46 protein-coding genes, 1 tRNA gene and 1 pseudogene are annotated in these 48,522 nt (G+C 63.8%); 24 read left to right on the top strand and 24 right to left on the bottom strand.

All coding sequences use genetic code 11. The features are described from left to right. From FFS49_RS35740 to FFS49_RS35690, 11 genes and pseudogenes are all read right to left on the bottom strand, one after another. Positions 1-212 (bottom strand): annotated as a pseudogene (locus FFS49_RS35740) (acetyl-CoA C-acetyltransferase); the annotation flags it as partial. 277 nt (positions 213-489) lie between these two features. Continuing rightward, entirely contained in the window at positions 490-1,074 is a 585-nt protein-coding gene (gene phaP / locus FFS49_RS35735; protein ID WP_039345969.1) for a TIGR01841 family phasin, read from the bottom strand. A 501-nt stretch (positions 1,075-1,575) separates the two neighbouring features. Beyond that, positions 1,576-2,340: a ParA family protein gene (locus FFS49_RS35730; RefSeq protein ID WP_039345972.1), complete on the bottom strand. Its 765-nt coding sequence runs from the start codon at positions 2,338-2,340 to the stop codon at positions 1,576-1,578. Positions 2,341-2,441: 101 nt separating this feature from the next. Next, a complete protein-coding gene (locus FFS49_RS35725) occupies positions 2,442-3,065 on the bottom strand; it encodes a DNA-3-methyladenine glycosylase (protein WP_071335098.1) in 624 nt (207 codons plus the stop codon). After that, positions 3,052-3,600: a G/U mismatch-specific DNA glycosylase gene (gene mug / locus FFS49_RS35720; RefSeq protein WP_105815142.1), complete on the bottom strand. Its 549-nt coding sequence runs from the start codon at positions 3,598-3,600 to the stop codon at positions 3,052-3,054. Before mug ends, FFS49_RS35725 begins: the two co-directional genes overlap by 14 nt. 87 nt (positions 3,601-3,687) lie before the next feature. Beyond that, on the bottom strand, positions 3,688-4,890 hold the full coding sequence (locus FFS49_RS35715; protein WP_105815141.1) for an MFS transporter: 1,203 nt from the start codon (positions 4,888-4,890) through the stop codon (positions 3,688-3,690). Positions 4,891-4,913: 23 nt separating this feature from the next. Beyond that, the gene (locus FFS49_RS35710; protein ID WP_105815140.1) at positions 4,914-6,107 is read right to left on the bottom strand and encodes a M20 aminoacylase family protein; all 1,194 of its coding nucleotides are present in this window, start codon (positions 6,105-6,107) and stop codon (positions 4,914-4,916) included. Between the two features lie 90 nt (positions 6,108-6,197). After that, positions 6,198-7,571, bottom strand: a complete 1,374-nt coding sequence (locus FFS49_RS35705; RefSeq protein ID WP_105815139.1) for an L-serine ammonia-lyase — start codon at positions 7,569-7,571, stop codon at positions 6,198-6,200. Positions 7,572-7,646: 75 nt separating this feature from the next. After that, positions 7,647-8,990 (bottom strand): DUF3100 domain-containing protein, encoded by a 1,344-nt coding sequence (locus tag FFS49_RS35700; RefSeq protein WP_105815138.1) that lies wholly within the window; start codon positions 8,988-8,990, stop codon positions 7,647-7,649. Between the two features lie 53 nt (positions 8,991-9,043). Then, the gene (locus FFS49_RS35695) at positions 9,044-10,555 is read right to left on the bottom strand and encodes an aldehyde dehydrogenase family protein (RefSeq protein WP_105815137.1); all 1,512 of its coding nucleotides are present in this window, start codon (positions 10,553-10,555) and stop codon (positions 9,044-9,046) included. Positions 10,556-10,575: 20 nt separating this feature from the next. Continuing rightward, on the bottom strand, positions 10,576-11,445 hold the full coding sequence (locus FFS49_RS35690; protein WP_105815136.1) for an NAD(P)-dependent oxidoreductase: 870 nt from the start codon (positions 11,443-11,445) through the stop codon (positions 10,576-10,578). Positions 11,446-11,593: 148 nt separating this feature from the next. Here FFS49_RS35690 and FFS49_RS35685 point away from each other — a divergent pair, with 148 nt between their 5' ends. The 3 genes from FFS49_RS35685 to FFS49_RS35675 all read left to right on the top strand — a co-directional run bounded on the left by FFS49_RS35685 (position 11,594) and on the right by FFS49_RS35675 (position 14,318). Beyond that, positions 11,594-12,505 carry a LysR family transcriptional regulator gene (locus tag FFS49_RS35685; RefSeq protein WP_089456941.1) on the top strand — a complete coding sequence of 304 codons (912 nt, stop codon included), beginning with the start codon at positions 11,594-11,596 and terminating at the stop codon, positions 12,503-12,505. Positions 12,506-12,639: 134 nt separating this feature from the next. Continuing rightward, on the top strand, positions 12,640-13,419 hold the full coding sequence (gene epsC / locus FFS49_RS35680) for a serine O-acetyltransferase EpsC (RefSeq protein WP_198107890.1): 780 nt from the start codon (positions 12,640-12,642) through the stop codon (positions 13,417-13,419). 11 nt (positions 13,420-13,430) lie between these two features. Further along, on the top strand, positions 13,431-14,318 hold the full coding sequence (locus FFS49_RS35675) for a VOC family protein (protein WP_105815135.1): 888 nt from the start codon (positions 13,431-13,433) through the stop codon (positions 14,316-14,318). A 175-nt stretch (positions 14,319-14,493) separates the two neighbouring features. On the opposite strand, the gene FFS49_RS35670 is transcribed toward FFS49_RS35675, so the two are convergent. From FFS49_RS35670 to FFS49_RS35660, 3 genes are all read right to left on the bottom strand, one after another. Further along, complete coding sequence (locus tag FFS49_RS35670; RefSeq protein WP_137910457.1) at positions 14,494-14,688, bottom strand: hypothetical protein; 195 nt, start codon at positions 14,686-14,688, stop codon at positions 14,494-14,496. Between the two features lie 113 nt (positions 14,689-14,801). Then, on the bottom strand, positions 14,802-15,950 hold the full coding sequence (locus FFS49_RS35665) for a branched-chain amino acid ABC transporter substrate-binding protein (RefSeq protein WP_105815134.1): 1,149 nt from the start codon (positions 15,948-15,950) through the stop codon (positions 14,802-14,804). 472 nt (positions 15,951-16,422) lie between these two features. Continuing rightward, entirely contained in the window at positions 16,423-16,740 is a 318-nt protein-coding gene (locus FFS49_RS35660; RefSeq protein ID WP_137910458.1) for a hypothetical protein, read from the bottom strand. Positions 16,741-16,954: 214 nt separating this feature from the next. Here FFS49_RS35660 and FFS49_RS35655 point away from each other — a divergent pair, with 214 nt between their 5' ends. Beyond that, positions 16,955-18,349 carry an amino acid permease gene (locus tag FFS49_RS35655; RefSeq protein WP_105815133.1) on the top strand — a complete coding sequence of 465 codons (1,395 nt, stop codon included), beginning with the start codon at positions 16,955-16,957 and terminating at the stop codon, positions 18,347-18,349. A 460-nt stretch (positions 18,350-18,809) separates the two neighbouring features. On the opposite strand, the gene FFS49_RS35650 is transcribed toward FFS49_RS35655, so the two are convergent. From FFS49_RS35650 to FFS49_RS35640, 3 genes are all read right to left on the bottom strand, one after another. After that, positions 18,810-19,211 (bottom strand): hypothetical protein, encoded by a 402-nt coding sequence (locus FFS49_RS35650; protein WP_137910459.1) that lies wholly within the window; start codon positions 19,209-19,211, stop codon positions 18,810-18,812. Between the two features lie 18 nt (positions 19,212-19,229). Continuing rightward, complete coding sequence (locus FFS49_RS35645) at positions 19,230-19,787, bottom strand: single-stranded DNA-binding protein (RefSeq protein ID WP_021162583.1); 558 nt, start codon at positions 19,785-19,787, stop codon at positions 19,230-19,232. A gap of 101 nt (positions 19,788-19,888) precedes the next feature. Next, positions 19,889-21,076, bottom strand: coding sequence for an MFS transporter (locus FFS49_RS35640; protein ID WP_039345983.1), 1,188 nt, complete (start codon positions 21,074-21,076; stop codon positions 19,889-19,891). 274 nt (positions 21,077-21,350) lie between these two features. Between FFS49_RS35640 and uvrA the strand changes: the two genes are divergently transcribed. Then, entirely contained in the window at positions 21,351-24,236 is a 2,886-nt protein-coding gene (uvrA, locus tag FFS49_RS35630) for an excinuclease ABC subunit UvrA (protein WP_105815132.1), read from the top strand. Between the two features lie 248 nt (positions 24,237-24,484). Further along, complete coding sequence (locus FFS49_RS35625) at positions 24,485-25,570, top strand: AI-2E family transporter (protein ID WP_039345986.1); 1,086 nt, start codon at positions 24,485-24,487, stop codon at positions 25,568-25,570. Positions 25,571-25,720: 150 nt separating this feature from the next. On the opposite strand, the gene purU is transcribed toward FFS49_RS35625, so the two are convergent. The 5 genes from purU to FFS49_RS35600 all read right to left on the bottom strand — a co-directional run bounded on the left by purU (position 25,721) and on the right by FFS49_RS35600 (position 30,864). Then, positions 25,721-26,605 carry a formyltetrahydrofolate deformylase gene (purU, locus tag FFS49_RS35620; RefSeq protein ID WP_039345989.1) on the bottom strand — a complete coding sequence of 295 codons (885 nt, stop codon included), beginning with the start codon at positions 26,603-26,605 and terminating at the stop codon, positions 25,721-25,723. Positions 26,606-26,678: 73 nt separating this feature from the next. After that, entirely contained in the window at positions 26,679-27,545 is an 867-nt protein-coding gene (locus FFS49_RS35615) for a DUF4743 domain-containing protein (RefSeq protein ID WP_105815131.1), read from the bottom strand. 5 nt (positions 27,546-27,550) lie between these two features. After that, on the bottom strand, positions 27,551-28,165 hold the full coding sequence (locus tag FFS49_RS35610; protein WP_089461660.1) for a LysE family translocator: 615 nt from the start codon (positions 28,163-28,165) through the stop codon (positions 27,551-27,553). Between the two features lie 43 nt (positions 28,166-28,208). Further along, positions 28,209-28,775: an adenine phosphoribosyltransferase gene (locus tag FFS49_RS35605; RefSeq protein WP_011353218.1), complete on the bottom strand. Its 567-nt coding sequence runs from the start codon at positions 28,773-28,775 to the stop codon at positions 28,209-28,211. Positions 28,776-28,857: 82 nt separating this feature from the next. Continuing rightward, positions 28,858-30,864 carry a monovalent cation:proton antiporter family protein gene (locus tag FFS49_RS35600; RefSeq protein ID WP_105815130.1) on the bottom strand — a complete coding sequence of 669 codons (2,007 nt, stop codon included), beginning with the start codon at positions 30,862-30,864 and terminating at the stop codon, positions 28,858-28,860. Positions 30,865-30,989: 125 nt separating this feature from the next. On the opposite strand from FFS49_RS35600, the gene kdsD reads away from it, so the two are divergent. From kdsD to FFS49_RS35545, 11 genes are all read left to right on the top strand, one after another. Next, positions 30,990-31,973 (top strand): arabinose 5-phosphate isomerase KdsD, encoded by a 984-nt coding sequence (kdsD, locus tag FFS49_RS35595; RefSeq protein ID WP_039345999.1) that lies wholly within the window; start codon positions 30,990-30,992, stop codon positions 31,971-31,973. Further along, positions 31,973-32,509, top strand: coding sequence for an HAD family hydrolase (locus FFS49_RS35590; protein WP_039346001.1), 537 nt, complete (start codon positions 31,973-31,975; stop codon positions 32,507-32,509). The genes kdsD and FFS49_RS35590 overlap by 1 nt, the downstream gene beginning before the upstream one ends. A 3-nt stretch (positions 32,510-32,512) precedes the next feature. After that, the gene (lptC, locus tag FFS49_RS35585) at positions 32,513-33,127 is read left to right on the top strand and encodes an LPS export ABC transporter periplasmic protein LptC (protein ID WP_105815129.1); all 615 of its coding nucleotides are present in this window, start codon (positions 32,513-32,515) and stop codon (positions 33,125-33,127) included. Positions 33,128-33,147: 20 nt separating this feature from the next. Continuing rightward, a complete protein-coding gene (gene lptA, locus FFS49_RS35580; RefSeq protein ID WP_039346006.1) occupies positions 33,148-33,813 on the top strand; it encodes a lipopolysaccharide transport periplasmic protein LptA in 666 nt (221 codons plus the stop codon). After that, on the top strand, positions 33,810-34,586 hold the full coding sequence (gene lptB / locus FFS49_RS35575; RefSeq protein ID WP_039346017.1) for an LPS export ABC transporter ATP-binding protein: 777 nt from the start codon (positions 33,810-33,812) through the stop codon (positions 34,584-34,586). The genes lptA and lptB overlap by 4 nt, the downstream gene beginning before the upstream one ends. Positions 34,587-34,745: 159 nt before the next feature. Next, positions 34,746-36,251 (top strand): RNA polymerase factor sigma-54, encoded by a 1,506-nt coding sequence (locus FFS49_RS35570; protein WP_105815128.1) that lies wholly within the window; start codon positions 34,746-34,748, stop codon positions 36,249-36,251. Positions 36,252-36,409: 158 nt separating this feature from the next. Continuing rightward, positions 36,410-36,769, top strand: coding sequence for a ribosome-associated translation inhibitor RaiA (gene raiA / locus FFS49_RS35565; protein ID WP_006477786.1), 360 nt, complete (start codon positions 36,410-36,412; stop codon positions 36,767-36,769). A gap of 168 nt (positions 36,770-36,937) precedes the next feature. Continuing rightward, positions 36,938-37,477 carry a PTS sugar transporter subunit IIA gene (locus FFS49_RS35560; RefSeq protein WP_011353226.1) on the top strand — a complete coding sequence of 180 codons (540 nt, stop codon included), beginning with the start codon at positions 36,938-36,940 and terminating at the stop codon, positions 37,475-37,477. 129 nt (positions 37,478-37,606) lie between these two features. Beyond that, complete coding sequence (gene hprK / locus FFS49_RS35555) at positions 37,607-38,575, top strand: HPr(Ser) kinase/phosphatase (protein WP_011353227.1); 969 nt, start codon at positions 37,607-37,609, stop codon at positions 38,573-38,575. A gap of 75 nt (positions 38,576-38,650) precedes the next feature. Continuing rightward, on the top strand, positions 38,651-39,559 hold the full coding sequence (gene rapZ / locus FFS49_RS35550; protein WP_039346027.1) for an RNase adapter RapZ: 909 nt from the start codon (positions 38,651-38,653) through the stop codon (positions 39,557-39,559). 27 nt (positions 39,560-39,586) lie between these two features. Next, the gene (locus FFS49_RS35545; protein WP_039346030.1) at positions 39,587-40,222 is read left to right on the top strand and encodes an LON peptidase substrate-binding domain-containing protein; all 636 of its coding nucleotides are present in this window, start codon (positions 39,587-39,589) and stop codon (positions 40,220-40,222) included. Between the two features lie 215 nt (positions 40,223-40,437). Here the strand turns inward: FFS49_RS35545 and mutY are convergent, their stop codons facing one another. Both mutY and mutM read right to left on the bottom strand, forming a co-directional pair. Continuing rightward, a complete protein-coding gene (gene mutY / locus FFS49_RS35540) occupies positions 40,438-41,541 on the bottom strand; it encodes an A/G-specific adenine glycosylase (protein ID WP_039346033.1) in 1,104 nt (367 codons plus the stop codon). A gap of 24 nt (positions 41,542-41,565) precedes the next feature. Beyond that, on the bottom strand, positions 41,566-42,393 hold the full coding sequence (mutM, locus tag FFS49_RS35535; RefSeq protein ID WP_137951046.1) for a bifunctional DNA-formamidopyrimidine glycosylase/DNA-(apurinic or apyrimidinic site) lyase: 828 nt from the start codon (positions 42,391-42,393) through the stop codon (positions 41,566-41,568). Positions 42,394-42,479: 86 nt separating this feature from the next. On the opposite strand from mutM, the gene FFS49_RS35530 reads away from it, so the two are divergent. From FFS49_RS35530 to pth, 7 genes are all read left to right on the top strand, one after another. Continuing rightward, complete coding sequence (locus FFS49_RS35530; RefSeq protein WP_039346039.1) at positions 42,480-44,303, top strand: tetratricopeptide repeat protein; 1,824 nt, start codon at positions 42,480-42,482, stop codon at positions 44,301-44,303. Beyond that, entirely contained in the window at positions 44,303-44,923 is a 621-nt protein-coding gene (gene lolB / locus FFS49_RS35525; RefSeq protein WP_105815127.1) for a lipoprotein insertase outer membrane protein LolB, read from the top strand. Before FFS49_RS35530 ends, lolB begins: the two co-directional genes overlap by 1 nt. Before the next feature lie 25 nt (positions 44,924-44,948). Then, positions 44,949-45,830, top strand: a complete 882-nt coding sequence (gene ispE, locus FFS49_RS35520; protein ID WP_105815126.1) for a 4-(cytidine 5'-diphospho)-2-C-methyl-D-erythritol kinase — start codon at positions 44,949-44,951, stop codon at positions 45,828-45,830. 55 nt (positions 45,831-45,885) lie between these two features. After that, positions 45,886-45,962 (top strand) — tRNA-Gln (locus FFS49_RS35515). Positions 45,963-46,006: 44 nt separating this feature from the next. Continuing rightward, a complete protein-coding gene (locus tag FFS49_RS35510) occupies positions 46,007-46,969 on the top strand; it encodes a ribose-phosphate pyrophosphokinase (RefSeq protein WP_027789096.1) in 963 nt (320 codons plus the stop codon). A gap of 161 nt (positions 46,970-47,130) precedes the next feature. Continuing rightward, on the top strand, positions 47,131-47,736 hold the full coding sequence (locus tag FFS49_RS35505; protein ID WP_039346059.1) for a 50S ribosomal protein L25/general stress protein Ctc: 606 nt from the start codon (positions 47,131-47,133) through the stop codon (positions 47,734-47,736). A gap of 121 nt (positions 47,737-47,857) precedes the next feature. Beyond that, positions 47,858-48,457, top strand: coding sequence for an aminoacyl-tRNA hydrolase (gene pth, locus FFS49_RS35500; RefSeq protein WP_006477776.1), 600 nt, complete (start codon positions 47,858-47,860; stop codon positions 48,455-48,457). The last annotated feature ends 65 nt before the right edge of the window (positions 48,458-48,522 follow it).

Raw genomic sequence — 48,522 nt, 5'->3', positions numbered from 1 at the left:
GCCGGGTTCTGCCCGGAACCGGCCGTCAGCACCTGGCCCATGATCACTTCGCTGACCTGCTCGGGCTTCACGCCCGCACGCTCCAGCACCGCGCGGATCACCGTCGCGCCCAGCTCGGGCGCCGCAATCTTCGCAAGCGAACCGCCGAATTTGCCGACCGCGGTCCGCGCGGCCGATACGATCACTACGTCCGTCATGTCCAGTTCCTGCATCGAAATCAGTTGGTCGTTCTGACGCCGGCGCGTGCCGGCCTCGGCTGGCGATCGCGCACCCGGGCCATTCGGCTCGATAGCGGTCGCACGCCGCCATACGGCGCGCGCCGTCCGTTCGAACGGGCGGCACACCGGTATGGCTCGCCGGTTCACCGACGTCTTGCGGCAAACCGGAGGTTCGCCGGACGGCCACGCGGCACACGCGGCGTCCGGCGCCATCCGGCGCCGATCAATCGTGTCGCGACCAAGCGCGACACGTGCTTGCGTGGCTACGCGATCACGCAGCCGATTCGCGTGCGGCCGCGGTGTCCTTGCGTGCGGCGGCAGCCGTTTGCTTCGCGCCACGCGTGGCCGTTTCGCTGACCGCATCGAAACCGCTCTGCGCGGCTTCGATCGCCTGGCCCGTCGCAGCACGAACCGAGTCGGCCGCGGCAGTCGCCGCCGACAGCGCCGAGTTCAGCGCGGCCACCACCGGCGCCGAGCCGGCCGGCGCATGCTTCGACAGCTCGCCGAGCACTTCCTTCAGGCGCTTGTCGTTCTGTTCGTATTGCGCTTGCGCGACCTTCGCCCATTCGGACTGCGTCGACACGGCGATGTCGAACAGATGGCGGCCGTACGACACGGCCTTGCCGGCCGCTTCCTGCGGTGCGGCGACCTGCTGCGCGAAACCCGCGGCCGGGTTGCTGCTGTTGAATGCGTTCTTCAGCTTGTCCTCGTATTCCTCGAGCGCCGTCCGGGCCGCTTGCAGGTTGAGTTCGACGACAGCCTCGAAACCTTGGATCGCCGGACGGGCGATCGCAAACCACGCGGCGATACCGGATTGATATTCGGCGTTGAGTTTTTCGGGGGCAAATACGGACATCGGGCACGCTCCTGTTAGCAATGCGAGAGACGACGTAAAGAAAATTGGAAGCCGGATCGACAGCGGGCTTCCTTATTGGCAACCCGTCACTTATTTGAGTGCGGGAAGTTGAAGGAACCCATTCTAGATCGATTAATTGTCAATTAAATGGCATTAATACTAGGTGTAAACCCTTATTTTGATTCGAAGTGACCGCTGGAACCCGTGATGCGCCGACATCGCAGACGAGGCCGCGCGTCACTCTGTCCCGCAATGCATTTTACCTTTTTACAGGATAGCGGATCATGACGTCGCGCAACATTTACCAATTCATTATTCCGTTTATTAGAAAACCGGGGCACATTGAAAATGGAGCGGTCGCTTATGTAATCGTTTTTTCTGGATTTATTATGAAATCGTTTTCGGGATTATTAATCTCAAAATCAATGATCGGATGAATTGCTGGTCGTGATGAAAAACGGCCGCGTGAAGCGGCCGTGTCTCCATCAGGCTGGCGCGAGATCAGCCGGCCAGTTCGCGATGCAGCGCGAGAAACTCCTGCGCAAGCTTGTGCCCGGGTTCCAGATGGATCACCGGCTTGGACTGCTGATGCGACTCGCGGATCTTCACCGACGCCGACAACCTCGACGCGAGCACCGGCAGCCCTTCCTCGACGAGTTCGTCGACCAGCCGCTGCGGCAGGCTCGCTCGCGGCTGGAACTGGTTGATCACGATCCCTTCCACCTCGAGCGCCGCGTTGTGGTCCTGCTGGATTTCCTTCACGTTCTCGAGCAGCGTGTACAACGCACGGCGCGAAAAATCATCGCAGTCGAACGGGATCAGGCAGCGCTCGACCGCGATCAGCGCCGAGCGCGTATAGAAATTCAGCGCGGGCGGCGTGTCGATGTACACGGCGTCGTAGGTATCGAGCTCGTTCAGCGCGTCGCGCAGCTTGTAGATCTTGTAGCGCGACTCGAGCTTGCCGTGCAGCGTGTCGAGCTCCGGATGCGCGGGCATCACGTCGAGCCCTTCGAACGGGGTCGGATGAATGAACGAGGCGACGTCGACCGGACGGAAGTTGAAGGTCAGCGCGGTTTCGAAGAAATCGGCGACACCGGGCTGCGCGTCGGCTGCGGCGTCGCCGAGCAGATAGCGCGTGGAGTTCGCCTGCGCATCGAGATCGATGACGAGCGTACGCAGCCCTTCGCTCGCGCTGATCGCCGCCAGGTTGCAGACGATCGTCGATTTGCCCACGCCGCCCTTCTGGTTGAATACGACCCGCCGCATGGTGTCTCCTCGATCCAAACGTCGAAAAGGCAAGCTTAGCCGGTCAATAATGGCGGCCGCGTGACGCAGGTCGAATTGTGCGCATCCCGGCAGGGGGTGTATCAGCGGCGCGTCACTGGCCCTGATACGTAGAGGTTGCCCGGCACGCTCCAGCGCCACGGCAGATGCGTGCCGACACGAATGCCGATGCGCGGCCCGCCTGCCGGATCGGCGGGCGGCGCGACGCCATCGTCGACGATCGCGAACCCTTCGTGCGCACCGCTCAGGTCGACACCATCCTGCGCGCCGGTGATCCCCATTGCCTGGGTCAGCCGCGCCGGCCCCCGGCACAGGTCGCGATCGCGCGTCTGCGGCGGCCGTGCCGCACGCATCTGCTCGAGCCCTTGCAGCGGCTCGAGCGCGCGAATCAGCACGCCCGTTCCCGCGCCATCCGGGCCGCACACGCAGTTGCAGCACCAGTGCATGCCATAGGTGAAATAGACATACAGGTGCCCGGGCGGCCCGAACATCGTCGCATTGCGCGGCGTCTTGCCGCGATAGGTGTGCGCGGCCGGGTCGATCGCACCGGCATAGGCCTCCACTTCGACGATCCGCCCGGCGCGGCCGTCCGTGGCGGCAAGGATCTTGTTCAGCAGTTGCGGCGCGACGTCGGTGGCGAGCCGGTTGAAGAATGCGCGGGGCAGCACGGTGCCCGGCCACCGAGGCGCCGTTTCACTGCGCCGCATCCTGCCGCTCCGGTTGAAGACCGGAAACGGCCTTCGCCTGCAGACGAAGCTGACGGTATGCGTCGACCAGATCGTCGAGACTGAACGCGAGGTTCCGCCCGCTCGGATTGGGCAGCACCCAGACGCTTGCCCCCTGCATGCGGGCCGGTTGCAGCCCCCACTCGATTTCTCGCTGACGGGAAAGCGCCGAGTACGCCGCCTTGCCGAGAAAGGCGACGAAGCGCGGCGCGTAGCACGCCAGCTTTTGGTCGAACTCCTCGGCCGCGGCAGTGAATTCCGCGCGCGAAAGCTGATCGGCGCTCGCGGTCGGCCGCTTCACCACCGCGGTCAGGCCGCAGCCATATTGAAGAATCGCGCGATCGTCCTGCGGCGAAATTTCCGCCGCCGTGAAGCCCGCGAGATGGATCACGCGCCAGAAACGGTTGCTTCTCCCTGCGAAGTGATGCCCGGTCGCGGCCGCGGTCAGGCCCGGGTTGATCCCGCAAAACAGCACGTCGAGATGCGGAGCGATGAGGTCGGGAAGTTCGTCAGCCACGGTTTGCCTCGCGCGCAAGGAACATCGACGTAAATAGTGAGCTTACGACAACTTCAATTTCTGTTTTCCATCGATAATCGGTCGAAGCTATTGCGCGTCCACAGACCTTCGACGTGACGCCGCATGGTTCGCAACAAGAAGCGCCACACCAAGCAACAGCGCCATGACGCCAATCAACATCCACGAAGCAGCATAGCCCCCGTTGGCCTGCTCCACTGCGCCAAACAGCGCCGGCAGAGCGACAACTCCCGCAAAACTAAAAAACAGGCAACCAGATGTTGCAATGCTGACCTCTGCCTGAGGAACTACCTGTGGAATCTCCGCAAGCAGGACGCCATTCCAGCCAATCGCGGCAGCCCCCAGAACCACGCACGTGCCGAATGCCGATAAGGTGCGCGACATCATTTCCGGAGCCGCCATCGAAAAGGTGGCGACGCCGGTAAGTATCGCCAGAAACGCGAGGAGCTTGCTGGAGCCGATGCCACGATCCACTGCTGCGCCCCAGATCAGGCGAAACAGGACCCCGGCAACATTTGTGACGGTCAGCAGGAACCCTGCATGAATCAGCGACATGCCGCAGGACGCGTGCAGGTAGGAAACGATGAACGTGCTTGCACACATCTGCGCGCCGCCCAGCACGAACGCCGTGATTCCCAGTCGTCGCAGATCCGCACTTGCGAAGACCGCGGTCAACGCCGCAAGTACCTGGAAACGTCGGTGGTCAGATAAGCCAATCTGGCCGTCCAACAATCGACGCGCGGGATCCATTGCAAGCGCTATGCACACGTAACATGCGGCTACGAGCCACACTGCCGCCCGCCAACCCATGAACAGCATTGCAACCGGCATGACTGCGCCTGCCAACGCTGCTCCCGCAGGAACGCCCGTTTGTTTGAGCGAGAAAACGAATCGTCTGTTTTTGGGTGATGTCGTTGCCGCGAGGAGGTACGAACTCGCGGGCGTGACTGGCCCATACCCAATGCCGACTCCGATCGCTCCCAGGATCAACCACACAGGCGTGCCTCCGCCAACCATGGCAAGCCCGGTTGCGCACGCCAGCAGCGAAATCTGGCAGAGGCGAATCGGGCCAAGCTGCGGAACCAGACCGCCTGCCGCAACCGATGCAACTGCTGCCGCCGCGTAAGTGATTGAAACAAACGTCCCTACACCGGGCGCACCGGAGCCGAACTGGTGAATCATGACCGGTGCGGTGCTCGGTATCGCCAGTGCGGCAAATGCCGTACAAACCTGAACGATCGTTGTCACCACAACCGCTGTATATCTGGACATGTGCAATTGATTCTGTTCACACGTCAGATACACCGCAGGAACCGCTCGACCAGTCGCACGAAGTAACTCGACCCGACCGGAAGGAGATCGTCATTGAAGTCGTAGCTGGCGTTGTGCAGCAGGCAAGGGCCGCCGCCATGCCCGATCACGCGATGGTCCCCCGCCCCATTTCCGATGAACGCATAACAACCCGGCTTCGCACGCAACATGAACGAGAAATCTTCTGCGGCCATCGTCGGGGGAATTGACGCGTTCACCGCATCGTCGCCAACGAGTTCACGCATCACCTCGACGGCCATCGCTGTCTGCGCCGGATCGTTCACCGTCGGCGGATAGTTTCGATCGAACTCGATCTCGCTATGGCAATCGAAACCAACAGCAGTTGCGGCCACGATTGCGCGCATACGTTTCTCGATGAGATCGAGCGTCTCGTCAGTAAACGTGCGAACCGTTCCTCCCAACCATGCCTCGGTCGGCACAACGTTCTGAGCTTCACCTGCATGGATCTGCGTGACCGACAGTGCTGCCGCTTCGATCGGGTTTTTGTTTCGGGTCAGGATGCTCTGCAACGAGGTCAGGATCTGCGCAGCCGCGAACACCGGATCCGTGCCCAGGTGCGGCATGGCTCCATGACACCCAGCCCCAGTGAGCTTGATCTTGAAAAGACTGGTCGACGCCATGATCGGTCCGGGTCTTACACCGAAATGACCAGTCGGAATCCCGGGCCAGTTGTGTACGCCGAAAACGGCTTCGACCGGAAACCGATCGAACAGGCCGTCTTCGATCATCGCATTGGCGCCGCCGCCCTCCTCCTCCGCCGGCTGGAAGATAAAATGCACCGTTCCATCGAAGTCGCCCGATCGAGACAGGTGACGTGCTGCTCCGAGCAGCATCGCGGTATGTCCGTCGTGGCCGCAGGCGTGCATGGCCCCGGGTACCGTCGAGCGATGCGGGAACTCGTTCGCTTCCTGCATCGGGAGGGCGTCCATGTCGGCTCGCAATCCGATCGAGCGATCGCTGGTGCCGCGCTTCAACGTACCAACGACCCCGGTCCGACCGACACCGCGCACTACACTCAGCCCCCATTGTTCGAGCTTGGATGCAACGAGCTCAGCGGTTCTATGTACGTCATAGCCCACCTCCGGATGCGCATGGATGTCGCGCCGGATCGCTTTCAGTGCGTCCGACTCCGCATTGATTTCTGCAATGACGTTCATGATCGTAGTTCTTTGAATTCAGAAATGGCTTGTAGGGAATACGTCCCGGGCCTCGCGCGACGATTGGGAATCCGGTCTGATTTCGGATAGTCAGCATTCGATGATGTTGACTGCCAGACCGCCCCGAGATGTTTCCTTGTACTTTGTCTTCATGTCGGCGCCGGTCTGTCGCATGGTCTTGATGACCGAGTCCAACGACACGTAGTGTGTCCCGTCGCCATCCATGGCCATCCGGGCAGCATTGACAGCCTTGACGGCGCCCATTGCATTTCGCTCGATGCAGGGTATCTGCACCATGCCACCGAATGGATCGCAAGTCAGGCCGAGGTTGTGTTCCATCCCGATCTCTGCCGCGTGCTCGACCTGCTTTGGCGTTCCCCCGAGCAGCGCGCACAAGCCGCCGGCAGCCATCGAACACGCCACCCCGACCTCGCCCTGGCAACCGACCTCCGCACCGGAGATGGATGCGTTGAGCTTGTACAACATGCCGATAGCGGCGGCGGTCAACAGAAAGTCGAATACGCCCTGCAGGTTCGCCCCTGGAACGAATTGCATGTAGTAGTGCAATACCGCTGGAATGATTCCCGCCGCACCATTCGTCGGTGCCGTCACGACGCGACCGCCGCCGGCGTTCTCCTCGTTCACCGCCAGCGCATACAGATTGAGCCAGTCCATTGCCGCCAGTGACACGTCACCGTCGCTCCCCGCGCGCTCCGTAAGCTTGCGATGCAAGGACGCCGCGCGGCGCTTTACGCCGAGCGGACCGGGCAGACTTCCCTCCGTGCGGCACCCTCGTTCGACACAGGCCTGCATGACGGACCAGATGCGCCGCAGCTCGCGATGAATCTCGGCTTCCGAGCGCGACACGCGTTCGTTCGCATACGTCAGTTCCGCGATGGATTTTCCATGCTTCTCGCAGAGCTCGAGCAATTGCTTCGAGTTTGAAAACGGATACGGGACCTCACCCGGTACCGCGAACACACCGTCGCTCTCCGATTCGGCCGTCACGACAAACCCGCCACCGACCGACAGGTAAACGCCCTGACGCACCACAGCGCCGTCATCATCGAACGCAAAAAGCTTCATGCCGTTCGGGTGCTCCGGCAGCGCTTGTCGATAGAACACGATGTCCCGCTTGGACGAGAACGGAATACGCTTGACCCCAGCCAACCGCAGTTCCCCGGATGCGTATATCTCTCCAAGCATGGAGTCGATTTCGTCTGCATCGATCGTGTCGGGCGCCTGCCCCATCAAGCCGAGCATCACGCCCTTATCGGTGCCGTGCCCCTTACCGGTCGCGCCCAATGATCCATACAACTCTGCCCGGATTCGGCTCACTGCCTCGAGCCGGCCGTCGCTCTCGATCGCATGCACGAACATCAATGCGGCGCGCATCGGACCAACCGTATGCGAACTCGACGGCCCGATACCGATCTTGAAGAGATCAAAGACGCTGACTGACATGTAGTCTTGCTCGCGGGTAGTTTCCCGCCGGCCGCATCGAGCGAGCCGACAGGTGTCGTCGAAAGAATGGCCGCTTCAAATATGAAAGATCTGCGCCACCAGCGTCGCGCCCAGGAATGTCCCGGCATTTGCAACGAACGAGACCAGCACGATCCGCCACCCAAGGCGGCGGAACGCGGGAACGTCCTTGGCGATCGACAGTCCGGCAAAGGTCAGCATCGGAGTGGTCACGCCGAGGAAGTCGTTCTTCGCGCTCAACTCGGCGAAATGCGCTCCGAGCGGACACCATGGAGAGGTGAGGAACATCGCGATGAACGATACCCAGCAAACCGCCGGAATCTTGCGTCGAGTGAGGGTACACAGGGCATCACCGGCAACCACCGCGACCACCATGAGCGCCATTCCAGGCAAACCCTCGAGCGGAGTGGTGCCATGCGCAATCCAGTCGCACACCAGCGACAACACCGCGGTAGCACCCCATGCCAATGCCTTTCCGCCGTACTGCAGCGTCGGCGCTTCTGTTTCCACGTCGCCGAGCCTGGGGCGCGTGTTGTCCGACGCGTCAGACGTGCTGGAAGCACGGGTCGTCCTCCCGATCACCGGTTCGAAGAGACGATATCCCCAGACAGCCATCGGCAACGAAATGAACAACGTGAAGTAGGTCCCCACCGTCGTCGTGATGAGGTTGCTCGCGGCCGCGAACGTAAGGACCGACTCCGCGACTTCAGGCGACTGCTGAGCAGCGATCGCGCCCGACGCCGCAGCCATCATGCTGCCCGACCCGACACCGGATCCCATCGCAAGTGCGAGCGGATCGAAGATGTTCAGGCTCGCGACGAAGCCCGCAAAGATCGCAATGAATACCGCACCGAAAATCGTGCCAGTCAGATACTCGGCGAGCACCCCGCGTCCCTCGGCCGAATCCATCCCGTATTTCTCACCAATGATCGCGAGACTCGGTTCGCGCCCAACCGAGAATGTTGCACCGATGGCTTCGCGCTTGATGCCCAGCATGAGCGCCAGCGGCAGGCCGAGCAGGATCGTTCCCACAAAATGACCAAATTCCTGAAACACCAGCGCCCAACCTGCGGCAGCGAGCTTCGGAAGCGCACTTCCGATCATCAGGCCGAGTTTCGCAATGAAAAGCAGAAGAGCCGGTTGCAGGATCGCGGCTGCGTAAAACTGCGTTGGGACATCAAGACTCAAGCCGTTTTTCGACCGTTGGCTCAGCAGGCCAAGTGCGGCGCCCAACAATAGCGCCCAGATCATCGGTAGCAGAACCACCTTTCCGGGACCGATCTTGAACGCAAACGAACCGATCAATTCGGCGATGACCACAATCACCGCGGCGTAGACAAACAGTTTGATGGCTGTTTGTCCCGTGTCCCCATGTTCGCGCGTACTGACCACCGTTTCCATATCCCCTTCCTCCGTCTCGACTCCCGCCTTCTTTGGCGGGAGCCCACTTCGCCTTACAGATAGCCGAACGCAGTCGCCGGTTCTTTCGCCGTTTCGACCCACACGCTCTTCGTCTGCGTGTACTCGTAAAGAGCCTCGACGCCGCTGGATCGGCCATAGCCGCTGAGACCATACCCGCCGAACGGAGACGCAACGTTGATCGTCTTGTATCCGTTCACCCAGAACGTGCCGGCATTCACCTGTGCGGCCACCCGGTGCGCACGGCCGACATCGGTCGTCCACACGGCCCCGGCGAGACCGAATTCAGTATCGTTGGCAATCGCGATGGCTTCGTCTTCCGTGTCGAACGGAATGGCAGCGACGACCGGACCGAAGATCTCGGTGCGTGCGACGTCCATTTCGTTGGTGACGTTTGCCAAGACGGTAGGGGTCACGAAGTAGCCGCCGTCCGACACTTCAGTCGATCCCGATGCGAGCGTGGCTCCGGCTTCGACGCCACGCGCGATCATCGACATGACGTGGTCGTACTGCTTGCGATTGTTGATCGGGCCGACTTCGGTGCTGTCGTCGAGCGGGTCGCCGACTTTGATCTTCTTCGCGCCGGTCGCAACCATCGAGACGAACTCGTCATAGACGGAGCGCTGGACGAGCAATCGCGAGCCGGCAACGCAGCTTTGGCCAGCGCCCGCGAAGATCGCCGCCTGTGCCGTCAGCGCCGCGCGCTTCAGGTCCGCGTCACCGAAAATGATGTTCGCCGACTTTCCGCCCAGTTCGAGCACGCACGGCAGCACACGCTTCGCGGCCGACTCCGCAATCCGTGCACCGGTTGCCGGCGAGCCGACGAACACCACTTTCTTGACGACCTTATGTGCGATGGCAGCCTGACCAACGGTATGCCCATAACCCGAAAGCACGTTGATCACCCCCTTCGGCAGGCCCGCACGCTCGGCGATGAGGCCGACAACCAGGGAAGTGAACGGTGTCAGCTCGGACGGCTTGAGCAGTACAGCGTTGCCCATCGCGATGGCCGGGGCGACCTGCCATCCGCAGGTGAACACCGGGGCATTCCACGGCGTGATCTGCAGGACCGTGCCCGCCGGCTCCCGACGGGTGTAGTTCAGATGCGAGGTCGGAACGGGAATGACGTCACCGTAGAACTTGTCTGTCCAGCCGCCGTAGTATTCGAACATCTCCGCGACCTTCGCCACTTCGCCGCGACAATCGCGAATGGGCTTGCCGGAACCGAGCGACTCGAGGCGTGCGATTTGCTCGACCTCCTTGCGCAGCTCGCGCGCGATCTCGAACATCACCCGTCCGCGCGCTGCGTGTGTTAGCGACCACCACTGCTTCTGTGCAATCTCCGCCGCCTGAGCCGCCAGTTCGACGACAGCGGCGCCACCATCCTTGTATACGAGGCTCGGCTTTCCGGTCGCTGCGTCGTACAACTGGATCGATTCGCCGGCGCCGTCGATCAGTTGACCACCGACGTACGATCCGATGGTCTGAGCATTCGGGAAAAAGTACGCGAATGCGGCCAGAAGGTTCTGTGCTGCTTGGTTTTCCATGTCCATGCTCCTGAATTCAGTCAGTTCTTTTCGGTAAATTCCACGATCCGGTTGAAGTCCTCCTGGTCGCCGATCGATTCAACGCTCGCCGCCCAAAGGCGGCCAGCTTCGATCGCGATCGGTGCCGTGACGCTGAGCTTGCGCAGCATGTCCATCGCAAGGCGCACGTCCTTGCGCATCAGCTTCATCGTGAATCCGGAATCGAATTTGCCGTTGAAGATCCAGGTCGGATAGTTCGTCAGCGTTGCGCTATTGCGCCCCGATCCGCCGTTCAATGCTTCGACAAGCTTCTCCGGGTTCACGCCCGCGGCCTCGGCGGCACGTACCGCCTCGCTCGTCGCGAGCAGATGCACGCCAGTCAGCATGTTGTTGATGATCTTCGTCACGTGCCCCGCCCCGACGGGACCGACGTGGACGCGCTTCGCGCTCATGACGGCAAGGACCGGCTCGACAGCAGCAACGTCGGCATCCGAACCACCGAGCACCATCGTCATCGTCGCGGTCGCGGCGCCCTTGGGGCCGCCGCTGACGGGGCCATCGACCAGTCCGACCTTCACTTCGGCGAGCGCGGCTGCGACCTTCCGCGTGCTGGCCGGCTCGGCGGTCGTGGTGTCAACCACGATCAGGCCCGGTCGCGCATTCGCGGCAACACCGCCTTCTCCGAGGACCACCTTTTCGACGATGTCGGAAGTCGGCAGCGACAGAATGAGCACGTCTGCATTTCGCGTGATTTCCGCAATCGACGCACATGCGACCACGCCTTCGGCCTGCAAGGCCTCGGCAATGCCCGGCGTGGCATCGAACCCCAAGACGTCGTACCCGCCACGCTTCAGCGACAGAGCCATACCGCGACCCATATTGCCCAGACCAATCACACCAACCGTTTTCATATTTCGTGCTCCGTATTTGATTTCGCAGCCCGCCTTTGTGGAAGTTCCACATCGTTGTGACTGTTCGGGATTCCATAGTGGACTTCTGGAGACCTATAATCAATCAACGCCAATTTCAGAAGTGTTCCAAAAATTCGAACGGTGACCCATGGTCGAAAATCTGACGGAAAGCAGGATCGTGTACTTTTTCGAGGCTGTCCGGTGCGGGACGATCCGCGCCGCGGCCGACTGGCTGAACGTCGCACCGTCTGCAGTCAGCAGACAAATCGGCTTGCTCGAAGGGGAGCTCGGCGCCGTCCTGATCGAGCGTCACGCCCGAGGGGTCAAGCCAACTGAAGCCGGCCAGCTCGTGATCGAATACTTCCGCGAGCAGGTGGCCCACAAGGACGATCTGCTTTCGAGGTTGCAGGAGTTGAGGGGGCTGCGAACCGGCCACGTCAATGTCGTGCTCGGCGAAGGGTTCGTGTCGGACATGCTCGCGGGCCCCATGCAGACGTTCTGCAAGCAATACCCTGGAATCCGCGTCAACCTGGATCTCGCGGGTACCAACGACGTCATGCGTAAAGTCACCGAGGACGAAGGCGAAATCGGGCTCGTCTACAACCCGCCTCTCGATCCCAAGATCGTGTCGAGGGCGTCGAAATTGCAACCGATGATGGCAATCGTTGGCCCGGATTTTCCACGCCGTGGGCGGGACGAAGCCATGACCGTCGAAGAACTGGCGTCCTATCCGCTCGCCGCAACTCACGCGTCATACGGCACCCGTCAGATGCTCGAGGCGGTGGAATTTGCCGAAAAGATCCGATTCGATCCGGTCGTGACAACGAACTCCATCACGATACTCAAACAGTTCGTAAAGTCCGGGTTAGGGATTGTTTGCCTTCCCGCATTCGCGGTGTCGACCGAGATTGATGCCGGCGAGCTGTTTGCTATCGCTATCGACCATCCGATTCTCGCCAAGGCGGAGGCGCACCTCGTTACCCGTGTCGGGCGGAAGCTATCGGTCGCTTCGAACAAGATGCTTCAGCTCATGCACTCGCAAATGCGTGCATTTCGGTGAAACAACAGTACGTTGGGCAGCTGTTCATCGGACGACTTCGCGAACTGCCATCTATTTTTTAGAACAAAAAGGTATATCCGCGGCATTTGCGGTCGGTTTTGGCGAGCCCACACTTGCGGTAAAGGAGAACGACTTTGGACACGCACATTCACGATACCGTCTGGCAAACAATCGAGCTTGAGGCCGAACGGGAAGCGACCGCCCGCCCAGCCATGCGCCCGTACTATCAAAAAGCCGTACTCGGGCACCCGTCGCTGGGACAGGCATTGGCCGCGCTGCTTGCAGCCAATCTCATGACGATGGATGGTTCACTACCCGACTTTTCGGCTGAGTTCGAACGGACGATCGCGTCAGCTGCAATCGATGAAAGCGCAGCCGCAGACATTCACAAAATTGCCAGCGCGAATCCCGCGTGTCCGAATGCACTTTCCGCGTTCCTCACCTTCCGGGGCATCCTCGCGATACAACTTCATCGCGTAGCCCACGCATACTGGGTTGATGGTGAGCGGACGTTCGCCGTGCTTCTCCAGAACTGGTGCGCCAGGATCTATAACGTCGACATTCACCCTGCGGCACGGATCGGCAAGGGACTATTTGTAGATCACGCGATGGGAATCGTAATCGGCGAGACGGCCGTAGTCGAAGATGACGTCAGCATCTGGCATGGCGTCACGCTCGGGAGCACATTTGCCGAGGCGGGTGATCGTCATCCCAAGGTCAGGCGCGGCGCCACGCTTGCGGCCCACGCGCTCATCCTTGGCAACATCGAGATCGGCGAGAACGCGGTTGTCGCCGCAGGTAGCGTCGTGCGCCAGTCGATTCCGGCCAACATGGTCGCCGCCGGCGTTCCCGCCAAGGTTATCAAGCCGGTCTCGGCGTCCTACGCCGCGATCACCGCCCCTTCCGCCCAATAGAGGTCACCCGGATGATTCCTCCGAACCAGCACCGTCTCGGTATCGATCACCCTGTCGTTTCGGTGAGAGACCACCCGAAAGCCGTGGAACAGTACAAGCGTCTCGGTTTTGCTCCAAGCCCGATCTCGTACCACCCGTGGGGTTCGGTTCTCACGCTGATGATGTTCGAGAACAATTTCATCGAGGTCATCGGGATCGACGATCCATCGAAATTCGGCACCGGCGAGGTCAACGGATTCTGCTATGGCCGCACACTGGGCGAATTTCTGAAGCGCTCCGAAGGACTCGGACTACTTGCGCTGCACAGCAAGGACATCGATGCCGATTTCGCTGCAGTCAAGGCAACTGGCTTGCCGGTTCAACAACGGGTCGAGTTTCGACGAAAAATCACGACGCCGGACGGAAAACCGGATGAGGTCGTCGTATCTCTCGGCATGGTGATGGACACGGAGCTTGGCGACGCATCCAATTTCCTCTGCCAACAACATCGTCCGGAATTCATTTGGAGAAAGGATTGGCAAAACCATCCGAACGGCGCTATCGCTGTTGATGAAGTCGTTTACATCACGCCGGATCTCGATCTCCTGGAAGAGAGATGGTCCAGACTCTTTGGTGCGGATCAAACGTCGCGAATCAACGGTCACGTCGAGGCCGATACCGGATGTGGGCGTGTGGTTGCTCTCACACCAACGCAGGCCGAAGAGCGCTTCGCGTCAATCGGCCTCCCGACCCGCTACACCGACAAGCCGCACGGTATCGCACTGCAACTCCGTGTCCGGGACCTCGGACAGACCGAGAAGATACTTGCCGAGAATGCGGTCAAGTATGGAAGAACATCGAAGGGTATCGCCGTGACGCCCGACTCTGCCGGCAATACGATCATCGAGTTCGTCCAGTAATAATTTTCGACTAGCTCAGCGAATTTGAAGTTCGCTGGACGCTCTTGTCACAACGGTTGTCCACACCGAGAGACTTAAGTGCATCCCGGCAATTTTCGGGATGCACCTCTTTTGCTCTTCATCCGGACTGGCACCAAAACTGGACAGGGCGCCGGCGTTAGCCAGCGCCGGTACGCTACTCGCCCAGGTAAGCGGCCCGCACCTTCTGATCGTCGAGCAGCAGCTTCGGCTTCGACAGGATCGCGCGCGATCTGCTGAATAAAGATATCCATCCGTCACTCCTGCGGCCAGTGTCGTCCCGGCCGCGAGTACCCAGGATCGCGAGCCCGGCGAAGAGGGCGAGACCCATTGCAGATTCAATCAGGAACATGCTCAAAAAAACGCGCCCTTGCCCTTGTCGATAACAAAGGCGAGGACGCAGAGCGCTGTTTGCTTTGAAAAAATGGAAACACTGCGCGCGCAACGCGCGTCGCGGCCAGGTACTCAATGTTGAACGCCCAAGCTTTCGCGTTTGCCGTCCTTGAACGTATAGAGCGTCAGTGTTGCGTTTTGCAGATCGCCCTTCGAATCGAAGCGCGTTTCACCGATGACACCCTTGTAGTCCGTCTTCTTCAGATACGGAAGGTACTTCGCCGGATCGGACGAGCCGGCGTGCTTCATTGCATCAACCAGAATCATGATGGCGTCGTATGCATACGGCGCGTAGATCACCACATCCTGACCATATTTCTGCTTGAAGCGCTTCTTGAAGCTCTCCATCCCCGGCTCGTATTCCGACGTGATTCCGCCCGCCTCCGCGCAAATGACCTGTCGACCATTGAGCGCCGTTCCCGCGAGGTTAGGCAACTCTCCGGTGCAGATACCGTCGCCGCCCATGAACTTCGACGCCATCCCGAGCTGTTGCATCTGCTTGATCATCGGGCCGCCTTGCGCATCCATTCCGCCGTAGAAGACGACGTCAGGACTTTCGCCTTTCACCGCAGTCAGGACACCGCGAAAGTCCGTTGCCTTGTCGGTCGTGTACTGCCGAGAAACCAGCTTCGCACCGGAGGCCGTGGCGGATTTCAGAAATTCATCAGCAATACCTTGTCCGTATGCGGTTCGATCGTCAATGACCGCGACGGATTTTGCGCCCCATTTCTGGACGGCATACTTGCCCAGAACCGAACCGAGTTGCCCATCGTTGGCAACCAGGCGGAAGGCTGTGTCGAAGCCCTGCTGGGTGTACTTCGGGTTGGTGGAGGACTGGGAGATCTCAGGAATACGGGCGTCGTAATAGATCTTCGATGCCGGAATCGTAGCGCCGGAGTTGAAATGCCCGACAACCCCCTTAACCTTGGCGTCAACGAGACGCTGCGCGACTTGGGTGGCCTGACGCGGATCGCCTCCATCATCTTCGACCTGAAGCTCGACTTTCACCTTCTTGCCGCCGATCACCGGCGGATTGGCATTCAGGTCGTCGACGGCCATTCGGGCGCCACGTTCGACGTCTTTGCCGAGGTTGGCATTCTGGCCAGTCAACGGTCCGGCGAACCCGAGTTTCACCACCGCGTCCTCCTGCGCGCTCGTGGCGCCGGACGCGCACACAAGCATGGCACCGCTGACAAATGCAACTGATTTCGAAAGTTTCATTGCCTTTCTCCAACCGCAACGTGTAGTGCGAAGGTCATGATAATAAGGAATCCATATAAAATTGATTCCGGACTGAACGCGTCCAACCAGAATTGATCTACTCCCCTGACGGATACGATCCCGGTAGATCTCGATCGCATGTCCCGGCGCGCAAATTCAGTGTCTGCGCGCCAAATTTGCTCGCCAATAGCATCGACTCGTCGAGATTGTTCTGTTTTTGAGAACACTCGTCGAGTGTTCAGACTCGGGACGGAGGCGCCCTATCCGGCGGAGCCTGCCAAAAACCTATGATCATTCGACGGCTTCGTAGCCAGGCGAGCGCTCGGGTAAACCTGATCGAACATCTGCAGATGGCAGTCCTGTTGTGCAAGCGCCTGAGTCGATCATTTCGGATGCGTATCGCGTTTAACGACGTGGAACGAAAAAGGGTGGCTTACGCCACCCCGTAGGAATCGCGCCGCCCAATTTGTATCTACTGCGAACGCCGCAATTGCTCGAGGATCGCGGGGTTCTCAAGTGTGGACGTGTCCTGCGTGATCGCCTCGCCCTTCGCGAGCGAGCGCAGCAGGCGGCGCAAGATCTTGCCGGAGCGGGTCTTCGGCAGGTTGTCGCCGTGCGACATGCTTGCGTTCGAAGGTCGAAAAAACTGAAGCGGTTCATCAAAATGCGGAGCGCCCGCCATGTACTCCTCCAATTGATTATCGACAATCGTATTGTCGGGATGACGGCGACGCGTGAACAGTATCGCCGGTTCTCCCGAGAGATCTAATTTTCCGAACACGCTCTCCAAGTGCCGTCCAAATAAGCGTTCTATTTTTCAGAACGAAAAAGGTCCATTACTCGCGTTCCCGGTGCCTTTTTGGCTGGTAAGACTCATCACCCACGTAGACAGATCGAACGAAGCCTCGAACTTCATACCGATGTATCGCAATAGACATTGGCTGTGCAGCCGGCATCGACACTCTTACTGAGTCCAATCCCAACCCCAATCCAGGAGACACCCAATGCAGAACTCAGGTGATGATCTGCACCGCGGCCTAGAGGAGCGACACGTAAGCCTCATGGCACTCGGTGCCGCCATCGGCGTCGGGCTATTTCTCGGATCGGCGACCGCAATCAAGCTCGCTGGTCCTGCAATCTTGATTTCCTACGTTGTCTGCGGTCTCGCGATCTTCGTTATCATGCGTGCCCTCGGAGAGATGGCTGTACACAATCCCGTTTCCGGCTCATTCAGTCGATACGCTCGCGACTACATCGGCCCGCTAGCGGGATACCTGACTGGATGGACGTACTGGTTCATGTGGATCGTCACTTGCATGGCCGAGATTTCTGCTGTCGGCGTGTACATGCATGTCTGGTATCCCGACATACCGAACTGGATATGGGCTTTGGCCGCACTCGTACTCATGGGCAGCATCAACTTCATCGCAGTGAAGATGTACGGCGAACTCGAATTCTGGTTTGCGCTGGTGAAGGTCGCGACGATCATTCTGATGATCGTTTCTGGCTTCGGCGCGATCTTCTTTGGAATCGGAAATGGCGGCGTCGCCACGGGCATTCACAATCTCTGGACGAACGGCGGCTTTTCCCCCCATGGTCTCTCGGGATTGATGTTGGCGTTACCGATGGTCGCGTTCTCGTACGGCGGGATCGAAATGCTTGGCCTGACAGCAGGCGAGGCGAAAAATCCGAAGAAGTCGCTATCACGCGCAGTCAACTCGGTGTTCTGGCGGATTCTGATTTTCTACGTCGGCGCCCTGTTCGTCATCATGGCCATTTACCCGTGGAACGAAATCGGCAGCCAAGGAAGTCCCTTCGTCATGTTGTTTGACAGAATGGGCGTTCCTGCTGCAGCTGGCATCGTGAATTTTGTCGTTCTAACTGCTGCATTGTCGTCTTGTAATAGCGGCATTTTCAGCACCGGCCGTATGCTGTTCAATCTGGCGCAGCAAGGTCAAGCACCCGCGTCGCTAGCCAACACCTCCGACAATGGAGTCCCACGTCGGGCGATTCTGATATCCGTGGCGCTTCTCTTCGTTGGCGTGGCGCTCAACTATTTGGCCCCGACCGAAGTGTTCACGTGGCTGAGCGCGATTTCCGCGTTCAGTTCGGTCTGGACATGGGGCGTCATTCTGCTTGCACAGATCGGATTCCGAAAGTCCGTGTCGCGAAGCGAGGTGAACCGGATGACGTTGCGGGTACCCTTCTTCCCGTACACGTCCTATCTCGCAGGACTATTCCTGGTCGCGGTGCTGATCGTCATGGCATTTCACTCCGACACCAAGATTGCGCTCATCGTCGGTCCTGCGTGGATTGCCTTGCTCGTCATGCTGTACTACGCGCGAGGCTATAGTCGCGCATCCACCGATGGTCGCGCCAAAGAGGTAGCTTCCCGATAACGGAAGCCATGAATCGCTCAGCCACACCACGCAGGAGAATGTGTCGGCTGAGCGAATAAGAAATATGGTCGGTTGAATCGCTTATTCCAATGGTATCGAATACTCGGGGAGCCGATCTCAGCAGAGTAGCTCGTCTCTCAACACATGCGCTAATCGATCTCTCGCTTCGTAACCATCTTTGCTTCCACGCTCTACGTACTGAGCAAGGCTCAGCATTTCATTTGGGCACAATTGTTCGGACGATGTTCGCGTCGTTCTACCTCTTCGACGCCGGATTCGGCAAAGGCGAATTGTCCATTTTTAGCACTGCCGACGTGATGCTCGGTGAACTCGCCTTACGCGCTCGCGCCAACACTGGATGGAGCATGAAGTCGGACTTGGTTCCGGTTACGGCCAGATTGCTCGAACTCTTTGACAACCAGCTGCAGACTGCACCGCTTGACGAACTCGTTGCAGCACATCAAAGAGCCGAGGGAAATTTCAGTGCGCCTCCGCGTGAACGCTTGTCAATTGCCGCGCTCATACAACGCTCAAAGAGAAGCAGCCCGAACGCTTCGGCTCGATGGTGAATGCTCCTTCGAAGCCCACACGCACGTAGCTTCGCGATGGCAAATTCCACGATCTCCGGAACCGGCAAACCCAGTGGGTCTCCATGCACCAACAGAGGTAAGCGTTCGCCGTTCTCGAAATGAACTTCACGAATTGCGTATCGGGTCACGCCGGGCTCCATTCGACGAATGGAACCCATTTTTTTGCCGATCAGGCAGGTTCCGCCTAGATCGAGAATGTGCAAACGAAAAAAGACCCGAAGTTCCAGGCTAAATCGTTGATTTAGCTCAGAAATTCGGGTCCATCCTTCCACTGGGAACTAACGTTCCTCTTAGAACGGAATATCGTCGTCCATCTCGTCGAAGCCGCCGCCTGCCGGTGCGCTCGGACGGCTTTGCGCGCCGCCGCCTGCACCACCACGCGCCGCGCCGCCGGCACGACCACCGCCGCCACCGCCACGCTCCATCTGCTCGCCACGACCGCCGCCACCACCACCACCGTAGCCGCCGCCGTAACCGCCTTCGTCACCGCCGCCACCGCCGCCGCCCGCACCACCGCGGCCGCCGAGCATCTGCATCTGGTCCGCGACGATTTCGGTCGAGTAACGATCCTGGCCGTCCTGACCCTGCCACTTGCGCGTGCGGATGCGGCCTTCGATATAGACCGACGAACCCTTCTTCAGGTACTCGCTGACGATTTCCGCCAGGCGACCGAAGAACGCGACGCGATGCCACTCGGTCATTTCCTTGAAATCGCCGCTAGCCTTGTCCTTGTAGCGGTCGGTCGTCGCGAGACGGATGTTCGCAACCGCGTCGCCGCTCGGCAGGTAACGGACTTCAGGATCGGCGCCGAGATTGCCGACGAGGATGACCTTGTTGACGGATGCCATGTGTTTCTCCAGTAAATTCGATGCCGGGCCGCCCGCTCATGCTGTCGGTGCGGCCCGCCGGGCAAGCCGGCGAAAGTCGCCGGCGCCTGCCCGAAGTAAGTTCAGGCCTTGCGCGGCGGCGCTTTCATGCTGGCCGCGATTATAAGCCACGCGGCAACGAGCCCCGAGCACGTGTAGAACACCGTATTGGCGCCCCCGTGCTTCAGCAGCCAGCCGCCCACGATGCCGCCGAGCGCGAGCCCGATCGACTGCGTGGTGTTGTAAACACCCGTGGCCGCACCCTTGCGCGAACCGGGCGCAAGCTTCGACACGAGCGACGGCTGCGACGCTTCCAGGATGTTGAAGCCGAGGAAGTAGACGAAAAGAACCGCAGCCACAATCAGGATGGTATGCGGCGCGCTGCCCAGCAGCAATTGGCCGATCAGGATAGCCAGGATGCCGCCGAGCAGCACCGGCTTCATCTTGCCCCGTTTTTCCGCGGCGATGATCGCCGGGACCATCATCACGAACGCGAGCCCCATCACCGGCAGGTAGACCTTCCAGTGCGAGGCGACCGGCAGGCCGCCGTCGACGAGCAGGCGCGGCACGACGAGGAACAGCGCCGTCTGCGTGGCGTGCAGCACCAGCACGCCGAAGTTCAGGCGCAGGAGCTCGGCGTTGTGCAGCACCTCGCCGAACGGCGCGGGCACGTGCACCGGCTTGGCCGCATCGGGCACGATCCACAGCACGACGCCGATCGCGAGGATCGACAGCACGCCGACGATCGCGAACAGCCCGCTCATCCCGACCCAGTGGAACACGATCGGCGCACCGACGATCGCGACCGCGAACGACACGCCGATCGAGCCGCCGACCATCGCCATCGCCTTCGTGCGGTTCTGCTCCGAGGTCAGGTCGGCGATGAACGCGAGCACCGCGGACGACACCGCGCCCATCCCCTGGATCACGCGGCCGACGATGATCCACGTGATGTCGTGCGCGGACGCGGCCACGAAGCTGCCGATCGCGAAGATCACGAGGCCCGTGGCGATCACCGGCTTGCGGCCGAACTTGTCGGACGCCCAGCCGTAGAAGATGTAGAACAGCGACTGCGTGACGCCGTAGGCCCCGAGCGCGATGCCGACGAGCAGCACGTTGTCGCCGCCCGGGATGGTTTTCGCGTAGACCGAGAACACCGGCATGATCATGAACAGGCCGAGCATGCGCAGCGCGAAGATCGCCGCGAGCGACGTGGTCGCGCGCAATTCGGGCGCGGTCATGCGGGAAGACGTGGCAGACGGATTGGACATCGGGAATGAATTTCGAATGATCGGAATGTCCGCCCGACACCGGGCGGCGGAAGATCAGGACCAGTGGCCCGGGAGGCTTGGCCGGCAACACGTCGGGGCAGGATTCAGGCAGCCCGCAGGCCGCCCGGAACCGCGCGGCGCGGCCGCTGCGGCCACTTTTCCCGGCGCAGGCGCCATCTTGCTGCCACCTGCTGCTAAGGCTGGGGACCCCAAACGACGGCCTCGAAAAGCCGTTATAGTAGCAGGTTTGGTTCCCTCCATTTTCGCCAGGCTCATGGAACAGATCCGCATCCGTGGGGCGCGTACCCACAACCTGAAAAACGTCAATCTCGACCTGCCGCGCCACAAGCTGATCGTGATTACCGGGTTGTCCGGGTCGGGCAAGTCGTCGCTCGCGTTCGATACCCTTTATGCCGAAGGCCAGCGCCGCTACGTCGAAAGCCTGTCCGCGTATGCCCGCCAGTTCCTGCAGCTGATGGAGAAACCCGACGTCGACCTGATCGAAGGCCTGTCGCCGGCGATCTCGATCGAGCAGAAGGCGACGTCCCACAACCCGCGTTCGACCGTCGGCACGGTCACGGAAATCCACGACTACCTGCGACTTTTGTTCGCACGTGTCGGCACGCCGTACTGCCCCGACCACGACATCCCGCTGGAAGCGCAGAGCGTGTCGCAAATGGTCGACGCGGCGCTCGCGCTGCCCGAGGAAACCAAGCTGATGATCCTCGCGCCCGTCGTCGCGGACCGCAAGGGCGAGCATGCCGAGCTGTTCGAGGACATGCAGGCGCAGGGTTTCGTGCGCTTTCGCGTGCGCTCGGGCGGCGGCGCCGCGAACGAAGGCGTCGCGAAGATCTACGAGGTCGAGTCGCTGCCGAAGCTGAAGAAGAACGACAAGCACACGATCGACGTCGTCGTCGATCGTCTCAAGGTGCGCCCGGACATGAAGCAGCGGCTCGCCGAATCGTTCGAGACGGCGCTGCGCCTCGCCGACGGCCGCGCGATCGCGCTCGAGATGGATACCGACCGCGAGTACCTGTTCAGCTCGAAGTTCGCGTGCCCGATCTGCTCGTACTCGCTGCAGGAGCTCGAGCCGCGCCTGTTCTCGTTCAACAACCCGATGGGCGCGTGCCCGGAATGCGACGGCCTCGGCCAGATCACGTTCTTCGACCCGAAGCGGGTCGTCGCGCACCCGTCGCTGTCGCTCGCCGCCGGCGCCGTGAAAGGCTGGGACCGCCGCAACCAGTTCTACTTCCAGATGCTGCAGAGTCTCGCGGCGTTCTACGAATTCGACATCGACGCCGCGTTCGAGGATCTGCCGGAAAAGATCCGGAAGGTGCTGCTGTTCGGCTCGGGCAAGCAGACGATCCCGTTCTCGTACATCAACGAGCGCGGCCGCACGACGATCCGCGAGCACGTGTTCGAAGGGATCATCCCGAACCTCGAGCGCCGCTACCGCGAGACCGATTCGGTCGCGGTGCGCGAAGAGCTGTCGAAGTACCAGAACAACCAGCCGTGCCCGTCGTGCGACGGCACGCGCCTGCGCCGCGAAGCACGCCACGTGCGGATCGGCACGGGCGACTACGCGCGCGGCATCTTTGAAATCAGCGGCTGGCCGCTGCGCGACGCGCTCGGCTATTTCGACGGCCTGTCGCTCGACGGCGCGAAGCGCGAGATCGCCGACAAGGTCATCAAGGAAATCGTCGCGCGCCTCACCTTCCTGAACAACGTCGGCCTCGACTACCTGTCGCTCGAGCGCAGCGCGGAAACCCTGTCGGGCGGCGAGGCGCAGCGCATCCGGCTCGCGTCGCAGATCGGCTCGGGCCTCACGGGCGTGATGTACGTGCTCGACGAGCCGTCGATCGGCCTGCACCAGCGCGACAACGACCGCCTGATCGCGACCCTCAAGCACCTGCGCGACCTCGGCAACTCGGTGATCGTCGTCGAGCACGACGAGGACATGATCCGCACGGCCGACTACGTCGTCGACATGGGCCCGGGCGCCGGCGAACACGGCGGCGTGATCGTGGCCGAGGGCACGCCGAAGCAGGTGCAGTCGAACCCGCAGTCGCTCACCGGCCAGTACCTGGTCGGCAAGCGCACGATCGAGTACCCGGACGAGCGGCTTGCCCCCGATCCCGAGCGGATGCTGCGCATCGTCGACGCGCACGGCAACAACCTGAAGCACGTCGACCTGGAGCTGCCGGTCGGCCTACTGACCTGCATCACCGGCGTATCGGGCTCCGGCAAGTCGACGCTGATCAACGACACGCTGTATCACGCGGTCGCGCGCCACCTGTACGGGTCGTCGGCCGAGCCGGCGCCGCACGAGGCGATCGAGGGCCTCGAGCACTTCGACAAGGTGATCAACGTCGACCAGTCGCCGATCGGCCGCACGCCGCGCTCGAACCCGGCCACGTATACGGGCCTGTTCACGCCGATCCGCGAGCTGTTCTCGGGCGTGCCGACCTCGAAGGAGCGCGGCTACGATCCAGGCCGCTTCTCGTTCAACGTGAAGGGCGGACGCTGCGAATCGTGCCAGGGCGACGGCGTGCTGAAGGTGGAAATGCACTTCCTGCCGGACGTCTACGTGCCGTGCGATGTGTGCCACGGCAAGCGCTACAACCGCGAAACACTCGAAGTGCAGTACAAGGGCAAGAACATCAGCGAAGTGCTCGACATGACGGTCGAGCATGCGTACGAGTTCTTCAGCGCGGTGCCGGTCATCGCGCGCAAGCTGAAGACGCTGCTCGACGTCGGCCTCGGCTACATCCGCCTCGGCCAGTCGGCCACGACGCTGTCGGGCGGCGAGGCGCAGCGCGTGAAGCTGTCGCTCGAGCTCTCCAAGCGCGACACCGGCCGCACGCTGTACATCCTCGACGAGCCGACCACCGGCCTGCACTTCCACGACATCGCACTGCTGCTGGCAGTGATCCACCGGCTGCGCGACCAGGGCAACACGGTCGTGATCATCGAGCACAACCTCGACGTGATCAAGACGGCCGACTGGGTGATCGACCTCGGCCCCGAAGGCGGTGCCGGCGGCGGCCAGATCATCGCGCAGGGCACGCCCGAGCAGGTCGCGAAGACGAAGGCGAGCTTTACCGGCAAATATCTCGCGCCGCTGCTCAAGCGCACGGCCCGCAAGGTCGCGACCGGCTGACGCGTCCCCCCTGCCTCCCGCGCGCGGCCGTCCGGCCGCGCGCCCTTGCGCACCGCCGAACCGGCCCCCCATTCTCGTTTTCCCTCCTGCGTTTACACCATGCGCCAAACGGCCCCGTTGCGGACCATAATGGCGGCTATACTTTACGGTCGTAAGGTTCGCCGTACGCACCAATCCGGTGCGGCGCCGGGCGAACACGGCTCTGCCGCGCATTCCGCGGCATGACACACGAACGACAGGAATCCACGATGGAGAAGCAACCAGACTCGTCGCGCGATGCGCAGAATCGCGAACCGCACCTGCGCAGCGTGCGGCTGACGAGCGACTTCAGCCTGCCGAAGCTGTCGGCACTCGAGATCGGCAGCTATGCGTTCGCGATCCTCGCGATGTGGCTCGTGATCGAACTCAAGCTGCTCGGCGGCTTGCTGGCCGGCCTGCTGGTCTACCAGCTGATCCACACGATCGCCCCCGTGATCGAGCGCCACACCACGAGCATGCGCGCGCGCTGGGTCGCCGTCGTGCTGCTGTCGATCGCGATCGTCGGCGCGTTGACGGGCCTGACGATCGGCATCATCGAACACTTCGAGCGCACGGTGCCGAACCTGCAAAGCCTGCTCGACCAGCTGATGCAGATCGTCGAGCAGACCCGCGCCCGCACGCCGGCCTGGATCGCGAACCTGCTGCCCGTCGATGTCGAGCAGATGAAGACGAAGGCCGCCGTGCTGATGCACTCGCACATGGACCAGCTCCAGCAAAGCGGCAAGAGCGTCGCGCGCGGCTTCGGCCACGTGCTGTTCGGGATGATCATCGGCGCGATGATCGCGATCGGCGTCGAACACGGCAAGGTGCGTCGTCCGCTGTCCACCGCGCTCGTCACGCGCGTGTCGCGCTTCGCCGACGCTTTCCGCCGGATCGTGTTCGCGCAGATCAAGATCTCGGCGATCAACGCAACGTTCACGGGCATCTACCTGCTCGTCGCGCTGCCGATCTTCCACCAGCGGCTGCCGCTGTCGAAAACGCTCGTGCTCGTCACGTTCATCGTCGGCCTGCTGCCCGTGATCGGCAACCTGATCTCGAACACGCTGATCGTCGCCGTGTCGCTGTCGGTCAGCATGGGCACCGCGATCGCGTCGCTGGCGTTCCTCGTGATCATCCACAAGCTCGAATACTTCCTGAACGCGAAGATCATCGGCGGCCAGATCGAGTCGCGCGCCTGGGAACTGCTGCTCGCGATGCTGATCATGGAGGCCGCGTTCGGGCTGCCGGGCGTGATCGCCGCGCCGATCTTCTACGCGTACGTGAAACGCGAGCTGTACCTGCTGCGGCTGATCTGAAGCAGCCCGGCTGCCAGCGCAGCGATAAAAAAACGCCGCGCCCCGTGAAGGGCGCGGCGTTTTTGTTTGGGGCGGCCGGCGATCCGGGGGCCGGCCATCCGGCGGCTGGCCAGAGACCGGCCGGGGCCAGGCCGTCCGGCACCCGCCGAATCAGCGGAACACGACCGTCTTCGTCCCGTTCAGCACGATCCGGTGCTCGACGTGCCACTTCACCGCGCGCGCAAGCGTCACGCATTCGACGTCGCGGCCGATCGCGGTCAGCTGGTCGGGCGTCATGCTGTGGTCGACGCGCTCGACTTCCTGCTCGATGATCGGGCCTTCGTCGAGATCGGTCGTCACGTAGTGCGCGGTCGCGCCGATCAGCTTCACGCCACGGTCGAACGCCTGATAGTAAGGCTTCGCGCCCTTGAAGCTCGGCAGGAACGAATGGTGGATGTTGATCGCGCGGCCGGCGAGCTGCTTGCACAGGTTCGGCGACAGGATCTGCATGTAGCGCGCGAGCACCACGAGATCGGCCTGGTGCTCATCGATCACTTCCAGCACGCGCGCTTCCTGCGCGGCCTTCGCGGCATCGGACGAGCCGCCGATCAGCGGGAAGTGATGGAACGGGATGTTGTAGCTCGCGGCGAGCTGGTAGAACTCCTTGTGGTTCGACACGATCGCCGGGATCTCGATCGGCAGCTGGCCGGTGCGATAGCGGAACAGCAGGTCGTTCAGGCAGTGGCCGATCTTCGACACCATGATCACGACGCGCGGCTTCACGGCCGCGTCATGCAGCTCCCAGCGCATCGAGAACTGTTCGGCGAGCGGCGCGAATTCCTTGCGAAGCGTGTCGAGCGCCGACGCGGCATCCGCGCCGCCGCCGTCCTGCTCGAAGTGCACGCGCATGAAGAATTCACTGGTGCGGCTGTCGCCGAACTGCGCCGAATCGAGGATGTTGTTGCTGCGCTCGAACAGGAAGCCCGAGACCGCATGGACGATGCCGTGCCGGTCGGGGCACGACAGTTTCAAGATAAAGCTGTGATCGGTCGGCATGACCGCTACTCCCTTCGTTTCCGTATTCGTCAAATTGCCCGTTCGCACCGCCAGGCTGCGTGCGCGGCACGCGTCACGCGGCCGGTGCGAACAGGGCGTCGATGCCCGCCGCGTCGGCCGCCGGGATCCAGCGGTGGCGCAGCAGCGTATCGAGCGTCGCGAGGCTCGCATCCATCGTCGCGCGGCCGGCGCGCAGCCAGCCGATCACCTCGGGCACACCGGCCAGCAGGTGCTCGGCCACTTCGCCGTCCTGGTTGCGCGGCGCGAAGTCGCGCGGCAGCGGCAGGTCGTACACGAAGATCAGTTCGGACTGCGTGCCTTCCGGCAGCGAGCACAGCACCTGCACCGCGCGGCCGGCGATCGCGCGCGCGGCCAGTTCGGCCGGAATGCCGGCTTCTTCCCAGCATTCCTTCGCGAGCGTCTCGTGAACGCCCAGCCCCCAGCCGATCCCGCCCGCGACGACGTTGTCGAGCATGCCGGGATCGGTTGCCTTGGTCTCGCTGCGGCGGCCGAGCCACATCTGCGGCGCGGCCGCGGCGGGCGGCTCGCCCGGTGCAGCCGCATATTCTACGATGCCGTTCAGATGCACCGCGTAAGTCTGCGTACCGAAGAAGCGCGACGCGGCGCGCTCGATATATGCGAGCGGCGGATCGTCGAAGCGATTGCGGATCGCGTAGATCTCGTCGCGCCAGCCGGGAATCGCGCCTTCGGCCGCGAGCGCGCCGATCGCGCTCGCCAGCGCCATGCTGCGTGAGTCGACCGAGTCGTAGCGCGCCGACAGCACGACGCGCTCGTCGGTCAGCTCGAACACGTCGGGCCAGCGGGCGAGCATCGCAACGTCGTGGCGGCGCACCCAGCCGACCGCCTGGCCGGCGATCTCGAAGCGCAGGTGCGCGGCCGGATCGAAGCGGCGCGCGGCCGCAATGCACGGAAACGTCATCGCGATCAGTCCTTCAGCGCGACGCGGATGCCGATTGCGATGAACGTCGCGCCGGCGATCCGGTCGAGCCACACGCCGGCCTTCGGGCGGCGCTTCAGCCATGCGCCGATCATGCCCGCGCCGACGCCGAACAGCGAAAAGACCGCGGCCGTCTGCAGCATGAACAGCGCGCCGAGTTCGAACATCTGCAGCGTCACGCTCTGCGCGCCGTGCGGATCGACGAACTGCGGCAGGAACACGACGAAGAACAGCGTGACCTTCGGGTTCATCAGGTTGCCGATCACGCTCTGCCGGAAGATCGTGCCGAGCGGCTGCGGCGGGCGCGCGTGCGCATTCGAGAGTCCCTGGCTGCGCAGCGCCTTGATGCCGATCCACACGAGGTACGCGGCGCCCGCGAGCTTCAGGATCTCGAACGCGACCGGCGACGAACGCAGCACGGCCGCGACGCCGAGCGCGGCGAGCGTCGTGTGGAACAGGATCCCCGCCGTGAAGCCGAGCGCGGCGACGAAACCGGCCGCGCGACCCTGCGAGATGCCGCGTGCGAGCACCTGCAGGTTGTCGGGACCCGGCGCGAACGTGATCGCGATCGACGTGGCGAGAAACAGCATGAAGTTGGGCATCGTGACCTCGCTGCGTAACGTGGAAGCTCAGGCAGGCCGGCGTTCAGTGGCCGGCGAATTCGGTGACGGTATAAACCGGCAGTCCCGCATTGCGCAGCAGCGCCGAGCCGCCGAGATCGGGCAGGTCGATGATCGCCGCGCCTTCGACGACTTCCGCGCCGAGCCGCTGCAGCAGGTTGCGCCCCGCCATCATCGTGCCGCCGGTCGCGATCAGGTCGTCCATGATGATCACGCGGTCGCCGGGGCGGCACGCGTCTTCGTGGATCTCGACCGTCGCGCTGCCGTATTCGAGGTCGTACGATTCCGAGCGCGTCTTGTACGGCAGCTTGCCGACCTTGCGGATCGGCACGAAGCCGACGCTCAGCTCGTACGCGACGATCGGCGCGATGATGAAGCCGCGCGCGTCGAGCCCCGCGACGTAGTCGAGTTTCGCATCGACATAGCGCTCGACGAACAGGTCGACGAGGATGCGCAGCGCCTTCGGGCTCTGCAGCAGCGTCGTAATGTCGCGGAACATCACGCCCGGCTGCGGCCAGTCGGGCACCGTGCGGATCTGGCTGTGGATGAAGGCGACCGGATCGAGCGGTGCGCCCGACGACGAATGCGGCATGAAACTCTCCGAAAAAAACGGTGCGCGAAGATCGGGCACCGTTTCGAATAAATACGGGTCAGGTTATCAAACCAGGCGCGCCTCAGGCGGCCACGACCGGCGGATCGCGCCGATGGCGCGACAGCCGCTCCTCTGCGAGCGCGAGCGCCTCGGGCAGCCCGCGCAGCACGACGATGTCGCTCGCGCGCAGCTTGGTTTGCGGATCGGGTTCGACGCCGCGGATACCGTGCCGGCGAATCGCCGTGACTTCGAGGCCGAGTGCATACAGCCCCAGTTCCTCCAGCGAACGCCCGACCGCGTCCGCGCGCGCATCGACCGGCACCGATTGTAGCCGCACCTGCTCGTGGTCGTCGTCGTCCGCGTCGTCCGCGCCGCGGAAATAGCCGCGCAGCAGGCTGTAGCGTTCGTCGCGCATTTCCTCGACGCGCCGCACGACCTTGCGCATCGGCACGCCGACCAGCACCAGCGTGTGCGACGCGAGCATCAGGCTGCCCTCGACGATCTCCGGAATCACTTCGGTCGCGCCGGCTGCGAGCAGTTTCTCGAGATCGGCATCGTCGACGGTACGCACGATCGCGGGCAGCGTCGGCTCGAGTTCGTGCACGTGATGCAGCACCCGCAGCGCGGACGGCGTGTTCGCGTAGGTGATCGCCACCGCCGCCGCACGGTGGATACCGGCCGCGAGCAGCGACTCGCGGCGCGCCGCGTCGCCGAACACGACCGATTCGCCCGCCGCCGCGGCCGCGCTCACGCGATCGGGGTCGAGGTCGAGCGCAACGTACGAAATGCCTTCCTGCTCGAGCATCCGCGCCAGGTTCTGGCCTGCGCGGCCGTAGCCGCAGATGATCACGTGGCCGCGCTGCTTGAGGCTTTGCGTCGCGATCCGCGTCATCTGCAGCGACTGCTGCATCCATTCGGTCGACGACAGCCGCATCACGATCCGGTCGGCGTTCTGGATCAGGAACGGCGCCGCGAGCATCGACAGCAGCATCGACGCGAGGATCGCCTGCAGCAGCGTCGAATCGACGAGATGCCGATCGAGGATCAGGTTCAGCAGCACGAAGCCGAATTCGCCGGCCTGCGCGAGCCCGATGCCGGTGCGCATCGCGACGCCCGGTGTCGCGCCGAACAGCCGCGCGAGCCCGGCGATCATCGTCGCCTTGAACAGGATCTGCCCGACGAAGAAACCGAGCACGAGCAACGGGTGCTCCCAGATCACGCGCGGGTCGAGCAGCATCCCGGTCGTCACGAAGAACAGGCCGAGCAGCACGTCGCGGAACGGCTTGATGTCCTCCTCCACCTGATGGCGGAACGGCGTCTCGGAGATCAGCATCCCCGCGATGAACGCGCCGAGCGCGAGCGACAGGCCGAAGCGGTCGGTGATGAACGCGGCGCCGAGCGTGACGAGCAGCAGGTTCAGCACGAACAGTTCCTGCGAGCGGCGCCGCGCGACGACGTTGAGCCAGCGCGTCATGAAGCGCTGGCCGATGACCAGCAGCAGCGTGAGCGCGATCACGATCTTGACGGCCGCGAAGCCGAGCGTGATCGCGAGGTCCTTCGACGATTCCGCGCCGAACGCGGCGATCACGATCAGCAGCGGCACCACCGCGAGATCCTGGAACAGCAGCACGCCGAAGATGTTGCGGCCGTGCTCGGTCTCGATCTCGAGCCGCTCGGCGAGCATCTTCGACACGATCGCCGTCGACGACATCGCGAGCGCGCCGCCGAGCGCGATGCTGCCCTGCCACGTGATGTGCACCCAGTGCTCGAACAGCATGCCCAGCACGAGCGCGAGCACGAGCGTCGCGACGACCTGCAGCAGCCCGAGCCCGAACACGAGCCGCTGCATCGCCCTCAGCTTCGCCAGCGAGAACTCGAGGCCGATCGAAAACATCAGGAACACCACGCCGAATTCGGCGAGATGCTCGGCCCGCTCCAGATCCGCCGCGATGCCGAACGCATGCGGGCCGACCAGGATGCCGACGGTCAGGTAGCCGAGCATCGGCGGCAGGTTCAACGAGCGGAATACGACGACGCCCACCACTGAGGCCAGCAGCAGCAGCAGGGTCATTTCGAGCGGGGAAATCACGGGCGAAGCGTCCTCGTTCGTCGGGGCCACGGCAATGCGGGCGCGGGTGGTGGCGGTGGTCAGGCGACCTCGGACGAGTCCGAAGGCCCGGCGCGGCGAACAAACGCCTTTGCTATACTCCGCGCATGATAGCGAAAATCAATGATGACCGGGCGCTCGCGCTCGCCCGCGACGTGCTCGACATCGAGGCGGACGCCGTGCGCGCGCTGCGCGACCAGCTCGACGGCGGGTTCGTCCAGGCCGTCGCGCTGCTGCTCGGCTGCCGCGGCCGCGTGGTGGTATCCGGTATCGGCAAATCGGGGCATATCGCCCGCAAGATCGCGGCCACGCTGGCCAGCACCGGCACGCCGGCCTTCTTCGTCCACCCTGCCGAGGCCAGCCACGGCGACCTCGGGATGGTCACCTCCGACGACGTCTTCATCGGCATCTCCTATTCCGGCGAATCCGAAGAACTCGTGGCGATCCTGCCGCTCGTGAAGCGGATCGGCGCGAAGCTGATCGCGATCACGGGCCGCGCGGAATCGAGCCTCGGCACACTCGCCGACGTGAACCTGAACGCCGCGGTCTCGAAAGAGGCCTGCCCGATGAATCTCGCGCCCACGGCGAGCACGACCGCCGCGCTCGCACTCGGCGACGCGCTCGCCGTGGCGGTGCTCGACGCGCGCGGCTTCGGCTCGGAAGATTTCGCGCGCTCGCACCCGGGCGGCGCACTGGGCCGGCGCCTGCTCACCTACGTGCGTGACGTGATGCGCTCGGGCGACGACGTCCCGTCCGTCGGGCTCGACGCGACGCTGTCGGACGCCCTGTTCCAGATCACCGCGAAGCGCCTCGGCATGACCGCCGTGGTCGACGCCGGCGGCAAGGTCGCGGGCATCTTCACCGACGGCGACCTGCGCCGCGTGCTCGCGCGCGACGGCGACTTCCGCACGCTGCCGATCACCGACGTGATGACGCGCGACCCGCGCACGGTTGCGCCGGATCACCTGGCGGTCGAGGCCGTGGAACTGATGGAGCGCCACCGGATCAACCAGATGCTGGTGGTCGATGCCGACGGCGTGCTGATCGGCGCGCTGAACATGCACGACCTGTTTTCGAAGAAGGTGATCTGATGAGCGCAGCGCTGACTGCGGCCGAACGCGCGAGCCGCGTGAAGCTGATGATTTTCGACGTCGACGGTGTGCTGACCGACGGCGGCCTGCTGTTTACCGCGGCCGGCGACACGATGAAATCGTTCAATTCTCTCGACGGCCACGGCGTGAAGCTGCTCGGCGAAGCCGGCATCGCGACCGCGATCATCACGGGCCGCCGCTCGGAGATCGTCGCGGCGCGCGCGAAGGAAATGAAGATCGCGCACCTGTTCCAGGGCGTCGAGGACAAGCTCGCCGTGTTCACCGACCTGATCGCCTCGCTCGGCCTCACCGCCGACCAGTGCGGCTACATGGGCGACGATTGGCCCGACCTGCCCGTGATGCTGCGCTGCGGCCTCGCGACTGCCCCCGCGAACGCGCACCCCGAGGTGATCGCCCGCGCGCACTGGGTGGCCGAGGCCCGCGGCGGCCATGGCGCCGTCCGCGAAGTCTGCGACGCGATCCTGCGGGCGCAGCGCCGCTACGATGCGCTGCTCGCGGCCGCCTGCGGAGCCTGACGGATGAACAAGCATTTCCGCTGGACCCAGCTGCTGCCGCTCGCCGCGGTCGCCGCGCTCGCGGGCATCACCTGGTGGCTGCTGCAGGCCACGCTGCCGCCGCCCGGCGAGGGCACCGTGCAACCGAAGCGCCACACGCCCGACTATTTCGCGGACAACTTCTCGGTCACCGAGCTCGACCAGACCGGCACGACCCAGTACCGGCTGACGGCCGCGAAGCTGATCCATTACGAAGACACCGCAGACAGCGACCTGACCGATCCGGCCATGCGCGCGTTCCAGCCCGGCAAGCCGGTCGTGACGACCACCTCGAAGCGCGGCACCGTCAACGGCGACGTGTCGATCGTCGACTTGTACGACGACGCGCGCATCCTGCGTGCGGCCGGCGGCGGCGATCCGCAGATGCAGGCTGATTCCCAGCATTTCCGCATCTTCGTCAATGACGATGTGATCCAGACCGAAAAGCCGGTTAAACTTCAGCGCGGCCTGTCGCTCGTCAACGCGACCGACGGCATGAAGTACAACAACGTCACCCGGGTCATCGAGCTTTACGGCAACGTGCGCGGCACGATCGCCGCGCAGGACACGTCCGGCGGCTCGAAAGGTCAACCCAAGTGACGCATCCCTCACGTGACTGCATGAACGAATCGTTCCCTCGACAGATTTCCGGCGGCGCTGCGCGCGCCGTCCGCGCCGCGCTTGCCGCGACGCTCGTGGCGCTCCCGCTCGTCGGGCTGGCGCCGCTGGCCCATGCCGAGAAGGCCGACCAAAGCAAGCCGATCAACGTCGAGGCCGACAACCTGACCTATGACGACCTGAAGCAGGTCACGGTCGCGACCGGCAACGTCGTGATCACGAAGGGCACGATCATCATCAAGGGCGATCGCGTCGAAGTGCGCCAGGACCCGGAAGGCTATCAGTACGCCACTTCGTTCGGCAGCGGCAAGAAGCACGCGACGTTCCGCCAGAAACGCGAAGGCCTCGACGAATACATCGACGGCGACGCCGAGCGCATCGACTACGACGGCAAGCAGGACCTGACCACGCTGACCACCGCCGCGACCGTGCGCCGCCTGCAGGGTACGTCGACCATCGCCGATACCGTGCACGGCAGCGTGATCACGTACGACGGCCAGCGCGACTTCTACACCGCGAAGGGCGGCAAGGACGTCGCCGCGCCGGGCAACCCGAACGGCCGTGTGCGCGCGATGCTGTCGCCTAAGAACGGCGGCCCCGCGCCGCTGAACGGCGCGCCGGCAAAGCTGTCGCCGTCGACCACGATCCAGGGGGCGCCGGGCCAATGAACGCGCTACCGAACCGCCAGCCGGCCGGCACGACGAGCTCGCTCGTCGTCCGCAACCTGAAGAAGCGCTACGGCTCGCGCACGGTCGTCAAGGACGTGTCGCTCGACGTGAAAAGCGGCGAAGTCGTCGGCCTGCTCGGCCCGAACGGCGCCGGCAAGACCACGTCGTTCTACATGATTGTCGGCCTGGTGCCGCTCGACGCGGGCGAGATCTCGCTGAACGGCAGCTCGATCAGCCTGCTGCCGATCCACAAGCGCGCATCGCTCGGCCTGTCGTACCTGCCGCAGGAAGCGTCCGTGTTCCGCAAGCTGACCGTGGAGGAAAACATCCGCGCGGTGCTCGAGCTGCAGCACGGCGAAGACGGCAAGCGGCTGTCGAAGGACGCGATCTCGTCGCGCGCCGAAGCACTGCTCGACGAGCTGCAGATCGCCCATCTGCGCGAGAATCCCGCGCTGTCGCTGTCGGGCGGTGAACGGCGCCGGGTCGAAATCGCGCGCGCGCTGGCTACCAACCCGAACTTCATCCTGCTTGACGAACCGTTCGCCGGCGTCGACCCGATCGCGGTGCTCGAGATCCAGAAGATCGTCAAGTTCCTGAAGCAGCGCAACATCGGCGTGTTGATTACCGATCACAACGTCCGCGAAACGCTCGGCATCTGCGACCACGCCTACATCATCAGCGACGGCTCGGTGCTCGCCGCCGGTGCGCCGAGCGAAATCATCGAAAACGAAAGCGTACGCCGCGTGTACCTCGGCGAACACTTCCGGATGTAACTCCTCCTCGTGGCTGGCTGCACCCCGCCCGGCATGGCCGCGCGGGGCCGCGCCCCGCTTCGCGGCCATGCCCGCGGCCGGGCGGCGCGCCGCGCGTAATCGCGGATGGCTCAACGCGCCTGGGTCGTGGCAAACTGCCGGTATGACTCCCTCCTTGCCATGAAAGCCAGCCTTCAACTCCGCCTGTCGCAACACCTGGCGCTGACGCCCCAGCTACAGCAGTCGATCCGGCTCCTGCAGTTGTCGACGCTCGAATTGCAGCAGGAAGTCGCGATGGCCGTCGCGCAGAACCCGCTGCTCGAGAACGACGACGAATGGATCGCGAGCCCGCTGCGTGTCGCTGCGGACGGATCGCTGATCGCGCAGACGCCTCCCGCGCAGAACACCGAGCCCACTGCGACAAACGGTAGCAGTTCGTCGAGCGATCGTGCCGAGCGCGACGAGCCGGCCGGCGCGGACGAATACGACGGTTACGGGTCCGGCGACGGCAACGACGGCCCGCAGTGGAACCTCGACGAATTCGGCCGCTCGAGCGGCGCATCCGACGACGACGACCTCCCGCCGCTGCAGGTACAGGAAGCGGCGACGTCGCTGCGCGACCACCTGTCCGCGCAGTTGCGCGTCACGCAGGCCGGCCCGCGCGATCGCGCGCTCGTGATGTTCCTGATCGAATCGCTCGACGACGACGGCTACCTGACCGCCACGCTCGATGAAGTGCTCGCCGACCTGCCGCCCGAGCTGGAGATCGACTGCGACGAACTGAACGCGGCGCTCGCGCTGCTGCACAGCTTCGATCCGGCCGGGGTCGGTGCCCGTTCGGCATCCGAATGCCTGAAGCTGCAGTTGCTGCGCCTCGATCCGTCCCCGACACGCACGCTCGCGCTCGAGATCGTGTCGCAGCATCTCGAACTGCTCGCCGCCCGCGACTTCACGCGGTTGCGCAAGCACCTGAAGGCGAGCGACGACGCGCTGCGCGACGCGCACACGCTGATCCGTTCGCTGGAGCCGTTCCCCGGCGCCGCATACGGCAAGGCCGAGGCCGACTACGTCGTGCCCGACATCATCGTGAAGAAGGCCGGCCAGGGATGGCTCGCGGAGCTCAATCCGGAGGTCGTGCCGCGCCTGCGGATCAACAACCTTTACGCGAACATCCTGCGCAACAGCCGCGGCGATCCGTCGGCCGGTTCGCTCAAGCAGCAGCTCCAGGAAGCACGCTGGCTGATCAAGAACATCCAGCAGCGTTTCGACACGATCCTGCGTGTCGCGCAGGCGATTGTCGAGCGTCAAAAGAACTTCTTTGCGCACGGTGAAATTGCCATGCGCCCCTTGGTTTTGCGGGAAATAGCTGATACGCTGGGCCTACACGAGTCGACTGTCAGCCGTGTGACAACCGGGAAGTACATGCTGACCCCGTTCGGGACGCTTGAATTTAAGTACTTCTTCGGATCTCACGTTTCGACCGACACCGGTGGCGCCGCTTCGTCGACAGCCATCCGAGCCCTCATCAAGCAACTGATAGGAGCTGAAGACCCTAAATCGCCACTTTCGGACAGCCGCATTGCCGAGCTGCTGGCAGAACAAGGATTCGTGGTCGCGCGCCGCACGGTTGCGAAGTATCGCGAAGCCCTCAAGATCCCGGCAGTGAATCTGCGCAAGTCTCTTTAAGCCTGCTGCCTGCCCGGCGGCAGGCGTGTTCCGGCCACCGCGCACACGGGGAACAGGCCGGGCGACCTGTCCGCGGTACACCGCCTCGTGCGGTACGGGCAAGTCGACCGGAGCGCCGCCTCGATGCGGCCGGGTGGTCACTCGCTTGGAGAAGCACTATGAACCTGAAGATCAGTGGACATCATCTCGAAGTCACGCCTGCAATTCGCGAATACGTGATCACCAAGCTGGACCGGGTGCTACGGCATAGCGATCAGGTGATCGATGGCACTGTGATCCTCTCGGTCGACAACCACAAGGAAAAGGACAAGCAGCAGCGCGCGGAAATCAATCTGCACCTGAAGGGCAAGGACATCTTCGTCGAAAGCGCGAACGGTAACCTGTATGCCGCGATCGACCTGCTGATCGACAAGCTGGACCGCCAGGTCGTCAAGCACATGGAGCGCCTGCAAACGCACGCGCACGACCCGATCAAGCTTCAACCGTCGATCGACCAGATCGAACTGCCGCCGCAGTAACCTTCACCGCAACACACACGTCGCCCGGTTCGCCGGGCGTTTTTTTTGCGACTCCGCGCAGTGGTGTAACCGGTCCGTCCGCGCTGCGCCACGCACGCGGCTGTGCTCTATAATGTTCCGGTTATCGCCGGGGGGTGCTGGATGCGGTAGCTGCCTTGCAGGTTGCCGATGCCGAACGCCTTGATATCGCCGAACATGGATAATCAGTCTGCCGCCGCAAGGAGACCCCAGGCCGCCCAATCGCCTGCCAACATGAATCGCCTAGCCAAAATCCTGCCCATAGAGAACGTCGTCATCGACCTCTCAGTCACCAGCAAGAAACGCGTGTTCGAACAAGCCGGGCTGATGTTCGAGAATCAGAACGGCATCGCCCGCAGCACCGTCACGGACAACCTGTTCGCGCGCGAGCGCCTCGGCTCGACCGGGCTCGGCGAAGGCGTCGCGATTCCGCACGGGCGCATCAAGGGTCTCAAGCACCCGCTCGCCGCGTTCGTCCGGCTCGCCGATGCGATCCCGTTCGAAGCCCCCGACGGCCAACCGGTCGGCCTCCTGATCTTCCTGCTCGTGCCCGAGCAAGCCACCCAGCAGCACCTCGAGATCCTGTCGGAAATCGCGCAACTGCTGTCCGATCGCGACGCGCGCGAGCGTCTGCACAACGAAACGGATATCGCCGAGTTGCATCGCCTGCTCACTCAGTGGCAACCTTGAGTTGATCCGGGCGGAATATTTTCCCGTACGCGGCGGCACACGCCGCCGTTCAGGGCCGCCCGGCGCCGGCCCGGCATGGCGACGTCCGTCGCCGCGCGTACGCACCGGCCCATTGGAGTGACGAGAGTCATGGATACGTCCAGCATCAACGCCCAGAGCATCTTCGACGACAACGCGGCCACGCTGAAATTGAGCTGGCTGACGGGGCATGAAGGCTGGGAGCGCGGCTTTTCGGCCGACACCGTCGGCAATGCAACCTCGAGCGCCGACCTCGTCGGCCACCTGAACCTGATCCACCCGAACCGGATCCAGGTGCTCGGCGAAGCCGAAATCGACTACTACCAGCGACAAACCGACGAAGACCGCTCGCGCCACATGGCCGAGCTGATCGCGCTCGAGCCGCCGTTCCTCGTCGTCGCCGGCGGCGCCGCGGCGCCGCCCGAACTCGTGCTGCGCTGCACGCGCTCGTCGACCCCGTTGTTCACCACGCCCATGTCGGCCGCCGCGGTGATCGACAGCCTGCGGCTCTACATGTCGCGCATCCTCGCGCCGCGCGCGACGCTGCACGGCGTGTTCATCGACATCCTCGGGATGGGCGTGCTGCTGACCGGCGATTCGGGCCTCGGCAAGAGCGAACTCGGCCTCGAGCTGATCAGCCGCGGCCACGGCCTCGTAGCCGACGATGCAGTCGATTTCGTCCGACTTGGCCCCGATTTCGTCGAAGGGCGCTGCCCGCCGCTACTGCAGAACCTCCTTGAAGTACGCGGCCTCGGCCTGCTCGACATCAAGACGATTTTCGGCGAAACGGCCGTGCGGCGGAAAATGAAGCTGAAGCTGATCGTCCAGCTCGTGCGGCGCCCCGACGGCGAATTCCAGCGCCTGCCGCTCGAAAGCCAGACCGTCGACGTGCTCGGCCTGCCGATCAGCAAGGTCACGATCCAGGTGGCGGCCGGCCGCAACCTCGCGGTGCTCGTCGAGGCGGCCGTCCGGAACACGATCCTGCAGTTGCGCGGAATCGACACGTTGCGAGATTTCATGGATCGGCAACGACTCGCGATGCAAGATCCCGACAGTCAGTTCCCCGGCAAACTGGTGTAACCCGCACGCGCCGGCCACGCCACGCCGACGCGTCGAGCCGGTGCTATGATGAAACGTCAGGATTCTCTGCTTCCCATGCGCATCGTCCTCATCACCGGCATCTCCGGCTCAGGTAAGTCCGTCGCGCTGAACGCGCTCGAAGACGCAGGCTATTACTGCGTCGACAACCTGCCGCCGCACGTGCTCCCCGAACTCGCCCGCTACCTCGCCGAGGATGGCCAGCGCCGGCTGGCGGTCGCGATCGACGCGCGCTCGAGCGCGTCGCTCGACGAAATGCCCGGCCTGATCCGCGAGCTGTCGCGCGAGCACGACGTGCGTGTGCTGTTCCTCAACGCGAGCACCCAGGCGCTGATCCAGCGCTTCTCCGAAACGCGCCGCCGCCATCCGCTGTCGGGCTCGCGGTCGCACGATGCGGACGTCGGCCTGCTGTCGTCGCTCGAGGAGGCGATCGAGCGCGAGCGCGAGCTCGTCGCGCCGCTCGCCGAATTCGGCCACCAGATCGACACCAGCACGCTGCGCGCGAACGCGCTGCGTACTTGGGTCAAGCGCTTCATCGAGCAGAAGAACAACGACCTGATGGTGATGTTCGAATCGTTCGGCTTCAAGCGCGGCGTGCCGCTCGACGCCGACCTGATGTTCGACGTGCGCGCGCTGCCGAATCCGTACTACGACCACGAGTTGCGCCCGCTCACCGGGCTCGACCAGCCGGTCATCGCCTTTCTCGACGCACTGCCGATCGTCCACCAGATGATCGACGACATCCATGCGTTCCTGATGAAATGGCTGCCGCACTTCCGCGATGACAACCGCAGCTACCTGACCGTCGCCATCGGCTGCACGGGCGGGCAGCATCGGTCGGTATTCATCGCGGAAACGCTCGCCGCGCGCCTGGCGCACGACGCGAACGTGATCGTGCGGCATCGTGACGCGCCAGTGGATGTCGACGCGTCGTCGCGGCTCGTCTCCGAGGTCGACCGACCCTAGCGACGCCCGCCCCAACGCCCGCGCGCCATGTCCTCCCTATCGACCACCCTGATCGACCTGCCGCTGTTTCCCCTGCACACGGTGCTGTTCCCGGGGGGCCTGCTCCCGCTCAAGGTGTTCGAGGCGCGCTATCTCGACATGGCCCGCGCGTGCCTGCGCGACGACGCGCCGTTCGGCGTGTGCCTGCTGAAGAGCGGGCCGGAAGTCGCGCAGGACGGCGCGGTGTCGGTGCCCGAGACCATCGGCTGCATGGCGCGCATCACCGAATGCGATACCGGTGAATTCGGCATGCTGTACCTGCAGGCGGTCGGCACGCAGCGTTTCGAGCTGCTGTCGTATCGCGTCGAAGGCAACGGGCTGCTGGTCGGCATCGCGGAACCGCTGCCCGACGACATCCCGCTCGAAGGCGAGCAGACGCTCGCACAGTTCGGCTCGTGCGCCGAGGTGCTCGAGCGCATCATCAACGCACTGAAGAAGTCCGATCCGGAGAAAATGCCGTTCGGCGAACCGTTCCGCCTCGACGATCCGAGCTGGGTGTCGAACCGGCTCGCGGAACTGCTGCCGCTCGACCTGCGTGCACGGCAGAAGCTGATGGAGTTTCCGGACGTCGGCGCGCGCATCGACGCCGTGCACCACGTGCTGGACCGGCACGGCTGGTTATAGCGCGCCCGGGAGCTGTCGCTTTGCCCGGGCCATCCGGGAGATGGCGTCCCGCGAGGGGCTTTCTTCCAGGCGAAAGGCCGGGCCGGCGTTTTCCGAAGCGCCCCAAACAGCCGCTTCGCGCCACCCAGGCAGAGGCGACCTACGTCGTCGCGAATAACCACGAGCGTCCGACGTTTCCCTGAAAGCGCGGCATGCGCCGCGCCCCTCCCCCGTCGTTACAGCAGCGGCCCGCTCAGCGCATCGAGCAGCTTGCGCACGGGCGCCGGCACACCATACGCGTCGAGCCGGCTCAGCGGCACCCAGGCGGTGTCCGCGTCCCGCGCGCCGGCGGGCAGGCCGCCGGCAGCCAGGTCGCTCAGGCGCGGCTCGATCTCGAGCCGGAAATGCGTGAACGTGTGCGTGAGCGGCGCGAGCCGCACCGTGCCGCCACCGCCGAAGCCGCGTGCGAGTTCCGCGAGCGCGGCGTCACCGTCCGCTTGCGGCAGGCTCCACAGCCCGCCCCAGATGCCGGTCGGCGGCCGCCGCTCGAGCAGCACGGCGTCACCGTCGCGCAGCACGAGCATCCAGGTCTTGCGGGTCGGCACGGCCTTCTTCGGACGCGCGGCCGGCAGTTCGCGCTGGCGGCCCGTCGATTGCGCAACGCAGTCGCCCGCGAACGGGCAGCGCGCGCAATCGGGCTTGCCACGCACGCACAGCGTCGCGCCGAGATCCATCAGGCCCTGCGTATACGCACTCACGTCGGCCGCGTTCGCGGCGTCGGGCAACAGCGATTCGGCAAGCGCCCACATGTCGTTCTCGACACGCTTCTCGCCCGGGAAGCCCTCGACGCCGAACACCCGCGCAAGCACGCGCTTCACGTTGCCGTCGAGAATCGTCGCGCGCGCGCCGTATGCGAACGACGCGATCGCCGCGGCCGTCGAACGGCCGATGCCCGGCAGTTCGGCCAGCGCGTCGGGCGTTGCCGGAAACGCCCCGCCGTGCTCGGCGACGACGACCTGCGCGCAGCGGTGCAGGTTGCGCGCTCGCGAGTAGTAGCCGAGCCCTGCCCACAGTGCCATCACGTCGTCGGTCGGCGCGGCCGCGAGCGCGGCGACGTCGGGGTAGCGTTCGAGAAAGCGCGTGTAATACGGGATGACGGTCGACACCTGCGTCTGCTGCAGCATGATTTCCGACAGCCAGATCCGGTACGGATCACGGGTGTTCTGCCACGGCAGATCGTGGCGGCCATGTTCGCGCTGCCACGCGACCAGGCGCGTGGCGAACGAGCGATGCAGCGGCGTGACGGGGAACGGAGCGGGGGCGATGCGGGGCGGCTTCAAGTTATCTGATCGGGGAAAGAGGTTTCAACGCTGGCAGGTCGGGCAGAAATAGGTCGACCGCTGACCCTGCACGATCTGGCGGATCGGCGTGTTGCACACGCGGCATGGCTGGCCCGCGCGGTCGTAGACGAAGCAGTCGAGCTGGAAATAGCCGCTTTCGCCGTTGCTGCCGACGAAATCGCGCAATGTGCTGCCGCCGCGCTCGATCGCGTCGGCAAGCGTCGCGCGCACGGCGTCAGCCAGCCGCTCGTAACGCGGCAGCGATACCTTGACGGCGGCCGTCGTCGGCCGGATGCCGGCGCGAAACAGGCTCTCCGACGCATAGATGTTGCCGACGCCGACGACCATGTCGCCCGCGAGCAGCGCCTGCTTCACCGACACGGTGCGCCCGCGCGTGCGCGCGTGCAGCAGCGCGCCGGTAAACGCCGGCGAGAACGGCTCGACGCCGAGGCTCGCGAGGAGCGGATGCGCGTGCACGTCGCCCGCTTCGCGCGGGTGCCACAGCACCGCGCCGAAACGGCGCGGATCGCGGAACCGGAGCACGAATTCGTCGAAGATCCAGTCGATGTGGTCATGCTTCGCGGCGACCGGCACGCCGGCCGCGGGCAGCACGCGCAGCGTGCCCGTCATGCCGAGGTGGACGATGAACCAGCCCGCGTCGACCTCGAACAGCAGGTACTTGCCGCGACGCTCGACGGCGAGCACCTCGCGCGCGCGCAACTGCTCGGCGAGCCCGGCCGGCACGGGCCAGCGCAGCATCTCGGTACGGACGTCGACACGCTCGACGCGGCGGCCCGCGACAAAGGGCGCGATGCCCCGGCGCGTGACTTCGACTTCTGGCAACTCTGGCATTGTTTGCGGGTCTGAGACTGGATTCACGATCGTGCGTGTATTGTAGCGAGCGCGTTACAATCGGTTGAAACATCGAACGGATTTCCATGACCTTGCCCTCGAAGCTGCTTCAGAAGCGCCCCGCCGCCGTGCGCGGCGCGCGCGCCTTCCCGGTCCGCCGTGCACTCGGCGCCGCGCTGTTTGCCGCCTGGACCCTCACCGCCTTCCCGGCCCACGCGCAGGATCCGGCATCGGACGACGCGGAGTCGCAAGGTGCGTTCGAGCATGTGATGCCGGACGAGAAAAAGGATCTCCCCGGCGTTCCGCTGACGAGCCAGATCGTCTACCAGGTGCTCGCCGCCGAGGTCGCGCTGCAGCGTAGCCAGCCCGCGCCGGCCTACCAGACCTACCTCGCGCTCGCCCGCGACACGCGCGATCCGCGCATGGCGCAGCGTGCGACCGAGATCGCGCTCGGCGCGCAGAGCCCGGCCGACGCGCTGTCTGCCGCGAACCTGTGGCGCCAGTACGCACCGGATTCGAACCGCGCATCGCAGGTCGACGCCGCGCTGCTGGTGCTCGCCGGCAAGCCGGCCGACGCGCAGCCGATGCTCGCGCGCGAACTGGCCCGGGCGACCGGCGAGACGCGCGGGCCGGCCATCCTCGCGCTGCAGGCGCTGCTCGTGCGCGGCTCCGACCGCGTCGGCGGCCTCGCGGTGCTGAAGGACATGCTGAAGAACGACCTGAACCGGCCCGAGGCCCAGCTCGCGATCGCGCGCCAGCAGCTCGCGGTCGACGACAAGGACGGCGCCGCGCAGTCGCTGAAGCAGGCGCTGCAGCTCCGCCCCGACTACCTGCCGGCGGCCCTGATGCTGTCGCAGATGGGGCCGGCGGAACGCGCGGCGGGCATCGCGTCGTTCGAGAAGTATGTTCAGCAGAATCCGAAGTCGCGCGATGCGCGGCTCGCGCTGTCGCAGCTCTATCTCGCCGACGATCGCCTCGACGACGCGCAGAAGCAGTTCGAGACGATGCGCAAGCTCGACTCGAAGGATCCGACGCCGCTGATGGCGCTTGCGCTGATCAAGATCCAGCAGAAGAAGCTCGACGAAGCGACCGGCTACCTGAAGCAGTACGTACAGCTCGGCGACAAGCAGCCGAACCTCGACGTCGGCCAGGGCTACATCTACCTCGCGCAGATCGCGATCGACCAGAACAACGACGCGCAGGCGTCGCAATGGCTCGACAAGGTCGACCAGACGAGCCAGCACTACCTGCCCGCGCAGATCACGCGCGCGCAGCTGCTGCAAAAACAGGGCAAGACCGACGAGGCGCGCAAGGTGCTCGACGACCTGCCGATCACGGATCCGCGCGATGCGGCCGTGGTCGCACGCACCGACGCGTCGATCCTGTTCACCGCGAAGCGCTACCCGGAAGCCGAGGCACGGCTCGGGCAGGCGGTCCAGGACTTCCCCGACGATCCCGACCTGCGCTACGACTACGCGATGGCGGCCGAAAAGACCGGCCACTACACGACGATGGAAAAGCAGCTGCGCGAGCTGATCCGCACGCAGCCCGACAATCCGCAGGCGTACAACGCGCTCGGCTATTCGCTCGCCGACCGCAACCAGCGGCTGCCCGAAGCCAGCAAGCTGATCGACAAGGCGATGACGCTCGCGCCGAACGACGCGTACATCATGGACAGCCTCGGCTGGGTGAAGTACCGGATGGGCGATACGGCCGGCGCGGCGAAGGTGCTGCGGCGCGCGTACGAACTGCAGCCGAATGCCGAGATCGGCGCGCATCTCGGCGAAGTGCTGTGGAAGAGCGGCGCGCAGGACGATGCGCGTTCCGCATGGCGTGACGCGCAGAAGCTCGAGCCCGACAACGAAACGCTCGTGCAGACGCTCAAACGCCTGCAGATCAACGGCCTCTGATGCAGATGTTCCCGATGTTTTCCCTGTCCTCCCGTGCGCAGCGCACGCTGGCCGCGGCCGGCGCGGCGCTTGTGCTCGCCGGCTGCGCGAGCACGCCGCCGTCGGCCAACGCGCCGACGGCCGCCGCGCTGCAGACGGCCGCGACGCATGCCTACCATGGCCGCTTCGCGGTACGGTACGACGATCGTCTCGGCAATCCGCAGAACGTGTACGGCAACTTCGACTGGCAGGAGCACGGCGACGACGTGTCGCTCGAGCTGCGCAGTCCGCTCGGCCAGACGCTTGCGGTCGTGAAGTCGACGCCGCAGGCGGCATCGCTCGAATTGCCGAACCGTCCGACGCAATATGCGCCGGACGTCGGCGACCTGATGCAGAAAACGCTCGGCTTCGAACTGCCGCTCGCGGGCCTGCGCTACTGGCTGCTGCCGACCGCCGCGCCTGCCACGCCTGCGGAAACGGTGCGCGATCCGGCCGACGGTGCACACGTCAAGCAGATCCGCCAGGACGGCTGGACGATCGACTACCTTGCCTACGCGGATGCCCCGGCCACGGGCGTCAAACGCGTCAACCTCGTGCGCGCGACACCGCCGCTCGACATCAAGCTCGTGCTCGATCAGTGAGCACCCGCCCAGCCCAGATATACGCATGACCGATTCGACCCGCTCGCTGCGCAACTGCCTTGCGCCCGCGAAACTCAACCTGTTCCTGCACATCACCGGCCGCCGCCCGAACGGCTATCACGATCTGCAAAGCGTGTTCCAGTTGCTGAACTGGGGCGACACCCTGCACTTCACGCTGCGCGACGACGGTCGCGTCGCGCGCGTCACCGACGTGCCCGGCGTGCCCGAGGAAAGCGATCTGGTCGTGCGCGCGGCCAACCTGCTGAAAGCGCATACGGGCACCGCGCACGGTGTCGACATCGAGATCGACAAGTGCCTGCCCATGGGGGCCGGCCTCGGCGGCGGCAGCTCCGACGCGGCGACGACGCTGCTCGCGCTGAACCGCCTGTGGCAACTCGACCTGCCGCGCGCCGAGCTTCAATCGCTCGCGGTAAAACTCGGCGCTGACGTCCCGTTTTTTATTTTTGGAAAAAATGCGTTCGCAGAGGGTATCGGAGAAGAATTAGCTGAGGTACAATTGCCGACTCGCTGGTTCTTGGTTGTAACGCCCCGCGTTCATGTCCCAACCGCTGAAATATTTTCAGATGAGTTGTTGACAAGAGATTCGAAGCGCGTCACAATTACGGACTTTCTTGCACAGCAAAGCAGCGACGCGGGATGGCCAGATAGTTTCGGTCGGAACGATATGCAGCAAGTTGTGACAAGTAAGTACGCGGAAGTTGCGCAGGTGGTCAAATGGTTGTATGATGTGACCCCCGCGAGGATGACCGGTTCCGGAGCAAGCGTGTTTGCAGCGTTTCGCAGCAAGCACGAGGCAGAAGCGGCGAAAGCCAAGCTGCCCGCCAGTTGGAATGGCGCAGTTGCCGAGAGCCTGAATGAGCATCCGCTCTTCGCTTTCGCGTCATGAAGTTTTACTTTGTCGAACGGCCTACACGAGTTCGGTAAAGTTATCAGTTAAGTGTAGGGGAGTCGCCAAGTTGGTCAAGGCACCGGATTTTGATTCCGGCATGCGAGGGTTCGAGTCCTTCCTCCCCTGCCAAAAATTTTCCCGCATTTCCCGCCCAAGCCTGAAGCAGGTGCACGATGAGCAGCCACAGCCATGATGGCCTGATGGTCTTTACTGGCAACGCGAATCCCGCGCTCGCCCAGGAAGTCGTCAATATCCTTGGAATCCCCCTCGGCAAAGCAATGGTCAGCCGTTTCTCCGACGGCGAGATCCAGGTCGAGATCCAGGAAAACGTGCGCGGCAAGGACGTCTTCGTCCTGCAATCCACGTGCGCACCGACGAACGACAACCTGATGGAACTGATGATCATGGTCGATGCGCTCAAGCGCGCATCCGCCGGCCGGATCACTGCAGCCATCCCCTACTTCGGCTACGCCCGTCAGGATCGCCGCCCGCGTTCGGCGCGCGTCGCGATCTCGGCGAAGGTCGTCGCGAACATGCTGGAAATTGCCGGCGTCGAGCGGATCATCACGATGGATCTGCACGCCGACCAGATTCAAGGCTTCTTCGACATCCCGGTCGACAACATCTACGCAACGCCGATCCTGCTGGGTGACCTGCGCAAGCAGAACTACCCGGATCTGCTCGTCGTGTCGCCGGACGTCGGCGGCGTGGTGCGTGCCCGGGCACTCGCGAAGCAGCTCAACTGCGATCTCGCGATCATCGACAAGCGTCGCCCGAAGGCGAACGTCTCCGAAGTGATGAACATCATCGGTGAAGTCGAAGGCCGCACCTGCGTGATCATGGACGACATGGTCGATACGGCAGGCACGCTCTGCAAGGCCGCGCAAGTGCTGAAAGAGCGCGGCGCGAAGCAGGTCTTCGCCTACGCGACGCACCCGGTGCTGTCGGGTGGCGCAGGTGATCGCATCGCCGCATCGGCACTCGACGAGCTGGTCGTCACCGACACGATCCCGCTGTCCGCCGAATCGCTCGGCTGCTCGAAGATCCGTGCACTGACGAGTGCGAGCCTGCTGGCCGAAACGTTCTCGCGGATCCGCCGCGGCGACTCCGTGATGTCGCTGTTCGCGGAATCCTGATCGCGAATCGACTGAACAAAGCATGCGCAGAAAGCGAAGCGGCAACGCTTCGCTTTTTGCACAATCGGGCGGGATAGACGAAACCCCGTTCGTTTCATCGGGGGCCGCAGTTTGACGGCCCCGTTTTACTGCCTGGTCGCGGGCAGCTATTGGAGAATCACATGAAAGTCGTCGCTTTCGAGCGCCAAGAGCAAGGTACGGGTGCGAGCCGCCGCCTGCGCAACGCTGGTAAGACCACGGGTATCGTTTACGGTGGCGAAGCAGCCCCGCAAAAGATCGAACTCGATCACAACGCCCTGTGGCACGCCCTGAAGAAGGAAGCTTTCCACTCGTCGATCCTCGACCTCGAAGTGGCTGGCCAGTCGCAACAGGTTCTGCTGCGCGACGTGCAATACCACCCGTTCAAGCAACTGGTGCTGCACGTGGACTTCCAACGCGTTGACGCGAAGAAGAAGCTGCACACGAAGGCTCCGCTGCACTTCCTGAACGCGGAAATCAGCCCGGCCGTGAAGCTGTCGAGCGCGATCGTTTCGCACGTCGCGACGGAAATCGAAATCGAGTGCCTGCCGGCTGACCTGCCGGAGTTCCTCGAAGTCGACCTGTCGAAGATCGAAGCCGGTCAATCGCTGCACGCGAAGGACATCACGCTGCCGAAGGGCGTCGCGCTGGTCGCGCACGTCGACGCGGAAAACCCGGTTGTCGCATCGGCGACGGTCCCGGCTGGTGCCGTGTCGGACGCAGCAGAAGGCGAAACGCCGGCTGCCTGAGCGGGCTGCCCACGCGCCCCATCGATCCGTTTCACGAAACGGTCGACGCAACCCGCCGCGGCTTGCCCGGCGGGTTTTTCTTTTTCTGCGCCCAGGCGGCCGTTGCCGCCTTCGAAACGTCATGATCAAACTGATCGTCGGCCTCGGCAATCCCGGGGCGGAATACACCGCGACGCGCCACAACGCCGGCTTCTGGCTGATCGACCAGCTCGCCCGCGAAGCCGGCACGACGCTGCGCGACGAGCGCCGCTTCCATGGCTTCTACGCGAAAGCGCGCCTGCACGGCGAAGAAGTCCACCTGCTCGAGCCGCAAACCTACATGAACCGCTCCGGCCAGTCGGTCGTCGCACTCGCGCAATTCTTCAAGATCCTGCCCGACCAGATCCTCGTCGCGCACGACGAGCTCGACCTGCCGCCCGGCACCGTGAAGCTCAAGCTCGGCGGCGGCAGCGGCGGCCACAACGGCCTGAAGGACATCACCGCGCACCTGTCGTCGCAGCAGTACTGGCGGCTGCGGATCGGCATCGGCCATCCGCGCGACCTGATTCCGGAAAGCGCGCGCGCCGGCGCGAAGCCCGACGTCGCGAACTTCGTGCTGAAGCCGCCGCGTCGCGAGGAACAGGACGTGATCGACGCGTCGATCGAACGCGCACTCGCCGTGATGCCGATGGTCGTCAAGGGCGAACTCGACCGCGCGACGATGCAGCTGCATCGCAACTGATCGCATCGCACCGCTCCAGTGCATAGAGCCGTCCGGTTTCGCCGGACGGCTCTATGCACTGGAGC

Source organism: Burkholderia sp. 4NA327C6 (genome assembly GCF_005502655.1).
Classification (GTDB): Bacteria; Pseudomonadota; Gammaproteobacteria; order Burkholderiales; family Burkholderiaceae; genus Burkholderia; species Burkholderia contaminans.
The sequence above is the reverse complement of the archived record's forward strand: the minus strand, read 5'-3'. Positions and strand labels throughout refer to the sequence as shown.

What these genes read in the sequence shown, in the direction of transcription:
- FFS49_RS35655 (WP_105815133.1), top strand. Translation starts at nt 16,955, where the DNA reads ATGCAGAACTCAGGTGATGATCTGCACCGCGGCCTAGAGGAGCGACAC.
- lolB (WP_105815127.1), top strand. Translation starts at nt 44,303, where the DNA reads ATGCAGATGTTCCCGATGTTTTCCCTGTCCTCCCGTGCGCAGCGCACG.
- FFS49_RS35705 (WP_105815139.1), bottom strand. Translation starts at nt 7,571, where the DNA reads ATGTCAGTCAGCGTCTTTGATCTCTTCAAGATCGGTATCGGGCCGTCG.
- FFS49_RS35570 (WP_105815128.1), top strand. Translation starts at nt 34,746, where the DNA reads ATGAAAGCCAGCCTTCAACTCCGCCTGTCGCAACACCTGGCGCTGACG.
- kdsD (WP_039345999.1), top strand. Translation starts at nt 30,990, where the DNA reads ATGATAGCGAAAATCAATGATGACCGGGCGCTCGCGCTCGCCCGCGAC.
- rapZ (WP_039346027.1), top strand. Translation starts at nt 38,651, where the DNA reads ATGCGCATCGTCCTCATCACCGGCATCTCCGGCTCAGGTAAGTCCGTC.
- FFS49_RS35715 (WP_105815141.1), bottom strand. Translation starts at nt 4,890, where the DNA reads ATGTCCAGATATACAGCGGTTGTGGTGACAACGATCGTTCAGGTTTGT.
- FFS49_RS35510 (WP_027789096.1), top strand. Translation starts at nt 46,007, where the DNA reads ATGAGCAGCCACAGCCATGATGGCCTGATGGTCTTTACTGGCAACGCG.
- lptB (WP_039346017.1), top strand. Translation starts at nt 33,810, where the DNA reads ATGAACGCGCTACCGAACCGCCAGCCGGCCGGCACGACGAGCTCGCTC.
- purU (WP_039345989.1), bottom strand. Translation starts at nt 26,605, where the DNA reads ATGCCGACCGATCACAGCTTTATCTTGAAACTGTCGTGCCCCGACCGG.
- FFS49_RS35700 (WP_105815138.1), bottom strand. Translation starts at nt 8,990, where the DNA reads ATGGAAACGGTGGTCAGTACGCGCGAACATGGGGACACGGGACAAACA.
- hprK (WP_011353227.1), top strand. Translation starts at nt 37,607, where the DNA reads ATGGATACGTCCAGCATCAACGCCCAGAGCATCTTCGACGACAACGCG.
- FFS49_RS35690 (WP_105815136.1), bottom strand. Translation starts at nt 11,445, where the DNA reads ATGAAAACGGTTGGTGTGATTGGTCTGGGCAATATGGGTCGCGGTATG.
- FFS49_RS35530 (WP_039346039.1), top strand. Translation starts at nt 42,480, where the DNA reads ATGACCTTGCCCTCGAAGCTGCTTCAGAAGCGCCCCGCCGCCGTGCGC.
- FFS49_RS35670 (WP_137910457.1), bottom strand. Translation starts at nt 14,688, where the DNA reads ATGTTCCTGATTGAATCTGCAATGGGTCTCGCCCTCTTCGCCGGGCTC.
- pth (WP_006477776.1), top strand. Translation starts at nt 47,858, where the DNA reads ATGATCAAACTGATCGTCGGCCTCGGCAATCCCGGGGCGGAATACACC.
- FFS49_RS35610 (WP_089461660.1), bottom strand. Translation starts at nt 28,165, where the DNA reads ATGCCCAACTTCATGCTGTTTCTCGCCACGTCGATCGCGATCACGTTC.
- FFS49_RS35605 (WP_011353218.1), bottom strand. Translation starts at nt 28,775, where the DNA reads ATGCCGCATTCGTCGTCGGGCGCACCGCTCGATCCGGTCGCCTTCATC.
- FFS49_RS35695 (WP_105815137.1), bottom strand. Translation starts at nt 10,555, where the DNA reads ATGGAAAACCAAGCAGCACAGAACCTTCTGGCCGCATTCGCGTACTTT.
- FFS49_RS35710 (WP_105815140.1), bottom strand. Translation starts at nt 6,107, where the DNA reads ATGAACGTCATTGCAGAAATCAATGCGGAGTCGGACGCACTGAAAGCG.
- lptC (WP_105815129.1), top strand. Translation starts at nt 32,513, where the DNA reads ATGAACAAGCATTTCCGCTGGACCCAGCTGCTGCCGCTCGCCGCGGTC.
- FFS49_RS35665 (WP_105815134.1), bottom strand. Translation starts at nt 15,950, where the DNA reads ATGAAACTTTCGAAATCAGTTGCATTTGTCAGCGGTGCCATGCTTGTG.
- FFS49_RS35640 (WP_039345983.1), bottom strand. Translation starts at nt 21,076, where the DNA reads ATGTCCAATCCGTCTGCCACGTCTTCCCGCATGACCGCGCCCGAATTG.
- raiA (WP_006477786.1), top strand. Translation starts at nt 36,410, where the DNA reads ATGAACCTGAAGATCAGTGGACATCATCTCGAAGTCACGCCTGCAATT.
- ispE (WP_105815126.1), top strand. Translation starts at nt 44,949, where the DNA reads ATGACCGATTCGACCCGCTCGCTGCGCAACTGCCTTGCGCCCGCGAAA.
- FFS49_RS35675 (WP_105815135.1), top strand. Translation starts at nt 13,431, where the DNA reads ATGATTCCTCCGAACCAGCACCGTCTCGGTATCGATCACCCTGTCGTT.
- lptA (WP_039346006.1), top strand. Translation starts at nt 33,148, where the DNA reads ATGAACGAATCGTTCCCTCGACAGATTTCCGGCGGCGCTGCGCGCGCC.
- FFS49_RS35730 (WP_039345972.1), bottom strand. Translation starts at nt 2,340, where the DNA reads ATGCGGCGGGTCGTATTCAACCAGAAGGGCGGCGTGGGCAAATCGACG.
- phaP (WP_039345969.1), bottom strand. Translation starts at nt 1,074, where the DNA reads ATGTCCGTATTTGCCCCCGAAAAACTCAACGCCGAATATCAATCCGGT.
- FFS49_RS35625 (WP_039345986.1), top strand. Translation starts at nt 24,485, where the DNA reads ATGGAGAAGCAACCAGACTCGTCGCGCGATGCGCAGAATCGCGAACCG.
- FFS49_RS35560 (WP_011353226.1), top strand. Translation starts at nt 36,938, where the DNA reads ATGCCGAACGCCTTGATATCGCCGAACATGGATAATCAGTCTGCCGCC.
- FFS49_RS35685 (WP_089456941.1), top strand. Translation starts at nt 11,594, where the DNA reads ATGGTCGAAAATCTGACGGAAAGCAGGATCGTGTACTTTTTCGAGGCT.
- uvrA (WP_105815132.1), top strand. Translation starts at nt 21,351, where the DNA reads ATGGAACAGATCCGCATCCGTGGGGCGCGTACCCACAACCTGAAAAAC.
- FFS49_RS35645 (WP_021162583.1), bottom strand. Translation starts at nt 19,787, where the DNA reads ATGGCATCCGTCAACAAGGTCATCCTCGTCGGCAATCTCGGCGCCGAT.
- FFS49_RS35615 (WP_105815131.1), bottom strand. Translation starts at nt 27,545, where the DNA reads ATGACGTTTCCGTGCATTGCGGCCGCGCGCCGCTTCGATCCGGCCGCG.
- FFS49_RS35590 (WP_039346001.1), top strand. Translation starts at nt 31,973, where the DNA reads ATGAGCGCAGCGCTGACTGCGGCCGAACGCGCGAGCCGCGTGAAGCTG.
- mutM (WP_137951046.1), bottom strand. Translation starts at nt 42,393, where the DNA reads ATGCCAGAGTTGCCAGAAGTCGAAGTCACGCGCCGGGGCATCGCGCCC.
- FFS49_RS35545 (WP_039346030.1), top strand. Translation starts at nt 39,587, where the DNA reads ATGTCCTCCCTATCGACCACCCTGATCGACCTGCCGCTGTTTCCCCTG.
- FFS49_RS35505 (WP_039346059.1), top strand. Translation starts at nt 47,131, where the DNA reads ATGAAAGTCGTCGCTTTCGAGCGCCAAGAGCAAGGTACGGGTGCGAGC.
- FFS49_RS35725 (WP_071335098.1), bottom strand. Translation starts at nt 3,065, where the DNA reads ATGCGGCGCAGTGAAACGGCGCCTCGGTGGCCGGGCACCGTGCTGCCC.